Genomic DNA, 57,671 nt, shown 5'->3' on the forward strand with positions numbered 1-57,671 from the left:
CTCAACTACCAAACCCCCGCCGAAACCCTCAACCAGCTACTCTCAACCCCCTACCCAACCACCGGTGTTGCAACCACCGGCTGAATCCGCCCCGTTTCCGGCGGCTCGAAACGGTTGGTGGGTGCACAAGGTCGCGGCTGAGTTGCGGCTGGATTGCGGTGAATACACGGTGTCGTGTAGCGAACCCGCTCAGTAGTCGGGCATGATGACTGTCCATGGTCATGATGACGGGGTCACTCGCCGTGCGCGGCACGGTGATGTGGTTGACACCCCAGCAGGGCGGACGCGTCTCCGGACCGCCTGAGCCGGACTACGACTACGACTACACGGCGACCGCGTACCTGCCGCCGCGCACCGCCGACGACGGGCAGGCCGGGCTTGCGCTGCGCCGGTTCGCGCCCGGCGCCTGGCGGACGCCCGCCGAGGGGACTCTCGTTCCTGCGAAGGGGAATCGGGCCCAGCAGGTGATCCCCGGCTGCATCGTCGTCATCACCGAAGGCGTCCGTCCGGTGGGGCTGCTGACCGTCGAAGAGGTCGAGGCCCTCGCCCCCGACGGCACACCGGTTGTCGTAGCCACGCCTGCCACCCCGATCACGCTGCTCGCGCCGCTCGACGAGCCGCCGCCGGCCGAGCCGCCGTACCGTCACTCCACCGCGGCCGCTCGCTGGACCTCCAAGCACGCCTCCGACGACGCCCCCGCCTCGGAAACTGCCGGCGTTTGACCCCCAACGTCGCAAGCCGGTTGTTCGTCTGAACCGGTGAGAGGACGGTGGTGTGGTGGCCGACTGGGAGCAGGCGTTCCGCGCGTTGCTGGCGACGCGCGGGGGTGCGCTGCGCAGCTACGCCTATCTGCTGACCGGCGACACCGCGAGTGCCGGCGATCTGGTGCAGGAAGCACTCACGCGTGTCTTCGGGCGGCGCCGGGTCGGCGGGGACATCGACCAACTCGAGGCGTACGTCCGGCGCGCCATGCTGAACCAGTACGTCGACAGCCGCCGCCGGCTCGCCCGGTGGAACGCCACCCGCCACCTGCTGGTCGATCCACCCCACCACGACGACGACCGGTTCGCGGTCGCCGACGAGGTCCGCCGGGCGCTGAGCACACTGTCGCCGAAGCAGCGCGCCTGCGTCGTCCTGCGCTACTACGAGGACCTGACCGTGCCTGAGATCGCCGACGAGCTGGGCTGCGCCGAAGGCACCGTCAAACGCCACCTCTCCGACGCCCGCACCAAGCTCGCCACGCAGCTCGCCATCACCGAGGAGAGCACCCCATGACCGACCTGCGCGAACTGCTCCGCACCACAGCCGCCGAGGGCGCCGAAGCCGTCGACCTCGCCGAGGACGTCGTTGCCGACCGCATCCGTCGCCGCCGGACCCGCACCAAGCGCTTGGCGGTCGGCGGTGTTGCCGTCGCGGCGGCGGCGATCGCCGGTACCACATGGCTCGTCCGGCCGGCCAGCGAAACCCCGGCGCCCGCGAGCGGGCCGGTCCCTCGGATCGTGAGGTCCGATGTGGACACTCCCGCAGTGATGGAGGCACTGCTCGGCACCACGTTGAGCGCCGACGCGAACGGCTGCGTCCAGGCCGGCTCGGACCCCACCGCGGTCACGCTCGTGTGGCCACGCGGGTACACCGTCCATGGCAATGCGCAGTCCTTCGAGATCCTCGACCAGGCGAACAACGTCGTCGCTCGCTCCGGCGTACCCCTCGACATCGGCGGCGGTGGCGTCGACCACTTCCAGCCCACCTGGACCGGCAAAGACTGCGCAACCGCCACCCGCTTCTGGTGGGTAGGCCACATCTCCCAGCGCTAGCCGGCCGGGTAGGCCGAAGGCGTCTGAGTGTTTCTGCTCATGCCGCGCCTCTCCAGATGGCCGACGATCCTGGTATGACGAAGAGCATCCAGCCCCGGCAGACCGCAGCCTTCTACGCCCAGGCGGTCGCCTCCTTCGCCGTCTCGGTTTCGGCGATGGTGATTGCCCTGGCGTATCTCCCGGCCCAGCCCTGGGTACGAGCGTTCCTCGCCCTCGGCCTGTTGTACGTCGTGACGTCGACGGTCGTCCTGTGCAAGGTCGTCCGGGACCGGCAGGAAATCTCCGAGGTGACGAACCGCGTCGACCAGGCCCGCCTGGACAAACTCCTCACCGACCACGACCCGTTCAAAGTCGATTCGTGACCCGCCCGGCAGACCCCCGGCGTACTACAGAACCGGCAGGAGCTTGTTGAGTTCGAAGGGGGTCACCTGGCGGCGGTAGTCCTGCCATTCGGCGCGCTTGTTGCGGAGGAAGAAGTCGAAGACGTGTTCGCCGAGGGTCTCGGCGACGAGTTCGCTGTCCTCCATCGCGCTGATGGCTTCGGCGAGGCTGCCGGGCAGCGGCTTGATACCGAGCGCCTTGCGTTCGCGGGGCGTGAGGGACCAGATGTCCTCCTCGACCTCGGCCGGCAGTTCGTACCCCTCCTCGATCCCCTTCAGACCCGCGGCGAGCATCAAGGCGAAAGCGAGGTACGGGTTCGCCGCCGAGTCCAGCGACCGGAACTCGACGCGCGACGACTGCCCCTTGTGCGGCTTGTACATCGGCACCCGCACCAGCGCGGACCGGTTGTTGTGACCCCACGAGATGAACGACGGCGCCTCGTCCCCGACCGCGAGCCGCTTGTACGAGTTGACCCACTGGTTGGTGACCGCGGTGATCTCGGCCGCGTGCTGCAGCAGGCCGGCGATGAACGCCCGCCCGGTCTTGGACAGCTGGTACTGCGCGCCGCCCTCGAAGAACGCGTTCCGGTCGCCCTCGAACAGCGACATGTGGGTGTGCATCCCGGAGCCGGGCTGGTCGGACAGCGGTTTCGGCATGAACGACGCGTAGATGCCCTGCGACAGCGCCACCTCCTTCACCACGACGCGGAACGTCATGATGTTGTCGGCGGTCGACAGTGCGTCGGCGTACCGCAGGTCGATCTCCTGCTGGCCGGGACCGCCTTCGTGGTGGCTGAACTCGACCGAGATGCCCATCGACTCGAGCATCGTGATCGCCTCGCGGCGGAAGTCGTTGCCGATGCCCTGCGGGGTGTGGTCGAAGTACCCGGAGGAGTCCACCGGCTCGGGTGTCGTGCCGGGCGCGCCGACGAGCGACTTGAACAGGTAGAACTCGATCTCCGGGTGCGTGTAGAACGTGAACCCGAGGTCGGCGGCCTTCGACAGCGTCCGCTTCAGCACGTGCCGCGGGTCGGCGAACGACGAGGACCCGTCGGGCATGTTGATGTCGCAGAACATCCGCGCGGTGCCCATGGTCTCGCCCCGCCAGGGCAGGATCTGGAACGTCGACGGGTCCGGCTTGGCGAGCATGTCGGCCTCGGTCACCCGGGCGAATCCCTCGATCGCCGACCCGTCGAACCCGAGGCCCTCGGCGAACGCGCTCTCCAGCTCGGCCGGCGCCACCGCGACCGACTTGAGGAACCCGAGCACGTCGGTGAACCAGAGCCGCACGAAACGTACGTCGCGCTCCTCCAGCGCGCGCAGCACGAACTCCTGCTGCTTGTCCATCAGTCCACCTCTCACCGGCTTAGCGGGGTCTCTCACAGTGTGCCCCGCGCTTGTTAAGCAGACGTTACGTGGCGGGGCGGACAGTGCCACGATCAGGGCCTAGCGTGTCCCCTTGTGCAGACGATCTTCCACGCGGCGCTCATCGTGGCAGCGGTGCTGTGCGTCAGCGACCTGATCGTCAGCACCGCCCGGTTCGTGCAGTCGCTGCGGCGGAAACGACCCGCGGAGCGGGACGTCCTCGGCCGCCGCTGGTTGCCGGTGCCGGAGCTCGGGTTCGGCATGTGCGCGTTCTGCCTGACCGGCCTGGTCACGCTCGGGCTGACGCATCACGACGCCGACAACCTGCCGACTCGGCAGATCCTGCTCGCCGCTCTCGTCTTCGGGTACGCCGGGGCGGTGCTGTCCCGGGTCGTCCGGACGCCGGGGCCGGGCGGCCGCCGGTTCAAGCTACGCGCCGGCCTGCTGCTCGGCCTGCCGGCCGTGTTCGGCCTGGTCTTCGGCCTCTCGGGCATCGCGGTCTGAGCGCCTCGACCGCAACCACGGCACGATCCGTTCGAGCGGCGCGAACGCCAGCCAGCAGACGACCGTCGGCAGGAAGTGGATCAGCAGGATCGCAGTGTTCGCCGCGTGGAAGCCGATGAAGAACAGCGCCCCGAACAGCTGCCAGCGGCCGCGCAGCCAGAGGACGACCGGCGACAGGAACTCGCCGATGATGCCGACCCACTGCATCACGTGCAGGATCCACGGGTAGTGCAGCAACCACTCCCCGACCGGGTGCGGCCGTCGCACGATCGCCCAGGTCAGGACGGCGCTGCCGGGCCACGTCAGCGCCCATCCGGCACTGCGCAGTTTCGCGACGGCGGACAGGAAGTACGTCGCGATCACGCAGATCTGGATGCACCGGATCGCCCAGCCGGCCGCCTCGGACCGGGTCTGGTCGCCGTACCTCGCCCGGCCGACGGTCGGCAGCACCCACAGCGCGATCACGAGCGCGAGATGGTCGTGGTCGACCTTGCCATCGCTCATCCCGATCAGCACCCACCACGTGAACGCCGCGGCGACGACCCAGCCGGCGATCCGCGGGAAGTGGTTCGTCGCGCCGATCAGGCACGCGACGATCAGCACGACGTACAGCACCGTCGTGTTCGCCACCGACGGCCGGGGCAGGTCGAGGAGGCGGGCCAGCAGCAGCGGTTCGTACAGCCCGGGGTGCTCGCCCTTGTCGCGGGTGTCGCGGACGAAGGCGTGCATGTCGAGGATGACGAACAGGTACAGGATCGTTCGCAGCCACGCGATCCGCGCCATCGCGATCGCCGGCGTGAACCAGCTCATCGGGTCACCGTCCAGGTCGCGAGCACCTGGGAGGCCGGGGGTCCTTCGACCCGGCCCTTCACCAGCTGGGTGGTGTCCCGGATCAGCTCGAGCTTCACGTACTTCGGCTGGTCGGGATGCTTGCGCGCCCAGCCGTCCGCGACCTGCTGCAGCAGCGACGGGTCCTCGACGATCTCGCCGGACCGCGCCTCGATCTCGGCCCGCGCGACGCCGGCGCCCTCGATGTTCAGCGGTACGTCGACCGTCGTGCCGGCGTCCGTCTGCGCGCTGATCCGGGTGTAGTCGATCTTGGCGTCGTCGGGCACCGACATCGCGTACTGCGACATCGGCCCGAACGGCCAGGCGTCGTCGGTGGCCCGCACCGATCCGTTGATCAGCAGACCGATGCCGGCGACGGCGACCAGCACCCGCACCGTCTTGCCGAGCCGCCCCACCCGCACCACGTCCGGTGCCTCCTGACCCTGTGTCACCACGTCATTAGACCATTCCGGTTTGGCGGCCCGATTCGTAGGGAATTTTCTATATCATGACCGCCCCAGAAAATATCCAACGTGCCCGGGTGTCCCGGCGCGCCCTGCTCGGCGCCACCGCCGGCGGAGTGCTGCTGGCCGGCGCGACCATGCCCACAGCAGCGCACGCCGCCCCGGCGCCGCGCTGCTACACGCGCACCGAGTGGTCGGCGCGCCCGCCCAAGTCCCCGACCCAGGTGATCGGCAAGCCCGACCACATCGTCATCCACCACACCGCGAGCCCGAACGTCACCGACTACTCGCTCGCGGCGGCGTACAAGGTCCAGCACTGGATCCAGGACCTGCACATGGACACCAACGGCTGGATCGACATCGGCAACCAGCTCACGATCAGCCGCGGCGGCTACCTGATGGAGGGCCGCAGCAAGTCGCTGTCGTCGATCAACAACGGGCAGAACGTGCTCGGCGCGCAGACCGCGAACAACAACAGCCACACGATCGGCATCGAGCACGAAGGCATCTACGTGAGCGAGAACGTGCCGGTCGCGCTGTTCGACATGTCGGTGCTGACGTGCGCGTGGTTGTGCACGAAGTACAACCTGGACCCGCATGTCGCGATCGTCGGCCACCGCGACTACAACTCGACGCAGTGCCCGGGTGATGTGTTCTACGCGAGGCTCCCGGAGTTGCGGGACCGCGTGGCCGCGGTTGTCCTCGGCTGATAGGTGACCCGCCTGATCAGGAGTTCGAACGGGCCGCGGTAGCCGGTCCGGCGCATCCGGTCGGCGAGCAGGACGCTCGCCAGCCAGGTCGACAGGATGTGTCGAGGGCCGGGTGGTGCACTTGAGCGTGATCAGGTCCGTGCGTACGGTGTCTCGCCGGTGCACTACCTGTCGAGCTTGCACATCATCAGGACCGTCACGAGCTGCGCAACCAGCCCCCGCAACGCAAGCCACGCATTCACGAGAAGAGCGGCATCTGGTGGGTATGCGTCCGAGATGTCGGGTTGGCGTCCGAGGAGCGGGTGGTCAACCGCGCCCCTCGGACGTCGACCCATCTCATGCTGCGCCGTGCCGAAGCCTCCGACCTCGATAACGTCGACCAGGTGAAGCAGATCATCGCGTTCACCGGGCTGCCAGGCACCGGCAAGTCGACGTTGGCGGAGGCGCTCGCGACCGAAACCGGAGTGCCGGCTTTCGCCGGCGACTGGTTGCTCGGAGCCCTCAGACCGCACGGCGTCCTCGGCGGCCTCGATCGCCCCGCCTTCCTGGCGATGTACTACGACCTGCTCGGGACATTGATCAAACGCCAGTTGATGCTCGGGCAATCGGCGATCGTCGACTGCCTGGTGAACGCGGAGATCGCGGACCGATGGAAGAAACTGGCCACTGGGTACGACGGGCGGCTCCGGGTCGTCGAGTGTGTCTGCAGCGACGAAGCCGAGCACCGCCGGCGGCTCGACGGGCGGCGGCGTGGGATCCCCGGATGGCACGAAGTCGGGTGGGATCACGTGCTGCGGATGCGGAGTGAGTACCCCCGGTTGCAGAGTGAGCACCTCGTCCTGGACGCGATGGATCCGGTGGACGCGAACCTCGATCAGGTGCGGAGGTACCTGAGGCATTCGTAAGAGGTTGGTGACGGGCGTGGGGTCGGGCCGGGGGAACCAGTACTGTGCTCTCGTGCCTCAGCTTCGGGTAGCGCTCGCTCAACTCAATGTGACCGTGGGTGACATCGACGGGAACGCGGACAGGATCGTCGCGTGGACCCGGAACGCGGTCGAGCGTGGCGCGCACGTGGTGGCGTTCCCGGAGCTCGGGCTGACCGGTTACCCGGTGGAGGACCTGGCGTTGCGCGCGTCGTTCGTGGACGCTTCCCAGGCAGGGATCACGAAGCTCGCGCAGCGGCTCGCCGACGAAGGTCTCGGCGACATCGTGGTGATCTGCGGCTACCTCGACCGGGCGAGCGGTACGGCGATGGGCATCGACCGGCTCGGCCGCCCGAAAGGCTCGCCGACCAACGCCGCCGCGGTGATCCACCAGGGCCGCGTGGTGACGAGCGCCGTCAAGCACCACCTGCCGAACTACGGCGTCTTCGACGAGTTCCGGCACTTCGTTCCCGGCAGCACGCTGCAGGTCGTGCGCATCCACGGCATCGACGTCGCACTGGTGATCTGCGAGGACCTCTGGCAGGACGGCGGACCGGTCGCGGTCACCCGTGCGGCCGGCGCCGGCCTGCTGCTCGTCGTGAACAGTTCGCCGTACGAGGCCAACAAGGACGACGTCCGCGGTGATCTCGTCCGGCGCCGCGCCCGCGAGGCCGGCTGCGCCCTCGCCTACGTCAACCTCGTCGGCGGACAGGACGAGCTGGTCTTCGACGGCGACTCGCTGATCGCCGACGCCGAGGGCACGATCTTCGCGCGGGCGCCGCAGTTCGAGCAGGGCAGCATGGTCGTCGACCTCGACCTGCCCGCCGCGTCGGGCACTCCGCACGGCACCCACGAGGGCATCGAGATCGTCCACAGCGTCCTCCAGGCCGACGCGCTCGCGCCGTACGAGGCGATCCCCGCGAACATCGCGCCGCGGCTGTCCGACGAGGCCGAGATGTACGGCGCGATCGTCACCGGCCTGCGCGACTACGTGCAGAAGAACGGCTTCAAGTCCGTGCTGCTCGGCCTGTCCGGCGGCATCGACTCCTCGCTGGTCGCGGCGATCGCCTGTGACGCGATCGGCGCCGAGAACGTGTTCGGCATCTCGAACCCGAGCGTGTACTCCAGCGACCACTCCAAGGACGACGCCGCCGAGCTCGCCGCGCGGACCGGGCTGAACTACCGCGTCGTCCCGATCCAGCCGATGGTGCAGCCGTTCCTGGACACCCTCGGCCTGACCGGGCTGGCCGAGGAGAACCTGCAGGCCCGGGTCCGCGCGGTGATCTGGATGGGCCTGTCGAACGCCGACGGCCACCTGGTGCTTGCCTGTGGCAACAAATCGGAGCTGTCCGTCGGGTACTCGACGATCTACGGCGACGCGGTCGGCGGGTACGCACCGCTGAAGGACGTGCCGAAGACCGTCGTCTGGCGGCTCGCGAAGTGGCGGAACGCGGACGCGAAGGAGAAGGGGCAGCAGCCCCCGATCCCGCAGAACTCGATCGCCAAGCCGCCGTCCGCCGAGCTGCGCCCGGGGCAGCAGGACACCGACTCGCTGCCGCCGTACGACCTGCTCGACGACATGCTGGACGACTACGTCGAGCAGGACCGCGGCAGTGCGGAACTCGTCGCCGCCGGGTTCGACACCGAGTTGGTGACCAAGACGATCCAGCTCGTCGACAAAGCCGAGTACAAGCGCCGGCAGTACCCACCAGGCCCGAAGATCACCCACAAGGCCTTCGGCCGGGACCGCCGGTTGCCGATCACCAATGCATGGCGTGAGGACGCACGAAAGGCGGCCGAGCACTGAGTGACTCCTGGCGGTACCGCCCATCCACAGACACCCCGTGGAGCTCGCCCGACGAGCTCCACGACCGCTCCGGCCTGCCCCGGCAGGACCTGCCCCGACGCGATGTGAGCGATCGCTCACCCACAGGCGGTGGCGCTCACCCTCCGCAACGGTGGGACGATGAGGGCATGGTTGACAACTTCCTGTCGGCCGGTACCCAGGGCGACGACGAGGAGTTGCCTTCGCCGTACGGGACCGGACCGAAGAACCGGGCAACCGAGGAACACCGCCGCTCGGACTACGACAACGACCCGTGGCAGGAGCGCGGCTCCGGCCTCGACCCGGCACCGTCGCTGCCGAACGCCCCGCGCACGTACGAGCGTGGGCCGGTCCCGCAGCAGCCGTACGTTCCGAAACCGCCGTACCTCCCGAGCGCACCCCCACCGCCGCAGCAGGCCCCGCGGACCGAGCGCCCCGAGTACTACGGGGAGTCGCGCGAGGAGTCGTACGGACGGGAGTACCAGGAGCAGAACCCGTTCCGCCCGCAGCCGCCGGCGCAGCAGCCTCCGCAGTCACCGCCGCCGGGACGGCCCAGCCCGTTCGGGCCCGGGTCGGGCAGCAACGGTGCGGCCGGAGCGCAGCAGCCGCCGCGGCCTCAAGGACAGAGCGGAAACGGTACGCCGCCGCGCCCCGCGCCGTCGTCGAACGGCAGCACGAACTGGACCACTCCGGCCGCGCCGCCGAGTCCGTTCGGTGCGCACCCGCAGCCGCCGGCCGCGAGTAACGGGTTGAGCAGTTACAGCTCGAGCAACGGCCACAGCAGCAACGGGTCGAGCCCTGCGTCGAGCAATGGGTCGAGCAATGGGTCGAGCAATGGGTCGAGCAATGGGTCGAGCAGCAACGGACTGAGCTCGCAGCAGCCACCGCGGCCGCCGCAGCGTCCGGAAGCACCGCGGGCGCAGGAAGGTCGCGCGCAGGAGCCGTCCCGCCGCTACGAGCCAGGCCCTGGTCCGGAGCCGGTGTGGAGTCATGAGCCGGTTCGCCCGCCGGAGCCCGCGCATGAGACGCGGCATGAGCCCGCACATGAGCCCAGGCGTGAGCCGGCGCGTCCGCCGGAGCCGGCCCGCCCGCGCGAGGAGGAGACCCGTCCGCAGGAGATCCGGCTTCGGCCGCGCGGGCAGTCGCACAACGGGTACCTGTCGGACCCGAGTGCCGAGTACGAGAGCAATGCGCCGGTGAGCGACGACGCTGTCGGCACTCCGGTGCCCGAGCAGCCGCGCGTACCGGGAGCGGCCCGGCCGATCGGGGCGCGGCGACGCGCCGACGTGCAGCAGGACGCGCCGAGCCAGGTCCCCGCGGAGCAGGTCAGCTCGCCCCGCGGCGCTCGCCGTGCCCAGGCCACTCCGGTCCAGCAGGCCACCCCGGCGCAGCAGGCAACTCCGGCCCAGCAGGTAACTCCGGCCCAGCAAGCCACTCCGGTCCAGCAGGCCGCGGCTCAGCAAGCCACCCCGGCCCAGCAGACGTCGCTGGCCCAGCAGGCCGCGCCGATCCAGCAGGCCGCGCCGGCCCAGCAGGCTGCGCCCGTGAGCAACGCCGCAGAGCCGTCCGCGAGCAACGCACCGGAGGCTGCCGCGGCGACGCCTGCTTCCGAGGCGTCCGAGGTCTCGCCGTACGGCGGTGGAGCGTCCGCTGCCAAGCGGTCCGGCGACGGTGCACCCGCCGCCGACGCGCCGAAGCGGCCGCGGCGGTACCGCGTGCACCACCTGAGGGATTTCAAGAGCCGCGGCGAGAAGTGGGCGATGCTGACGGCGTACGACCAGTACACCGCCGAGATCTTCGACCAGGCCGGCATCCCGGTGCTGCTCGTCGGCGACTCCGCCGCGAACAACGTGTTCGGCTACGACACGACGCTGCGGGTCACGGTCGACGAACTGATCCCGCTGGCGCGTGCGGTCGCCGGTGCGGTCGAGCGGGCGCTGGTCGTCGCGGACCTGCCGTTCGGTTCGTACCAGGCGTCGCCCGAGCAGGCGTTCCACACTGCCGTGCGGTTCATGAAGGAAGCCGGCGTCCACGCGGTGAAGCTCGAGGGCGGGCGGACCGTCGTACCGATGGTCGAGAAGCTCACCCAGTCGGGCATCCCGGTGATGGCGCACATCGGCTTCACGCCGCAGAGCGAGCACAGCATCGGCGGGTACCGCGTGCAGGGCCGGGGCGATCAGGCGGCCGGCCTGATCGACGACGCCGTCGCGCTCGCCGCGGCCGGTGCATTCTCGCTCGTGCTCGAGATGGTGCCGGGCGACGTGGCCGCGGAGATCACCAAGCGGGTGCCGATCCCGACCATCGGCATCGGCGCCGGCCGCGACACCGACGCGCAGGTGCTGGTGTGGCAGGACATGGCCGGGCTGCGCTCCGGCACCATGCCACGCTTCGTGAAGCAGTACGCCGACCTGCGCGGCATCCTCGTCAACGCCGCGGCGACCTACGCGTCCGAGGTCGCCTCAGGAGCCTTCCCCGGAGAAGAACACACCTTCTAGATCCACGGCAGGGCTGAACGTTCGGTCCAGTACTCCTCCGGTTGCTGGACGAACTCGGTGAGTGGGCCGTCGGTGCGGTACGCGAGGTTGCTGGTCAGCTGTGCCGTCGTGGTGGCTCCGCTGAGCACCACGTCGGCCCAGGGCTGGGCAACGGCCGCACCGATGGCCAGCGCGTCGGGCGCGACGCCGTGCTGGTGAGCGAACTCGTTGAACGGCGTCTCGCCGGCGCGCGCCGTCAGGCGGCCGTTGGCGACCGCTTCCTTGATCACGACGAACCAGCCCGCGTCGTGAGCCTCGGCGAGCGCGTCGCCGGCTGAGGTCTCCAGTACATTCCAGGTGGCCTGGACCGCGCTGAACGGCGTACCGGAGGACAACGCCTTGTGCAGGGTCTCGGCCTGTCGCGGACCGCTCGTGGACAGACCGACGCGGACACCCGAGTCCGTCAGCTCGCGCAGCCGATCGAGCAAGCGCTTGTCCTCCAGCGCGGGACTGTCCGACGTGAGGCTGTGGACGAGGTAGAAGTCCGGCGGCCCGCCGAGCGCCCGAAGAGTCTCCGGCCACTGCCGCTCGAACGTCGCGAGACTGTGGTCCTTCACCTCATGCGTGTCCACGTCGTGCCGCCAGTCGGCGACGTACGTGTAACCCCATTTCGAGCCGACGGTCAGCTGACTGCGGCGTTCCGGCGTCAGCCATTCGCCGAGGAACTCCTCGGCAAGACCGTACGAACGCGCGGCGTCGAAGTACCGAACACCTGCCAGCCAGGCCTGCTCCAGCAACTCGTGCGTCCGGGCCCGCAGGTCCTCGACCGCCCGTCGCGGCGGCAGGTCCTCGTCGTGCCCGAGATTGATGTACCCAGGACGCCCCAGCGCCGCCAGTCCGAGACCGATGCTTGCCATGCCAAAAATGATCCGCACAGTGATCGTAGGTGTCCACAGCAACCATGTGAGACGCGCCGCACGACCCGGCACGGAGCAGGCCTCGTCCCTTAGCGTTTTGTGGTGTGAGCGAATCCCAGCTGCCACCACCAGGGACGGTCCGGCACCGTACGACGGCCCGCGTGCTGCCGGTGCGACCGGACGGCAAGGTGCTGCTGCTGCACGGCTGGGACCCGCTGAAGCCGCAGACGCCGTACTGGTTCACGATCGGCGGCGGTGTCGAAGCAGGCGAGACGGTCGCGGAAGCCGCCGGCCGGGAGTTGCGCGAAGAGGTCGGCATCGTGCTGCCGATCGACGCGCTCGGCGCACCGGTGACGACCAACACGATCGAGTTCGAGTGGGGCGGGTGCCGGATCGTCCAGCACCAGACCTTCTTCGCGGTCGCGGTGGACCGCGTCGACGTGACGTTCGCGAACCAGGAGGAGCTCGAGCTGCAGACCATCAGCGCGCACGGCTGGTGGTACGGCGACGATCTCGAGGCGACCGGCCAGGCCGCGCACGTGACGATCCCGGGTCTGCTCCGTCAGGCGGCCGACGTCATCACCTTGCGCCGCGCGTCCTGATCAGCGCTTGCGCGCTTGTTTGAGGACCTTCTTCGGGACCTTCTTGTCCACCTCGTAGTGCACGCGGTCGATCCGCTCGGCGCAGCCCGCCTTCGACAGGCGCAGCAGGACGACCGGGCACTTCTTGCACCTCGGCTTGTCCTTGCAGCACTTCTTCTTCGCGGTCATCGACGGCACGCAGGGAGCGTAGGTGAGGCATGCCTAACCCGTCCAGACGTCGCTGGTGATCGTGGCGGACGTCACGCCAGTTGCCCGGTGAGCAATTCGCGTGCTTCGACGAGTGACGGTCCGTACCAGGTCAGATGCCTTCCGGATACACAGCGCGCGGGTTTGCCGAACGCTTCGGGACCGTCGTCGGGTGAAAACGCATAAGGCTCGTCCGGCAGTACCACGACGTCGTACTCCGGTAACGCGTCCGGATCGATCCGCGGATAACGCTCACCGGATTCGCTCAGCACGTTGTCGATACCGAGTCGGGACAGCAGATCGCCCGCGAACGTGTCCCGCCCCAACGCCATCCATGGTCTACGCCAGATCGGAATCACCGCCCGCCGGCGCATTCCGTCGTACGGCGTGCGCCACACCGCGCGTGCGTCGTTCAGCCATTGCGGCTCGTCGCCGACGACCGCCGAGAGCATGCGGCCGAGTGAATCGAGTGCATCGGGCACCGTCGTCGGCGCAGTGACCCAGACCGCGATTCCACTGGCGCGCAACGCGTCCAGATCAGCCGCGCGATTCTCTTCCGCGTTCGCCAGGACGACGTCCGGAGCGAGTTCGCGGATGCGCTCCAGATCGGGATTCTTGGTGCCGCGGACACGCACCACGTCGAGGTCCGCGGGATGCGTGCACCAGTCGGTCGCACCAACGATCAGGTCCGCGCGGGTGGCCGCGATCGACTCCGTCAACGACGGCACGATGCTGACCACGCGACGTACCTCGCGGGGTAGTTCGACGACGGTGCCGAGGTCGTCACGCACGTGCTTCAACTCCTCGGTTCGCAGGACGTTGCCGAGGACAACACTCGCCGAACAGGGCGGTTTCGGCGACAAACTGCCGCGTGTCGCCAAGAAAATATTCCGGGCATCCGGCATGCTCGGGGCGCGGCGGAATCCCTTCTGCACAAGGATTTTCGGCATTTGCGCGCACATCCGCCGCCAGTTCTCCTTAACCTGCGGATGTTTCCGGTGCTTTACGTAGCGCACAAGTGTTGTCATCATCATGACGACGAGGAATCCACCGTGGTTTTCCTCAGCCGCACCAAGGAGGCAGAGTGCCAGCCAAGAAGGCAGCCGCAGGGAAGGCGACAGCCAAAAAGGCTTCTCCCGCCAAGAAGACTGTCGCGAAGAAGGCCAGCGCCGCGAAGACGACGACCGCGCGCAAGGTCAGCGCAGCAAAGAAGACAGCGACGAAGAAGGTGAGTGCGGCCAAGAAGACCGCCGCCAAGAAGACGGTGGCGAAGAAGGCGCCGGCCCGGAAGACCACCGCCACGAAGGCTCCGGCGAAGAAGGTCACGGCCGCGAAGAAGACCGTCGCGAAGAAGGCTCCGGCGAAGCGCGCGACCGCCGCCAAGAAGACCACGGCGGCGGCGAAGAAGACGACGGCCCGCAAGACGACGGCCGCGAAGAAGACGGTCGCGAAGAAGACCGCGGCGAAGAAGGCGCCGGCCAAGAAGGTCGCCGCCAAGAAGGCGCCGGCCCGCAAGGTCGCCGCGAAGAAGACCCCCGCGAAGCGCGTCGCCGCGAAGAAGGCGCCGGCTCGGACCGCCGCGAAGAAGTCCGCGGTGAAGAAGACCGTCGCCAAGAAGGCGCCGGCCCGCAAGGCTCCGGCCCGCAAGACCGCGGCCAAGCGCGTCGCCCGCTGAGATCGCGGATCAGACAGCGGTAACTGCCGAGGGGCACCACCGAAGTTGATCGGTGGTGCCCCTCGGCATGTCGCCGGCGCCGGACGTCAGTCGTCGTCCCACTTCGGGTCGTTGTCCCAGTCCTCGTTGCGTTCCTGGACCTTCTCCAGCGCGCGGGCGGCCTCCTCCGGCGAGCTGTACGGCCCGAGCCGGTCGCCGGACTTCGCGCCCTGGTACGGCTCGACCTTGCCGGTCTTGGTGTTGTAGTACCACTCGTTGCTGTGATCGTCGCTCATCTGGATGACCACCTCCTGGGAGTCTTGTCGCGCTCTCTAGAATGATCTCACCATGTCGATCCTCACTCCTGGCGTCATTTCGCCGCGCCGCGACGTACCTGCTTCCATTCCGCGTCCGGAATACGTCGACAAGCCGGCGCCGACGCCGTTCGACGGTTCCTACGTGACGTCTCCCGAGCTGGTCGACAGGATGCGGGTCGCGAGCAAGCTGGCCGCGCAGGCGTTGCAGGCGGTCGGCGCGGCCGCGAAGCCGGGCGTGACCACGGACGAACTGGACGCGGTCGGCCACGAGTACCTGGTCGAGCGCGGCGCGTACCCGTCGACGCTCGGCTACCGCGGCTACCCGAAGTCGTTGTGCACGTCGGTCAACGAGGTGATCTGCCACGGCATCCCCGACGACCGCCCGCTCGAGAACGGCGACATCGTCAACGTCGACATCACCGCGTACCTCGACGGTGTGCACGGCGACACCAACGCGACGTTCCTGGTCGGCGACGTCGACGAGGAGAGCCGGCTGCTCGTCGAGCGCACCCTCGAGGCGCTGAACCGCGGCATCAAGGCGGTCCGGCCCGGGCGCCGGGTGAGCATCATCGGCCGGGTGATCGAGTCGTACGCGAAGCGCTTCGGGTACGGCGTGGTGCGCGACTTCACCGGCCACGGGATCTCGACGTCATTCCACTCCGGGCTGATCATCCCGCACTACGACGACGAGCGGTTCGACGACATCATCGAGCCCGGCATGACATTCACGATCGAGCCGATGCTCACGCTCGGCACGTACGAGTACGACCTGTGGGACGACGGCTGGACCGCCACCACAAAGGACAAGTCACGCACAGCGCAGTTCGAGCACACGCTGGTGGTCACCGACACCGGCGCCGAAGTCCTCACCCTGCCGTGAACGTCACGCAGTACGCCGAGGAACACCTCCCCGGCATCCTCGCGATCTGCGAGACCGAAGACTGGCCGTCACTGCCCGCGGACCCGATCCGCGCCGACGCCGTCTTCACCGCCCCCGGCGTGACGACGGTCGTCGCCCTCGACGGCGAGCAGGTCGTGGGTTTCGCCTACCTCCAGAGCGACGGCCACATCCAGGCCCACCTCTCCCAGATGGCCGTCCACCCCGCCTACCGCCGCAAGGGCATCGGCCGAGCCCTCCTCGATTACGCCGCTCCCCTCACCGGCGCCCAACGCGTGGACCTCGTCACCGACACCGCCGAGGACTTCTACTCGTCCTTCGACCACAAGACCTTCAGCGGCTTCCGCATCTACCCCGGCTGAAACCCCACGGACCGGTAGAGCGCGAGAGCCGGTGTGTTGGTCTCCTGGACGCGCAAGGCGACCTCCACAGCCGAGCATTCGGCCAGCAGCAGCTTCGCGATCCCGGACCGCCGGTGGCTGCGTGCGGTGAAGAGCTCGATGACGAACCGGCAGTCGGGGGTGTCCGGCCACGGTGCGCGTTCAACGACGAGCAGGGCACCGACGAGCTCGTCACCCCTCCATGCCAGGCGGCTGAGGGTGGTGTCGAGTACGCCGTACTCGCCGTCGAAGGTGCGGTGGATGTCCTCCAGGGCTTCCGCTTCGGTTGCCGAGGCGACACCCGGGTCGTACGCCTCGAAGTACAGGCGGCCCAGGGACGCCGCATCGTCCGCCGACAGCGGACGCAGTTCGACGTCGGGTACAGGCGACGCCGAAACTACGCCCGCAGGGCGGGTCATGATCATCGGTTGGCGGAGTTGGTGATGAAGGTGCCGAGGTCGGCGGACTGCTGGATGCGGGATTGTTCGTGGACGTACATCATGTGGCCGGCGGGGTAGTACTTGGTTTCGATGTTCGTGGTGAGTTCGGCGGGGATCTGCAGGCGGGCGAGGGTGTGCTCGGTGGCGAAGTACGGCGTGGCGCCGTCGTAGTAGCCGGAGGCGACGTGCACCTTCAGGTGCGGGTTGACGCGCATCGCCTCGGCGAGCTTGTCGGCGACCATGATCTGCTTGCCCTCGAACTCCTTGAACGACCAGTTGCTCGCCGCGTCCCAGTGCAGGACCTCGTACGGCAGGTCGTTCTCATAGCCGAGCTCGACGCGGACGTAGTGGTTCAGCGCCGCGGCGTACGGTCCGGTGATCGCGTTCATCGACGGGTCGCGGTCCGGCGTCTCCGAACCGTAGTCGGCACTCCATCCGGTGAATCGTCCGTCGAGCCGCCCGACCGTCTGCCGCCGCGACCGCAGCAGCTCCCCGAAGAACCGCATGTGCTCGATCCGCAGGTTGACCCGGTCGATGTAGTCCTCGCTCAGCCCGGTCAGCGCGGCCAGCCGGCTGACCACCTCGGCCCGGTAGTCCGCCGGGATTCGGTTGCCCTGGGCAAGCGCATTCGGGTACCGGCCGGCCGCGAACCGCTCGGCGTCGGCGAGCACCTCCTCCAGCGACCGGTCCGGGACCAGGCCGTGGTAGTGCGCGATCGCGGCGTACGACGGCAGGAACAGCGTGTACGGCAGGTCGTTGCCCGGTGAGAAGTCGAGCGTGCCGAACTCCAGCACCGCCGAGATCAGCATGACGCCGTTGAGGTACATCCCGTACCGCTGCTGCAGATGCGCCGCGAGCCCCGCCGCGCGCGTCGTACCGTACGACTCGCCGGCCAGGAACTTCGGCGACATCCAGCGGCCGTTGCGCGACGTCCACAGCCGGATCACCTCGCCGACCGACTCCAGGTCGCGCGTGAACCCGTGATAGTCCCCCGGCTTCTCCCCCTCCGCGGCGCGCGAGAACCCGGTCGACACCGGGTCGACGAACACCACGTCGCTGTACTTCAGCAACGTCTCGGCGTTGTCGACGATCGAGTACGGCGGCGGCGCGAGCTCGCCCGCGTCACCGGACACGACACGGCGCGGACCGAGCAGGCCGAGATGCAGCCAGATGCTCGACGACCCCGGCCCGCCGTTGAACGCGAACGTCACCGGGCGGGTGCCGGCGTCCGCGTCGTCCAGCGTGTACGCCGTGAGGAACACCTCGGCCTTCGGCTTCAGCCCGTCGAACGTGCCGTCGGTCAGTACCTCCTCGCGCAGCACGATCCGCCCGGTGGTCGCCGTGTACCGCAACTCCTGCCCGTCGACCGTCACCGCGTGCCGCGTCGCGACGAGATCGTCGACGGGCTCCGCGGGCTTGGTCTTGGTGCCGGTCTTGGTCTCGGGCTCCGTCTCGCTGTGCTCCTCGTTCGCCATGTCGAGCACCTTAATCGACGGCCGCAGCGGCTAGCGTTGGATCATGGCGACGATTCTGCACATCGCGTTCGTGGACCAGTGGGAGGCCGCGCTCCGGGCCGGGAGCTACCGGTGGTCGACCCGCGGCAAGAGCCTCGACGACGGCGCGACCTTCATCCACGCGTCCCGCCCCGAGCAGGTCGCGATGGTGGCGAACTTCGCATACGACGACGTCGACGGCACTGCCGAGCCGCTGTGCCTGCTGGTGATCGACACCGCCCGGCTGGTGTCGGCGCTGTGCGACGAGGACCTGGACGGGACCGGGATGAGTTTCCCGCACATCTACGGCCCGCTGAACCTGGACGCGGTGGTCGGGGTCCGCCCGTACCACCGGGGTACCGACGGCCTGTGGCCGGAGGTGGCCGCCGAGGCCGTATCCTGAGGGTACGGAACGGGTCGGTCGGGCGATCGCGTCGTCCTTTGCAGCTCAGCTGGAAGGGGCGCCGAGGAAAGTCCGGACTCCACAGGGCAGCGTGGTGGGTAACGCCCACCCGGGGCAACCCGCGGGACAGTGCCACAGAGAACAGACCGCCAGCGGCTCCGATGAACCCCGTGGTTCACCGGAGTGCGGGTGAGGGTGAAACGGTGGTGTAAGAGACCACCAGCTCCGCAGGTGACTGCGGAGGCTAGGTAAACCCCACGTGGAGCAAGGCCAAGAAGGGCGGTGGGCAACCACCGTCCGCGCGAGCGACCGAGGGCTGCCCGCCCGAGCTCGCGGGTAGGCTGCTGGAGGTGCCCGGCAACGGTCACCGTAGATGGATGATCGCACTCGACAGAATCCGGCTTACAGACCGGCCCGTTCCCTTCTCGGCCCCAGTCAGTGGCAGTGGTCCTCGTGCGGCGGCGGGACGGCGCGGCCGGCAGGTTTTTCCCAGGGTTCCTGGCGGCCGAGGGCGGTGAGGTCGAGAGCGGTTGCGGTGAAGGTCATCGCGTCGGGGCCGCGGCCGTACGTCGAGTACGTGTGGTACACCTGCTCGTCGACGCGGAGGAAGCAGCTCAGGCCGTGCAGGTCGAAGGGCTGCTGCATCTGGGTGTGGTCGTTGTTCGGCAGCACGTCCCACTCGGCCTTGCTGCGGTAGTTGTACTCGAACGGCACGACGGACTCGTCCAGCGTCACGTGGTAGTCGTAGTTGAAGTCGCTGCCGTACGACGAGTACCACGGGTACTCCCAGCCGCGCGCGCTGCGGTACGCCGCGAGCTTCTCGTACGGCGCCCGCGACACCAGCGCGAAGGTCGTGTTCGCGTCGTTGAGCAGCCGCGTCGACCCGATGTCATCGACGAATCCGGTGCAGTTCGGGCACCCCGCATCCCACTCCGGCTGGAACATGAAGTGGTACACGATCAACTGATCCCGCCCCTCGAACAACTCCAGCAGACCGCTCGAGCCGCCCGCGCCGGTGAACCCGTACGCCTTGTCGACGAGCACCATCGGCAACTCCCGCCGCCGCGTGTTCAACGCATCCCGCTCCTTCGTGAACGCCTTCTCCACCGCCAACAGCTCACGCCGAGCCGCCACCCACTCGTCCCGCGACACCACATCCGGCAAAATCATTCCCGCTCCTCCATCCGATTTCCTGGAACGTCGGAGCCGCCCCCTCACCTTCGACATGCCCGGCCGAGTCACGCGGCCGCCGTCGAGTCGTGGCGAATGGTCCGGGTACTTGTCGGCGAGTCGTGGATCTTGGTTGGTTGCGGCAGCCGAATCTCACGACTCGGCGGGTGAAGGTGGGGGCTGGGCGCGGTGGTGGTGAGAGGCTTGGGGTATGAGGCGACGGGTGCGGACCGGAATCGTGATCGTGCTTCTGGTCGTGCTGGTTGGCGGGGCCGGGTATGTGGGTTGGGTGTTGGTGCAGCGGTCCGAGCCGGTGGCTTTGCCGGAGACGAGCGGGAGTTTCCAGGTCGGGCGCCGGACGTACGAATGGACCGACACGCCCCGCCGTGATCCGTACGTGAACGGCCCGCGCCGGCTCGCCGTCTGGCTGTGGTACCCGGTGGCCAAGGAGACGACCGGGCGCCGCGTGCAGTACGCGCCGGGCGAGTGGAGCGGACTGCACCTCAAGGCACCGGCCTCGGTGCTCCAGGGGCCGTTCGACACGCTGCAGGACCGCGCCCTCGACCGAGTTGCGATCGCGCCGGGACGGTTCCCGGTCGTGGTGCTGATGCCGGGTATGGGGCTGTCCGCGCCGATGTACGCCGCGCTCGCGGAGAACCTCGCCAGCCACGGCTACCTCGTCGCGGGTGTCACCCCGACGTACAGCGCGAATCTCACCGTCCTCGGCGGGCAGACCATCGAGAGCAAGCCGGAGGCGAATCCGCCGAATCTCGGCGACAGTACCGAGGGCGCGCAGCAGGTCGGCGACCACCTGGTCGGGATCTGGGCCGCCGACGCGCGGTTCGCGGCCGGCATGGTCGCCAAGGAGGTGCCGGACTCGGTCGAGTCCGCGGTCGGCGCGTCGTACGTCGGCCACTCGTTCGGCGGCGCGGCGTCGCTCGAGGCCTGCCGCCTGGACCCGCGCTGCGCGGCCGCCGTCGACCTGGACGGGATCCAGTTCGGCGAAGTCGTACGCAAGGGCGTGAAGGCGCCGGTGCTGCTGCTCGGCGCCGACGACTCCTGTATCACCAGCGTCTGCGGCCCGGACGCGAAGAACGACCACGGCCGGGACCGAGCCCTCTCGTTGCTCAAGGCAAGCACCGGGGCGTCGTGGTGCGCGACGATCCCCGGCACCCGGCACTTCAACTTCACCGACTACGGCGTCTACTACCTGGCGTACCCGCTGCGCAGGTACCTTCCGCTCGGCAGCGTCGGCCCGCGGCACGCGCTGACGGTCGCCAACGGTTACGTGAGCACGTTCCTCTCCCACGCGATCTACAAGACCGCGGCCCCCGGCGCACCGCTCTGCAAGTCCTAGAGGTCCAGCTCGTACGTCTGCCCCACCAGGTGGTCGCCCCACATCTCATGCACCTCGGTGCCGGTCAGCCGGAAGCCCCGCGACAGGTAGATGTGCCGCGCCGCGACCAGCGGATCATTCGTCCACAGCACCATCCGCTTGTATCCGGCCTCGCGCGCGAACTCCAAGCATGTGTCGACCAACTCGGCGCCCAGCTTCAACCCACGCGCGGCGGGCGTCACGAGCAGCAGCCGCAACTGCGCGGTCGTCTCGTCCGGCCCGCGCACGCAGAAGATGCTGCCCGCCCGCTCCCCGTCGACCTCGGCGATCCACGCGGCCTCGCGTTCGTCGTCGTGGCCGGACGCGTACGCCGACACGATCTGCGCGATCAGCGTCTCGTACGCCGGCCCCCAGCCGTACTCGGCCGCATAGATCTCCGCGTGCGACTGCACCACCCAGCCGAGGTCTCCGGGCCGCCCCAGCTTCCTGATCAGTTTCGTCATCAACCCTACCCACTCTACTGACACGACTGTTTCAGTAAGCGATACTAGCCCTGTGCCAGCCACAAAGGAAGCTCCTTCCGCCCGTCAGCAGGAACTGCTCGAGCGCGCCTACGCGTACTCGCTGACGCACGGCCTGGCCGACCTGTCGCTGCGCCCGCTGGCGACCGCGATCGGCTCGAGCCCCCGGGTGCTGCTCTTTCTGTTCGGCAGCAAGGACGGCCTGATCCGCGCGCTGCTCGCCCGCGCCCGGTCGGACGAACTCGCGCTGCTCCACGAGATCGAGCAGCGGTACGACGAGCCGCCCGGCCTGACCGTGATCGCCCGGGAACTGTGGACCTGGCTGGCCGCGCCGGAACGCCGGCCGCTGATGACGTTCTGGGTCGAGGCCTACGGGCGGTCGCTCGTCGCACCCGACGGCCCGTGGGCGGATTTCGCCCGCTCGACGGTCGACGACTGGCTCGAGTTGCTCAGGACGAGCGACCCCGACCGGACGGCGGCCCGGCGCACCGCCGTACTGGCGATGCTCCGTGGCGCACTGATCGACCTGCTCGCGACCGGCGACCTCGAACGCACCACGGCCGCCGTCGAGGAATACCTAGCCGACTAGCTCGAAGGCGACGGTGCGCTTGGCGATGTCGGCCTCGACGAGCCGTACCCGGACCTGCTGCCCCAGCGGCAGGGCCGGACCCGTGACCCGGCCCTCGATCGCGTACTTCGTCAGCACGACGATGCCGCGGCTCTGCTCCTTCTCGTCCGCGTCGGTGATCACGCCGTCGAACTCGCTGCCGACCTGGTCCGCGACCAGGCCTGCCTCGACCATGCTGACGATCGAGCGCTCGTACGCGTGTGCGCGCCGGTCGGCGTCGTCCATGATCTTCGGGATCTCGTCCATCGACTCGCGCACCCAGGCCGGCACCTCGGCGCCCGCGGAGAGTGCGACGCAGATCTCCCCCGTCCAACGGTCCACCAGCCGCCGCAGCGGCGCGGTGACGTGCGCGTACGCCGCTTTCATCGCGGCGTGCTGCGGCTGCTCGGGGACACTCCCGTCGAACGCCACGTAGCCGGCCCCGCGGAACAGCACCGTGCACGCCGCGAGCATCGCCGCGTGCGCCGGCACCGACGGGTCGAGCCCGTGGATGAACTCCGCGTAGGACGTCTCGGCGGGCCAGTCGATCCCGAGCGCCTTGGCGGTGCTGCCGAGTTTGCGGCGCAGGTCGTCGTGCGATTCGGGCAGCGTGCGGAGGATCCCGATCTTGCCCTTGGTCATCAGGCTCGCGGCCGCCATCCCGGTGAGCAGCGAGATCTGCGCGTTCCAGCCCTCGACCGGTAGCGGTGCACGGAACTCCAGACCCCAGCCGTGGTTGGAGGTGACGATCTCCTGGTCCGGGATCGGGAGGTTCACGCCGCCGCGTTCGAGTTCGCGCTGCTCGCGGAGCTTGCCGACCTCACGCAGCAGCTGCAGCGACTCCGACGCCGTCCCCGCGTCCAGGTCCTTCTGTACGCCGGCGTAGTTGAGCTTGGCCCGCGACTTCACCAGGGCACGCTCGCAGGTGACGCCTGTCCCTTCGCCGGTCGCGTCGACCGTGATGGTCCAGAGCAGCGCGGGCCGCACCTGGTCGGGCAGCAGCGAGGCCGCGGCCTCGGACAGCTCCGGCGGGTGCAGCGGCGTGCGCTTGTCCGGCGCGTACAGCGTCTCGCCGCGGCGCCGGGCCTCGGCGTCGATCGGGTCGCCGGCGCGCACGAACGCGGCCACGTCCGCGATCGCGTAGTGCACGGTGAACCCGTCGCCGGTGCGCTCGATGTGCAGCGCCTGGTCGAGGTCCATCGAGTCCGGCGGGTCGATCGTCACGAACTCGATGCCGGTCCGGTCCAACTCGGGCAGGCGGGCGCTGCGGACCGCCTCGACCGCCGCCGCGGTCACCTCCGGCGGGAACTCCGCGGGCACCTCCTGCTCCCGGCGGATGTCCTGCAACGACGCCCGGAAGACCTCCGGCACACCCTCGACGAAACGAATCCTCTGCAGCGGCATGGGCTCAGACTAGCGAGGGCTGTACGTTGAAGGAGCGCAGCGACGCCAGACCGTCGGCGTACCAGTGGATCTCGGTCAGGGTCGCCGGGCGCAGCTCCATCCGGAACAGCGACGACATCGGGGCCTGCAGCACCGAACGGACCATCAGCTTGATCGGTGTCACGTGGGTGACCACGACGATGGTCTTGCCCGGGTACCGCGCGAGCAGGCCGTCGCGCGCCGACCGGGCCCGCCGGGCGCAGGTGTCGAACGATTCGCCGCCGGGCGGCGCGACCGCTGTCGAGTCGAGCCAGGCGTTCATCGCGTCGGGCCACTTCTGCTGGATCTCCGCGAACGTGTGCCCGTCCCAGTCGCCGAACGCGACCTCCCGCCAGCCCTCGTCCACGATCGCCTCGAGCCCGAGCTTGTCCGCGACCGCCTGCGCGGTCTCCCGGGTCCGGCGCATCGGCGAGACAACCAGCGCGTCGACACCCCCGATCCGCGCCAGGTATTCGGCGGCGGCCAGTGCCTGCGCACGACCGGTGTCGCTCAGCCCGGGGTTGTCGCCGCCGGATCCGGAGAACCGCTTCTCCGCGGTGTGCGGCGTCTCGCCGTGCCGCAGGAAGATCAGCTGAGTCGGCGGCTCGGCCTGCGGACCCCAGCCCTGCAAGGCCTTCTGCAGATCGGACGGCTCCTTGTCGATCGCGACCGGCGATCCGGCCGGGGCCGGCGTCAACGGGATGTCGACGCCGTCCAGCGCGTTGTTCGCGAGCGCGTCGGCGGCCGCGTTCTGCGCGCGCGGCACCCAGGTCCACTCGGTGCCGAACGGCGCCAGGCCCTGCGCCTTGATCGCCAGCGGCTGCAGGTCCGGGTGCTTGATCTTCCACCGGCCGGCCATCTGCTCGATCACCAGCTTGGAGTCCATCCGCACCTCGATCGAGGCGTCCGGCGCATACTCCGCGGCCAGCTCGAGACCGGCGATCAAGCCGGAGTACTCGGCGACGTTGTTGGTCGCGATCCCCAGCGTCCGGCCCTGCTGCGCGATCACCTTCCCGGTCGCCGGGTCACGCACGAGCGCGCCGTACGCCGCCGGGCCGGGGTTGCCGCGCGATCCACCGTCGGCCTCGACGATGACGTGGGAGTACCTCATACAGCGCTCTCCGCCGTCCGCACGAGGATCCGGCCGCACTCTTCACAGCGCAGTACGGCGTCCGGCGCGGCGGCCTTGATCGCGGACAGGTCGGACGGCGCGAGCTCCATCCGGCAGCCCATGCAGCGCTTGCCGACGAGCGGCGCGGCGCCGATGCCGCCGTTGTGCTCACGCAGCCGCTGGTACTGCTTGACGAGCGGTTCCGGCAGCTCGGTCGCGACCGCGCTGCGCTGGTCGCCGATCTGGGCGCGCTGCTCGTCGAGCTCCTTCAGCGCGGCGTCGCGACTGGTCTCCAGCTCGGTCTGCCGGCCGGCGCAGGCCTCGGCGCGGGTGCGCAGGTCGATCTGCACCGCCTCGGCGGCCTCGAGCTTCTCCATCACCTCGAGCTCGGCGTCCTCCAGGTCGGAGATCCGCCGCTCGAGCGACCCGATCTCGTGCTGCAGGTTCTCCAGGTCGCGCGGCGAGGTCACCTGTCCGGAGTCGAGCCGCTGCTGGTTGCGGGCCCGGCGCTGCTTCACCTGCTCGACGTCGGAGTCGGCCTTCTTCTGCTCACGCTGCAGGTCACTGACCTCGGTGTCGGCGGTGACCAGGTCACGGTCGACCACGGACTTCTCGGCGACCAGTTCCTTCAGGGCCTGGTGCTCGGGCAGCGACGCGCGCTTGTGCGCGATCTGATCCAGCTGCAGGTCAAGATCCTGCAGGTCCAGCAATCGGCGTTGGACGGCGGGCTCGGCGTTCAGAGTCAGCTCCTTCGCTCAGATCCGCAGCGTCCAGGCGTCCGTGCAGAGTGTTGAGATGTGAGTGTCTACGGTACTGCCTCGCCCCGCGAGACCTTCGAGCAGGAGCCGCTCGGCAGCTACCAGCCACGGCCACTCGCTGGCCCAGTGCGCGACGTCGACGAGCGCCGGGTCGCCGTACGCCCGGGCCTCGGTCGCGGGATGGTGCCGCAGGTCCGCGGTCAGGTACGCGTCGACACCGGCCGCGCGGACCCGGTCGAACTCCGAGTCGCCCGCTCCCCCGACCACCGCGACGGTCTCGATCGTGCGGTCCAGGTCGCCGGCGACGCGGACGCCGTGCTCGGTCCGCGGCAGGCTCTCCGCGACCAGTTGCGCGAAGGCGCCCAGCGGCAGCGGCACCTCGAGGACACCGACCCGCCCGCCGCCGCGCTCGCTCGGCAGCGAGGCCAGCTCATAGAGGTCGTACGCCGGTTCCTCGTACGAATGCGCAGCAACCAGCGCTTCGACGACCGCACGCCGCCGGCGCCGCGGCAGGATCATCTCGATCCGGTTCTCCGCGACAACCTCGACGGCTCCGACGGTCCCGATCGTCGGGTTCGCGCCGGCGAGCGGCCGGAACGTCCCCTCGCCGGTACCGCTCCACGCGGCCCGCTCGTAGTCGCCGATCTGCCCGGCGCCCGCCTTCGCCAGCGCGTCGAGCATCGCCTGCGTCTCCGCGACCGGGACGAACACGACCAGCTTGTCCATCGGCTCAGCCGGCATCGCCTTCAGCGGCCGCGTGTCCCGGAGCCCGATCGCGGCGGCGAGCGCATCGCTCACGCCCGGGTTCGCGTTGTCGGCGTTGGTGTGACAGACGTGCAGTGCCACACCGGCGCGAATCAGGTCGTGGACGACGCGGCCCTTCGGCGTCGTCGCGGCCACGCTGTTCACGCCGCGCAGCAACAACGGGTGATGAGTGACGAGCAGATCGAAACCGCCGTCGATCGCCTCGTCGACCACCTCGCGCATCGGGTCGACGGCGAACAGGATCCGGCGTACCTCCTGGTCCGGGTCCCCGGTCACCAGACCGACCGCGTCCCAGGACTCCGCCCAGGCCGGGTCGTAGAGCCGGTCGAGTACTGCGAGCACGTCCGCGAGCGTCGTCACGCGGCCTATCCTGACATCTCATGAATCCTCACGAGAGGCAACCGTCCAATAGCTCAGAGACGGCGCTCCAGCAGAGGTAACCATTGGTCGCCCGCATGTCGGCCCGGCTTCCAGACTGCCGGCAACGTGTTGTTGGGACAGTTGTGGTCGGTTGCAACCAGGAGACCCAGGTCGCCCCACCCCCGTGGGCTCCTCGATGACAGGGAGCGCCCGATCGCATCGAACACGTCGGCCGCCAGCTCGCGGTCCTGATCGGATTCGAAGATGCCGGCGTTCTCGTCGAATGCCTTCAAACGGCTGTCGATGTCGACCGCGACCACGTTCTCCACCTGCAGATCATCGGACTCCCACAGCCGTCGCGTCGCGGACAAGCCAGCCGCGACGATGACGTGCAGGTTCTCGCGCCATGGCCCGGTCAGCGAAGTGAAGTGCGCAGCAGCATCAGTCGCGACATTGCGCAGCTGAGTGCCGGTGCCGGCAAGGTCGTCGGCGACGAGCAAGATACTTGGGGCAGAAATGCTCTTGGTAGCGCTGAGAAACCCTTCCACGGTGACAACGTTCGTCTTCTTGATCCGCAGCAACTTCGTCAACGTGGTCGCGACCGCATGACTGCTCGCACCGCCGATGCCGTGCTGCAGAACGTAAGCGTTCTTGGCATAACCACCGGAATCGCTCTTCCGATGCGACCACGCCGCGGTGTCCATGATTCCGGACTTCAGCGCTGGCAGCACCTCCTGGGTCATCCGCGTGGCTGAGAAATAGCCTTCGGTCAGTAACCGTTCGGCGACCTTGAAGGCCAGATACCGGACGTCAGCCGGAAACTGTTCGAGCCAGGCCCCGAGCCGGACCTCCGACACGGGCTCGGCGCAGAAAACCACATTCTGCGTCAAGCGGACCAATTCGATGTTGGAGAACATGCGGGCGTTCGCACCGGCGTCGTTCTCGATGGCCAGTTGGCGGTCCAGTTCCCCCGATCCCGCTGATCGCAGCCAGGCCGAAGCCAACGGGATCGACAGCCGGAGAGCCTGGTCCTCGGCAAGTACCACTCCCCGGTCGATCAACGACTTCGCACAGACCAGCAACTCGGCCTTGGAAGCTCCCACGAACAGTCCTGCGGCAATGGCGATGGCATCATCTACAGCTACCAACGCGAACGCTTCTCCGCTGGCCTGCGCGATTCCTCGCAGCACAGCACCTGTCATCAGTGCCGAACGCGCCCGGCCGTCCATACCGGCGGTGGAATCCGCCCAGAGATGCATGAAATGCGACGCCGACGCCGACTCCGCGACGCGCTGCATCGCATCGTCGACCTCGCCCGGACCCACGTATGTCCGATCCAGCTCCCGCATGCGCTGCCAGACCTCCTGGCCGAGCAGGGTGAGATAGTACGGGTTGCCGCCGGCCAGGAAGTGCGCGCGGCTGAACGCCGCCTCCTGCCACTCCAGCCGCGATGTCGTCGGCCGCTCGAGCAATTCCCGCGTCGCATCGACCGTCTGGAAGTTCGACACGACGTATGCTGTGACCTGGTTGAGCTTGTGCGCTTGCGCGCTGAGGATTGCCGGCAGTACCTCACTTCCGATGAACATCAGGCTGAGCCATGGTTCGTCGATGATTGAACGCAGGAAGAGGAACAGCGCATTTGCCTCGGCGCCCTCGTAGAGGCTCCGCGGCAACTCGTCGAAGTCATCGAGCGCGACCAGGACATGCTGATCGCTGGAGGTGAGCACGTTCGCGACCTGGCGAATCCAGCGGCCCGACCTCCGAATGATGTTGGAGTCGTCGGAGATCACTGGTGGCTCCGGTATCAGAAGGTGTTTCCCAGCCTCGAGCACAGCGTCGTAGATGGTTTCGACCAATGCGGTGACCAACTCCGTGGCCTCCGACTTGCCGGTCAGTACCTGCCCGAGTGGCAGATACTGGACGGCCCAGCCGTCCGCCCGCAGACGAGACATCAGGGTCTTCGCGAGTGACGTCTTTCCTACGCGCTTCAAGCCGGTCGTAGCTGCGCTGCCGCCGCCGGCCATGATCCGCTCCAGCGCGTCCAGGTCATCGGCCCGGCCGACGAGGCGGTCCGGTGCCGAGATGGTGCCGAGCTTGAATGGGTTGACATCGTCGATCTGCCACGCGGCCTGTCGCTGGTCCTCGGCTCGGAGCATCGCTTTCGCGTGGAAGACCTGCTCGAGCGGGTCGCGCCAGGTCACCTCGCAGCTGAACTCGATGATCGAGGCGGACTCGGACCGGCTCGTCGCCACATAGTGCAGTACTCGTTCTGCTCCGGGGGCGATCCGCTCGACCACATGGACAGCGCTTTCCATGACGAGCAGGTCCGAACTCAGAGTCACCTCGATCAACTCGGCGGTTGCGTTTCCATCGTTCCGAAGGGCCACGTCGACGGTGAACGGCGCCCGAACTCCACTACTCAATGGCAGGCGACTACTGAGCAACTCAACGGTGATGTTGGGCCGTGAACCGGAGCTGAGTTCCTCATGGTGCTCAGCGCACTGTTCCAGCATCGCCTGAAAGGCCGGTCCCAGGGTGTCCTGCAGGAGCAGGCTCTCGCTGGTTGCAATCTGCTCGATCAGACCGGAGATCTCGGTGAAGAGCACGTTGGAATCGCTGGCCAGCGTCGATTCCTTGCCCAGGAAAGCCCCGACGCGGGCCGCTCCTTCGATGGCCGACTCGACGACCTTCTGTTCGTCCTCGTCGAGAAACACCTCAATCCGCCGCAGCGGCCGGTGCAACCGGCGGTGCACCTGCGAATCGGGCTTAGCCGCGTCGGTCAGCTCCTGTACCAGAAATTTGAATTCCGACGCGAGGGCTTCGACCATCTGATGGGTCTGCCGCATCTGCTCGACAACGGATCCGAAACGCGTCGACCAAGCGTCACGCAACTGCCCCTTGGTGTCGTTGTCATAAACCGACAACGCGCCGCCGCCCGCGGTGATGGCCGACCGCGCTGCGTGAACTGCCCAGTTCGCCTGCATCTGCGGCGTCGCGGCGACGTAGTCACGCAAGACGTTGTCGGTCAGCCACTCCAGGATGGCGTTGTCGCTCGGCACACTCCGCTTCGCGGCCTCGGCGGCCGAAAGGAGCGCTCGGCGACGGTTACGGAGCAGGCCTTGGTCGTTCTCCGCCAGCAGCCAGAGCAGGCGAAGCCAGTTCCAGGTACGGGCACCATCGGGAGATGTCGTCGGCCGCCAGCTTCGTCCCGCCGAAACATACACATCCCATACTTCGTCGCGCGCTTCGGCGTACTTCCCGTCCTCGAAAAGGGCCCACGCGACGCCGAGCTCATACTCCGGGTCGTCGGGCTCACCGAGGTCCGGCCAGTTCCGGCTACCGCTCGCATATCCGCCTTCCTCTTGGGCAGGCAAGGCCAACCAGGGTGGGCCAGGCGTCGCAACGGTCTGCCGTCCGGACTCCGGCGACGGCCGGGTGGCCGGCACTTCCGGAGCTCGATGCGCTGGTTCCGGTCGCGTGATGCTGGCGGAGAGGATTCCAACCCGCAGGCGGAAGTCCTCGTACTCCATGCCGAACTGACGGCGCCAGCCACCGGCGTCGCCCGGGAGGTCGGGCAAACGGTCGAGGATCGACTCGACCTCCTCGCGTTGCCGCCGGTGCGACGGTGCGACACTGAACAATTCGAGCGCCGCGGACGCAAGAACGATGCGGTCAGGGGCGGACAGCCCACGCAGGCCGAGACTTGCCCGCAAGTGAGAACCGAATCGAAACATGAAATCGGTGAGCGCGGCCCGAGATCCGCTGATGAAGGCGCGCTGCAGCACGCGTTCGACGAGCAGGAACCCGATCAACGGCCGGTCGTTCCGACCGGCTACGCCGACCGCACGTACCAATTGACTCTCACCGACAGATTCATATCTGCTGGAAATCGAACCGAGAATTGGCCTGAGCACTCTGGCTCGACCGTCGAAAAGATCCCGAGCGGCATCATGTGCGGACTGCGTCACCGCGGAAGTTTAGCAATTCGAGGAGCATCGGCGCGACACGTGGAATTGATGCAGAATCGCAGCATGGAGCGTCGCGAGAGCAACCGTCCGTTGCCCTCGCCACGTCCATGTCCGCCGGTACCGGTGGTCAGCGTCGTGGAGTCGGCCGCCCCGCCGGATCCACCACAACACCCGCACCGGCGGGTACGCCCGGTCACACAGGGGGAGGACCGTCTCGGGACGGCGGACCGGGCGCGTTCTGGGCGGCTCCGTCTTAGATCAGCCAGGCCGTGGTGGCGCTGGGGAGCTTTTCACCCTCGAGCGGGCCGCTGGACAGCACGACCGCGGCGTCGGGCAGCTCGACCGGAGCCGCACCGAAGTTCGTGACGCACTGCCAGCCGCCGGAGCGGACGAAGTGCAGGACGTCGTCGGTGTTGTCGATCCACGTCAGCGAGCTGCCGGTGCGCAGCCCTCGCCGGACGGCGAGTGCCTTGCGGTACATGCTCAGCGTCGACTCGACGTCGTCGTGCTGCGCCTCGACGGAGTACGCGCCGAACCACTTCGGCTGCAGCAGGTGCGAGCCGCCCGTGCCGAAGCCGAACGACAGCCCGCCGACCGTCCACGGCAGCGGCACGCGGCAGCCGTCGCGGCCCTTCTCGGCGCCCTTCGAGCGGAAGTACGCCGGGTCCTGCAGGTTCGCGGCCGGCAGCTCGCCGACCTCCTGCAGGCCGAGCTCCTCGCCCTGATACAGGTACGCCGAGCCGGGCAGCGCGAGCATCAGCAGCGTCGCGGCGCGGGCGCGGCGCAGGCCGAGCGCGACGTCGACGGTGGGCTCGGTGCCGTTGCTCAGCAGCCAGTCCTTGCCGTCCTGCCAGCCGCCCTTCGGGTTCTTCGGCAGGCCGTACCGGGTGGCGTGCCGGACGACGTCGTGGTTCGAGAACACCCAGGTCGACGACGAGCCGTTCTCCTCGGCGAGCGCGAGGTTCTGCTCGATCACCTCACGGAACTTCTCGTACTCGAAGTCGGCCTGCAGCAGGTCGAAGTTGAACGCCTGCCCGAGGCCGTCGGCACTCGCATACCGCGCCCGGCGGGCGGCCGGCACGAACGCCTCGGCGACGGCCGACCGCGGCGGGTCGTAGGAGTTCAGCAGCTTGCGCCAGTCCTTGTAGATCTCGTGCACGCCGTCCTGGTCCCACAACGGGTGCTTGCCGTTCGACTCCGACTGCCGCGGCAGCGTGGCCTTCGCCGGGAACGGTTCCGACAGGTCCTTCACCAGCGCGTGCGCGACGTCCACCCGGAAGCCGTCCACACCGCGGTCGGACCAGAACTTCAGGGTGTCCAGGAAGTCCGCGCGGACTTCGGGGTGCTGCCAGTTCAGGTCGGGCTGCTCGGCGGCGAACATGTGCAGGTACCACTGGCCGTCGTCGGTCTGCGCCCACGCGGAGCCGCCGAACACGGAGTCCCAGTCCGACGGCGGCTGGTCACCCTCGCCGTCGCGGAAGATGTACCGGTCGCGGGCCGGGTGACCCTTCGCGGCCTCGAGCGCCTCGACGAACCACTCGTGCCGGTCCGAGGTGTGGTTCGGGACGATGTCGACGATCAGCTTGATGTTCTCCGCGTGCAGCGCCTCGATCAGCTCGTCGAAGTCCTCCAGGGTGCCGAGCCGCGGGTCCACGTTGCGGTAGTCGTCGACGTCGTACCCGCCGTCGGCCAGCGCGGACGGGTAGAAGGGGCTCAGCCACACCGCGTCGATCCCCAGCGCCACCAGGTACGGGACTCGGCTGACGATGCCGGGCAGGTCACCGACGCCGTCACCGTTGGCATCGGCGAAGCTGCGCGGGTAGATCTGGTAGACGACGGCCTGCCGCCACCAGTCGGACTGCGCCGTGTGGGTCGTGTGGGTCGTCTGCGGAGTGGTCACTTCGCCTCACTCGGAAATCTGGGGGTAACCCGGCGTTTATATATAGGCTCTAAATTTAGAATCTGCATGTATTCTGCGGTCGGTACGACGACAGGTCAAGGGGCTTTCATGGCGAAACCACCGACTACCCCGCCGACGGCCACCCCGACGATGTTGCGGCGGGTGAACGCGGGCAAGGTACTCGGCGTGCTCACCCGCGCCCGGGTGATGACCGGAACCGGCCTGATCGAGGCCACCGGCCTCACCCGCGCGACCGTGCACGCGGTCTGCAACGACCTGATCTCGATGGGCTGGGTGGTCGAGCTCGACCCCGGCCGGACCTCGGTCGGGCGGCCGTCGCGGCGGTTCGAGTTCAACAGCCACGCGGGGTACGTGCTCGGCATCGACATCGGCGCGGCCAAGACCACCGTGCTGGTCTCCGACCTGCGCGGCGAGACGGTCGCCAAGGCCGGGCGGTCGGCGGCCGGCGTGAAGACGCCGAGCGAGCGGACCGAGATTGTGCACGCGACGGTGGTCGAGGCGCTCGCGTCCGCGGGTGTGTCGGACGCGCAGGTCCTCGCCGCCGGCGCCGGGGTCGCCGCCCCGGTCGACCGGGAGGGCAACATCCTGGTCGACGACGAGTTCTGGCGGCGCTTCGACACCGGGCTGTCCCACCGTCTGACCGAGCTGCACGGCTGGCCGGTCCTGCTGGAGAACGACGCCAACCTCGCCACCCTCGGCGAGCACTGGCGCGGCGGGGCGCGCAACGTGGACGATCTGGTCGTGCTGCTCGCCGGCGAGCGGTTCGGGTCGGGGCTGATGGACTCCGGTCGGCTGCTGCACGGTTCGCGCGGCGGCGCCGGCGAGATGGTGTTCCTGAAGCTGATCGAGGGCGTCGGCGACACTCACGGGATCGCACGGATCGCGCGCGAGAACGGGACGGCGGCGGCCGCGGACCCGGCCGTGGAGACGTCCCTGCGCACGCTGGCCGACGGCGGGGACGTGACCGCCGAACTGGTGTTCCGCGCCGCGGCAGGCGGCGACAAGGTTGCCGAAGGCATCCTTCAGGAGATCGCCGACCGGACCGCGCGGGTGGTCGCCACCCTCGGCACGCTGTTCAACCCCGAACTGGTCGTCCTGGGCGGCGCCGTCGCCGAGGCCGCGGCGGCCCTGCTTCCCGACCTCGAGGCTCAGCTGGCGCACTACACCAGCACTCCCCCGCGCGTCGCCGTCTCCTCCCTCGGCGACGCGATCGTCTCGGTCGGAGCGGTCCGCCACGCCCTCAACTACGTCGAGGAGCACGCCCTCGATCTCGAGCTGGAATGCCGCTCCGACTGAGATAAAGCCAGCTCGACAGTACGTATACGTCCACTGCGCCTGATCGCCGGGCCCGCTGAGCGTGCGCCCGGTCGGTCCGGCCGGACACCTCCTGTCGAGCTGCCGGTTCAGGGCTCGCGGGTCAGTTGTCTTGCAATGGCTTCCAGGACGATGACGTTGCGGCCGGAGGTCGTGGCGGAGGGGACGCCCTGCGGGACGAGTGCCTGGTCCTCGGGGATGCCGGTGCAGAGGACGAAGACGTTGTCGGGGTGACCCTGGATCAGGTGTTCCAGGGCGGCGCGCATCCACGGCGTACGGCCCGCGTCCTGGACGGCGATCACCAGCGGACGGCCCTGCGCGGCCTTTGCCGCGTTGGCGATCGCGTCGTCCTGCGGCTCGCCTGTGTCGGTGAGGTGGTGCTCGCCGCGCAGGACGACACCCTCCGCGCCAGGAGCCACCCGGGTGAAGATCTCGGGCAGGCCGGAGAAGTACGGGTTCCAGGCCGGGTGCAGGCCCTGCGTCAGGTCGATGACGTACGGCGTCGCGCCGTACGCCGGGAAGGTCTGCCCGGCCACCACCCGCGCCGCGACCTCGCGGATCGGGGCGCCGCCGAGGCCCGGTAGCCGCGAGCGCCGACCGAGAGACGTGGCGAGGGCGCGAACCCGGGCAGCAGCGTCGGCCACGCGTTCGGCGGGGAGCGTGCCGTTGCGGACGGCGTCGACCACGCGGGCGGTCAGCGCCTGCGGGTCCGCCGTACCGACCGCGATCATCGCCAGGTCGGCTCCGGCGCCGATCGACGCGACGGCGGCGTCCTCGATCGAGCGGTTCTTGGTGATCGCCTGCATCTCGAGCGCGTCGGTGGTGATGACCCCGGTGAAGCCGAGCTCCTCGCGCAGCAGCCCGGTCAGCACCCGGTGCGACAGCGTGGCCGGCTGGTCGTCGTACGCCGAGAAGATGATGTGCGCGCTCATCACGACATCGGCGCCGGCCGCGATGGTCGCGCGGAACGGGGCCAGCTCGACGGCGCCGACCTCGGCCACCGAACGGTCGACCCGCGGCAAGTCGGTGTGCGAGTCGACCGACACGTCGCCATGGCCCGGGAAGTGCTTCGGGCAGGCGGCGATGCCCGCGTCGTGGACGCCCTCGACGAACGCGACGCCGTGCCGCGAGACGACGTCCGCGGTGCGGCCGAACGAGCGGGTGGAGATGATCGGGTTCGCCGGGTTGCTGTTCACGTCGACCGACGGGGCCAGCATCAGGTCGATGCCCAGCGCCGCCAGGGTCGCGGCCGCGTCCCGGGCCGCGGCACGGGTCAGGTCGACGTCGTCCAGGTCGCCGAGCAGCCGCGGGGACGCGAGCGGCCACGGGTTCGCCGGCGCCAGGTGGCTGAACTCGCCGCCCTCGTGGTCGATCGCCACGATCACGTCCGGCCGCTCGGCCCGCAGCTGCGCGGTCAGCGCCGCCACCTGCTCGGCGTCCGCCACATTCCGGGTGAACAGGATGACGGCCCCGAGCCCACCGGCCACCGCCCGCCGCAGCTCGTCGGGCGCCGACGTCCCGGAAAAGCCGACAACCAGTGCGCCGGCCGCGTCACGATCCAGTTGATCACTCATCCCCCAACCCTCTCCCGCCCCCGGCTCACCCCGCTACTCGATGGGGTCGCGGCGTCTGGCTTGGGGCGCCTGGAGGGGTTTCGTTGTCAGGGGCTGTCATGGCAGTTACCTGCCGTCTTCCTGCGGGTTTTCCATGATTACCTGCAATCACCCCTGTCTGTTCGGGCCGACTACAGATAACGTTGTCTCTCGACCTGACCGCCCTGACCGGGGGGACGATGAGCGACGACGCAGCTTCGGCGCGGGGAACCGTGCTGGGAATCGACATCGGCGGCACGAAGATGGCCGCCGCTTTGGTGTCTGCCGACGGCACGATTCTCACCGGCGACCGGATCGCCACCCCGCCCGGCGACGCCGATCAGGTGTTCGCCGCGCTCGGTGAGCTGATCGCGCGCGTCCGCGGCGACGCGACTCCCCTGGCGGTCGGCATCGGCTCCGCCGGCCCGCTCGACCAGCAGCACGGTCTGGTCTCCCCGGTGAACATCCCCGGGTGGCGCAACTTCCCGATCGTCGACCAGGTCCGGGCGCTGACCGGCGACGTCCCGGTGGCGCTCGGCCTCGACGGCCACTGTTTCGCGCTCGGCGAGTTCTGGAGCGGCGCCGGCCGGGACGCGCGCACGCTGCTCGGGATCGTCGTGTCGACCGGCGTCGGCGGCGGGCTCGTCGTCGACGGCAGGCCGCTGGTCGGCCAGTCCGGCAACGCCGCGCACATCGGCCACGTGGTGATCGACCAGGACGGCGAGGCCTGCGCGTGCGGCTCGTTCGGCTGTGTCGAGGCGTACGCGAGCGGCCCGCGAATGGTCGCCCGTGCGCAGCGCAGCGGGTGGCGGACCGGCGAGGCCGTGGATGCCGAAGCCCTGGCCACCGACGCCGCCGCCGGGGACGAGCTCGCGCTGGCCGCGTTCGACGACGGGGCGCAGGCGCTGGCCGCCGGGATCGTGGCGACGGCCGTGACCGTCGACCTGACCACGGTCGTGATCGGCGGCGGCGTCGCGAAGGCGGGGCCGGTGCTGTTCGACCCGGTGCAGGCGTGGGTGAAGCGGCTGGCGCAGCTGCCGTTCGTCACGGATCTCACCGTGGTGCCCGCCCAGCTCGACAACGCGGGCCTGTTGGGGGCCGCTCACCAGGCGTGGGCGGCACTGGCCTGAGGCGCACATTCTTGCGCGTTCGGTAAGGCCTCTCCCGCGCACCTTTGCGCAATTTTTACGAATCTCGCGGATCCGTGTAACGACGGCCCTGTGTTGCGCGATGCAACGGATGGATGGGGTGGGGGCACCGTCATCCACGGCCGGTCGAGGGGGGCCCGGACCGGCCGGCACACGGGAGATCGAGGGGGGCCTTGGATCGACCGGACACGTGAGCGGCGGGTGAGGCGACTCTCCCGCCGCAACCGTGTGAACCACGGATCGGGAACCAGTGTGCCTTCGGCAACGTCCGACCGATCGAACACGTTCGATCCTGTGGAGGGATGGGATCGAACGCAGGTTCTGCACCGTGAACGGCGGACGGTGGCTGCGGGAGGGCTGTCACTGACCTGACCCCCCGTCCACGGTGCAGAACTTCCACGTCCGGGCCGTTCACTCAGGACCGTCCACTCAGGACCGCCCGCTCAGGACTTCGGTGTGAGCCACTCCGGTTCCGGCAGCCGGCCGCGGTCCAGCCGGCCGTTGTCGTCGAGCGGGAGTTCCTCGATCGGGATCAGGTCCGCCGGCACCAGGTAGATCGGCAGTTCCTTGCCGAGGTCGAGCATCAGCCGGGCCAGCACCGCGGGGTCGCTGTCCTCGAGGACGACGTACCCGATCAGGCAGGTGTCGCCGCCCGGATCCGAGCAGGCCACCACGACCGCGTCGACGACGCCGGGCTGGTCGGCCAGGACGTGCTCGGTCTCGCCGGGCTCGACCCGGTGGCCGCGGATCTTCACCTGGTCGTCCGCGCGGCCCAGGTACTCCAGGGTGCCGTCGGCGCGCCAGCGGCCGAGGTCACGGCTCCGGTACAGCCGCGCGCCCGGGTGCCCCGGGTCGGCGACGAACGCGTCCTCGGTCTCGTCCGGCCGCCCGATGTAGCCGCGGGCAACGGCGGCGCCGCCGAGGTGGATCTCCCCGACCGCGCCGATCGGCACCGGCCGCAGCGCGGCGTCCAGCAGCCGTACGGCGACACCGTCGATCGGCCGCCCGATCGACGGCCGGTCCTCGGCCGGGTCGACCTCGTGGATCGTGGTCACGATCGACGCTTCGGTCGGGCCGTACTCGTTGAACAGCCGGCACTGCGGATGCGCGTCCAGGAAGTCGCGGACCTTGTGCGTCAGCACCATCGCCTCGCCGCCCGCGACGATCTCGCGCAACTCGGGCAGCTCCGGCAGCCGGCGCATCGTCGCGAGCAACGCGGTCAGCGGGCTGAACGCCATGAACAAGCGCTGTACGCCGTGGTCACGCAGCGCCGCGACGACCGCGTCCGGGTCGTACCGGTCGTCCTCGCCGATCAGGACCAGCGCCGCGCCGGACGCCAGCGTCGTGAACATCTCCTGCACGTGGACGTCGAACCCGAACGACGTCCACTGCAGCGTCCGCAGCGAGCGCCGCGTCCGCAGGTAGTGCCGGACCAGGTTCACCGGGCCGCGGTGCGGGACCACGACGCCCTTCGGGTTTCCGGTCGAACCGGACGTGTAGATGCAGTAGGCAACATCGTCGGCCGCCGCCCGGACCGGCGGCGCCTGCCGCGCCCGGGTGTCACCGTCGCCGGCTGCCACCGGAACCAGCCGCAGGCCGAGGCGATCGGCCAGCGCCGCGTCGTCGCCGACCAGCGCCACCGCCGCCGCGTCCTGGACCATGAAGGCCCAGCGCGACTCCGGTACGCCGGGATCCAGCGGGAGGTACGCCGCGCCGGACTTCAGCACCGCGAGCACGGCCACGACCATTTCGGTGCCGCGGGCAACCCGGACCGCGACCAGCTGCCCGGGCTTCACGCCGAGATCGACGAGCTGCCAGGCGACCGCGTTGGAGCGGCGGTCGAGCTCGGCGTACGTGAGCTCGCGGCTGCCCTGGATCAGCGCGATCGCGTCCGGTGTGCGCGCGACCTGCTGCTCGAAGAGCGTGTGCAGACCGCTGAGTTCACCGGCGACGACCGCGTCCCGTCGTACCCGGCCGGCCGAAGCGAGACCGGTCGGCTCGCCTTGGAGCTCGCGCTCGAGGTCGCCCTCGAGTTCGCGCAATGCGGTGAGGTCGGCCTCGGTCGGCAGCACCAGGCCGGGCAGCCGCAGCTCCGGGCTGGTCGTTGCTCTGCGCAACACTTCGGCCAGGTAACCGAGCAGCCGCTCGATGGTCGGGCGCTCGAACAGGCCGGACCGGTAGTCCGCCGTACACGTGATGCCGGCGCCGTGATGGGTCAGCCGGAACCGCAGGTCCACGCTCGGCGGCAGGTCGTCGTCGCCGTCCTCGAACTCGACCAGGATCTGGAACAGCGGATCCCGTTGCAGGATCGCGAGATCGGTGCCGGCGTGGTCGAACGCGCCCGCCGTGAGGTCGCGGATCCGCTCGGTCAGCTCGCCGAGGTCGGGCTCGCCGGACAGGTCGATCCGCAGCGGGAGCGGACGGCGCGGAACCGTCGAGGTGTCGCCCTTCGGGCGGATCAGGGCCGAGCCGATGGTCACGTCGTCCTGCGCGGCGAACCGGCCGAGCACGGTCGCGACCGCGGCCAGCATGGTCATCACCGGGCTGAGCTTGCGGTCCCGGCTGTACGCCAGCACCGCGTCGCCGAGCTCCTCCTCCAGCTCGTGCTTCACCGACGCCACCGCGTCGTCGCCGGCGGCGCGGGCGCGGTCTGCGGGGAGCACCAACGGTTCGGCGCCGGCGAGCACCTGGCTCCAGTACGCGAAGTCCCGGCGGCGCGGGTCGACGGCCGGGTCCGCCGTACTGCGGGAGGGCGCCGGCGGCTCGTCGTCGGTCCAGGAGACGGCTGCGCCGCCGACGCTGCCGTCACTCACATCCGACGCGGTTTCCTTTGCGTCTGCGGTCTGCTGGACCGCTGCCGAGGGCTTGGCCTCCGGGGCCGGCTCGCCGAGGAGGGCGAGCTGTTCGCGCATGAGCTTCGTGACGCCGTCCACGAGCTGACCGGCGACCCGGAGCTGCTGCGACATGAGCGCCGCCATGCCGCTGCCCGGCAGCTCTGCCTCGCTCGTCGCCGCCGCCGCCTCGTCCACCTTCGCGGCCAACTCCGCGAGCCCGGAGCCCAGCACGGCCAACGCCGTCCGCGCGTCCCGGACCGGCTCTTGCTCGACGACGGGCTCGGGCTGCGGCTCCGGTTCCGGCTTGGGCGGTTCGGGTTCGGCCGTCTGGACCGCGACCGCGGTCGCGACCTTGTGCGGCGTCGTGTACGTCAGGAACAGGTCGTCCGGCGCCAGTTCGGCCTCGAACCGGCTGTTGAGCTCGTCGATCACCGGCGCCATCGACGCCGGCGTCGCGCCGAGCTCGGCGAACGTGTGGTCGACGGTGAGGTCGTACGGGTCGAGGTTGTGGACCTCGCAGGTCATGTCGAGCACGACGTCCAGCGACTCGCGGTACCGCTCGGCGGACATCTCGTTGCCGGACAGCGACCCGGCCTGCGCCAGGTAGTCCGCGTCGATCTGGTGCGTCTCGGCCGGCAACGCGAACGGCGACGCGGCCTCTTCGGCCTGCTCGGCCCGCTCAGACTGCTCGGCCCGCGCGGCCTGCTCTACCGTCGCCGGCTCCGGCGGGTCCAGCGGGATGCGCTTGACGGCGGCGCTCGACGGCGGCTCGAAGACCACGGTCTGCGCGCGGGCAGCGCGCTCGAACGCGTTCAGCCGCGGCGTGACGTTGTCCACGGCAACCGCCGTGCCCGGACCGGCCGGAACCGTCACCGACGGGTCGACCGGGTGGTGCACCCGGCGGAACGGGTACGTCGGGAGCGGGACCCGGCCGCCGTCCGGATAGACCTTAGCCCACGCGATCTCGGTGCCCTGCTCGTACAGCTCGGCGAGGCCGTTCATCGTCGCGAGCACCGGGTCCTGGCCGAGACGCTGCGCCGGGATCCATGTGCTGTTCGGCGCGATCCGGCGGCCCGCGGGGCTCAGTACGGCGTCCGGCCCGAGCTCCAGGAACCGGCGGCAGCCGGCCGCCGTCACCGCCTCGACCGCGTCGCCGAACAGCACCGGCTGCCGCAACTGACCGACCAGGTAGTCGCCGTCGAGCACCGTCCCGGACTCGAGCAGATCACCCGACCAGCTCGACACCATCGGCGTCCGCAGCGGCTTCAGCGTAATCTCGCGGACGATCTCCGCGAAGTCGGACAGTATTGGGTCGACCAACGAACTGTGGAACGCGCGGTCGACGTCCAGCCGTTGCCAAGACACCTGCAACTGGTCCAGTTGCGCCGCCAGCTGGCCGACGATCACCTCGGACCCGGTCAGCACGAACGACTGCGGGCCGTTGCCAGCGGCAACCTCCACGCCCGCGGTCCGGGCGATCTCGCGGACCCGGTCGGCGTCGGCGCGGACGGCCACCATCGCGCCGGGCACCGTGCCGCGCTGCATGAGCTCGCCGCGCTTCGCGGTGAGGCGTACGCCGTCCGCCAGCGAGAGCGCGCCGGCCACGCACAGCGCGGCGTACTCGCCGACGCTGTGCCCGACGACCAGTGCGGGCTGGACGCCGAACGACTGCCACAGCCGAGCCAGCGCGAGCTCGAACGCGAACAGTGCGGGCTGCGCGGTCTCGGTCGGCCACACGCCTTCCGCCGTACCGGCCGGGGTGAGAAGCAGATCGAGCAGGCTGCCGCCGGTCTCCTCGTGGTACACGCGGTCGCATTCGTCGAGGACCGAGCGGAACGCAGGGAACCGCGCCGCGAGCCCCGCGGCCATTCCGCGCCGGGCCGCGCCCTGACCGGTGAACGCGTAGCCGAGCGGGCCGGGGCCTCCGCGCGGCACCTCGGTCGGCTGGGCGGAGCCGAGCGCGTCGACCAGCTCGGCCTCGGTACCGCCCGCGACCGCGATCCGGTGCCGATGCGCCGGCCGGCCGAGCGCCGCCGTACCGGCAAGATCGATGAGGCGGTGACCGGTGCCGTGGTCCAGGTCGGCGCGGTACAGCTCGACGAGGTCGGCGAGGGCATCCGGGTCGGGCGCGGACAGCGGCAGTACGACGGGGCCGTCGTCGCCGCGGCGGATCTGCCGCGGCGCCTCCTCGAGGATCACGTGCGCGTTCATGCCGCTCGGGTCCAGGGCGCTGACGCCGGCGCGCAGCGTCGTACCGCCCGACTGCAGCGGCACTGTCCACTCGCGGGTGTCGGTGCCGATCACGAACGGGCTGCCCTCGAGGGCGAGCGCCGGGTTCGGGCCGGTGTAGTTGATCGTCGGGACCATCGTCCGGTGCTGCAGCATCAGGATCGTCTTGATCAGGCCGGCCATCCCCGCGGCGCTGTCCAGGTGGCCGATGTTCGGCTTCACCGAACCGAGCGTGCAGAACCCGACCTTGCCTGTGTGCCGGCGCAGCGCCGTCGTCAGCGCCTTCACCTCGGCGACGTCCGCGGCCGGGCTGCCGATCCCGTTCGCCTCGAGGTAGCTCAGCGAGTCGGCCTCGAACCCGGCGCGCTCCAGGGCGCGCTCGATGAGCTCCTGATTGCCCGCCGGCGCGTCCTCGTTGCTGACCGCCGTACCGCGGATCACGGCGTACACCGTGTCGCCGTCGGTGAGGGCCTGGTCGAGACGCTTCAGCAGGACGGCGGCGACACCGTTCCCGCCGACCGTGCCGTCGGCGTCCGCGGCGAACGCGCGGACCTGGCCGGTCGGCGACAGGATCGAGTCCGGCGCCGGGTGGTACGTCGTTGCCTGCGGCACCTGTACGGCGGCGGCGCCGGCGAGCGCGAGATCCGCGTCGCCGGACCTCAGCGCCTGGCAGGCCAGATGCACCGCGACCAGCGAACTCGACGAGGCCGACTGCACGCCGATCGCCGGCCCGGTCAGGCCGAGCCGGTACGCGACCCGGGTAGCGATCGAGTCGCGGGACTGCTGCTGGCGGTTGTACAGGTTCATGCCCGAGCCCGCGAACACCCCGACCCGGCTCGTCGTCCCCGCGTACCCGCCGTGCTCCAGCGCCTGGTGACACACCTCGAGGAACAACCGCTGCGCCGGATCCATCAACTGCGCTTCACGATCACTCAACCCGAAGAACTTCGCGTCGAACGACTCGACGTGCTCCAGCACCCCACCAACCGCAACAGCCCCGTCACCCCCGTCCGGCGCCTCCCGCCGAACACTCTCCACCCCCGCGACCAGGTTCTCCCAGAACTGCTCGATCCCCTCGGCCCCCGGAAACCGCCCAGCCACCCCCACCACAGCCACCGGCTCCACAACACCCGCACGACCCTCACCCCGCCGCACCCCAACACCCTCAACACGCGCCCCAGCCGGCACCGCCTCACCGGCCGCAGCGGCGTACGCCTGCTCATCAGCAGGTACGACGGAATCCGCGACAGCCTGGTCCGATTCCACGCCTTCATCCACGGAAACGGCAGAGCTCGCAGCCCGTACGTCAGCATCAGAGGACGCGTCGCGCGCCCCCTCAACAACCTCCACCGGCTCGACAGCCTCGCCAGCCGGTACGACGGCATCCGCAGCCGCGTCGTCCGCCTCGTCAGCCTGCTCCGGCTCCGCATCCGCGGCGGCGGCGCCTGCAGCCGGTACGTCGGCACCAGCGGACCCGTCGTGCGACCCCTCAACAACCTCCGCCGACTCGACAACCGGCTCCCGCTCACCAGCCGACACGACAGATTCCGCAGCCGCGTCCACCGCCCCGTCAGCCTGCCCCGGCTCCGCATCCACGGGCGCGACGGCGCCTGCAGCCGATCCGTCGGCATCAGAGGACGCGTCGCGCGCCGCCTCAAGAACCTCCGCCGGCTCGTCAGCCTGCTCTCGCTCACCAGCCGGTACGACAGATTCCGCGGCGGCGTCGTCCGCCTCGTCAAACTGCTCCGGCTCCGCATCCGTGCACGCAGCGGCGTTTGCCGCCGGTACGTCGGCACCGGCAGACCCGTCGGACGCCCCCTCGACGACCTCCGGCTGCTCATCGTCCTGCTCGGACTCTGCCTGTTCGTCAGGCAATCCGGCGGACTGCACGTCGTCCGACTCGGCCGCCTCGTCGGACTCCTCAGGAGCGGCGATGTCCTCGTCCGGCGACGAAGTGGTGCTTGCGATCGACACGTCGCCTGCCGCATCGTGCGAGCTTTCGGCGGTCGGCGCGAGACTTGCGTCAGCTACATCAGCGGACGTCGCGTCGACCGCCGACTGCTCGGCGTCCCCTGTCAACTCGTCGGCCTGCTCCGCGTCCACGACCTGCGCGTCGCGCGTCTGCTCAGCCGCATCCGGTACGGCGGACGCCGCGTCGTACGACTGCTCCTCCGCACCGCCGACCGGCTCATCAGCCTGCGCATCAGAAACAACAGCAGTTGCCTCCTGCGACTCCGATGCCTCCGCATGCTCTGTCTCATCGCCTTGCGCATCGGGAGCGGCGGCCGTCTCGTCGTACGGCTGTTGCCCCACGTCTTCGGCCTGCTCGCCTGCGGGCTCCGCCCCTTCGGTCAGCGCCCCGGGGACAGCAGCGGTCGCGCCCTGTGCCTGCGACTCCTCGGCCTCAGCCTGCTCGCCGCTGGACGCCGGCACCTCCGCGCGCTCGTCGGCGGCCTCCGAGCCCTCGACCTGAACCCCAAGTACGGGAGGCGCGGCCTCTGCCTCCTGCTCCGCGTCCTCCGCCCGTTCCTCGGCGGACTCCAGGCCCTCAGCCTGAGCGTCGGAGGCGGCCGGCGCGTCGTGCGGCTGCTCCTCGGACTCTGCCGCCCTCTCGCCGCCGGGCTCCGGCTGCTCGGACCGCGCGTCGAGAGCGGCTGTGGTTGCAGCGTTCGGCTCTTGCTCCGCGACCTCGGCCTGGTCATCCGTGGGCTCTGACCCCTCGGCCTGCGCGTCGGAGGCGACAGCTGGCGCGTCGTGCGGCTGCTGCTCCAGCTCTGCCGCCTTCTCGTCGGCGGGCTCCGGCTGCCCGGCTTGCTCGTCGGCGCGGGCCGCGCTCTCGTCGTACTCCTGTTGCTCCGCGCCCTCGGCATGCTCGTCGGTGAGCCCCTCGGCCTGCGCGTCGGTCGGCTCCGGACCATCAGCTCGAGCGTCGGCGAGCCCCGCCCCGTCGGCCGGCGCGTCGGGGACGGCATGGGTTACAGCGTGAGGCTGCACCTCCTCGGCGTCTGCGTGCTCGGCGGTCGGCTCCGGGCCTTCAGCCTGTACGTCGGAGGCAGCCGTGGTTGTGGCTTGTGACTGCGGCTCCTCGGTGTCCGCCTGCACTTCGGTCGGTACTGGACCTTCAGCCTGGGCGTCGGTGGCGGTCTCGGCGTGCGGCTGTTGCTCCGCGTCGACGGGCTGCTCGGCGAGTACCTCTGGTTCTTCGGTCTCCGGGCTGGGGACGGTGGCGGTCGCAGCCTGTGGCTGCGGCTCCTCGGCCTCCGCCTGCTCGTCGGGGGGCGGCAGTTCGTGCGAGGCGGGCTGATCGTTAATGAGGTCCGGGGCGTCGGCGTGGGAGCCGCGCGCGGTGTCGGCCTCGGCGTGCGGCTGTTGGTCGGCGTCGTCCGCTTCCTCGTCGACCGGCGCCAAGACCTCCGCCTGCTCGCCGGACGGCGCCAAGACCTCCGCCTGCTCGCCGGATGGTGCCGAGGCTTCCGGCTGCTCGTCGGTGAGGTCCGGGGCTTCGGCGTGGGCGTCGTAGGTGTGGGCGGTCTCAGCGTGCGGCTGTTGATGGGCGTCGTCCGCTTGCTCGTCGGTCGGCGCCGCTGGCTGCTCGCCGGTCGGCGCCAGGACCTCCGTCCGCTCGTCGGCGGGCGCCGGGGATTCGGCGTCGGCGCCGGGGGTGGGAACCGTCTCGGCGTGCGGCTGTTGGTGGGCGTCGTCCGCTTGCTCGTCGTCCGGCGCCGGGGCCTCCGACTGCTCGCCGGTCGGCGCCAGGGCCGTCGCCTGCTCGTCGGTCGGCGCGGGAGCGTCGGCCTGGACGTCCGGGGTTGCGGGGGTCTCGGCGTGCGGCTGTTGGTGGGCGTCGTCCGCTTGCTCATCGGTCCGCGCCGGAGCCTCTGGCTGGTCGTCGGTCGGCGCCGCGGCCTCCGCCTGCTCGCCTGACGATGCCACGGCCTCCGGCTGCTCCTCGGTCGGCGCGAGGACCTCCGCCTGCTCGTCGGACGATGCCGGGGCTTCCGCCTGCTCCGTGTGGGCGGGGATGGGTGGTGCCTGAGGAGGGGTGGCCGGGAGGGGCGCGGAGGGGTTGGGGTTTTGGGTGCCGAGGGTGGGGCGTTGGGGTGGGGTGGGGATGGATTGCTGGAGTTCGCGTTTCCAAGCGAGGCGGACTACCGGGAGTTCGGTGGTGCGTTCGGACGGGTCGTCGTCGGCGTACGGGGTGGACTCCGGTGTGGTGGACGGGCCCTGGCCGGTGGGGCCGGAGGCGGGGGTGGCGCCGGCGGGTTCTACGTGGGTGTGGGCGGGTTCCAGCAGGGTGCCGTCGATCCAGCGCTGTTTGAGGAGGGGGCGGAGGATCTTGCCGCCGGGGGTGGTGGGGAAGTCGCGGCGCGGGACGCCGATGACTTGCGCGGCGAGGCCCAGACGGGTCTGGATCAGGCTGCGGATCGCCTGGTCCATGCCGGGGACGGAGTCGGCGGTGAGCGCGTAGAACACGACGAGCCGGTCGGTGCCGGTCTCCTCGTCGGCGATGCCGCAGGCAGCGACCAGGCCGTGCTCGGCGCCGACAGCGGTCGCGGCGACGGATTCGATGTCGTGGGCGTAGTGCAGCCGGCCGGACATGATGATGCGTTCGCTGTCCCGGCCGGTGATGACGACCTGCCCGCCGGTGACGAAGCCCTGGTCGCCGGTCGCCAGCCACTTGCGGGCCGGCCAGTTGCCGACGGGGAACGCGGCGCGGTCCGCCTCGAGGTTCCCGAGGTACCCGGGCGTCACCCGCGCGGACGCGATCTGCAACTGACCGATCCGGCCCTCGGGGAGTACGGCGCCGTTCGGCGCGACGATCCGCACCGTCGTACCGGGAGCGGGCGCGCCGACCGACACCAGCGAGAGCACACCCGGCGCCTCGGTGCGCGGCTTGCCCGGACGGGCGACCGCGACTTTGCCGGACGACGGGCGCTGGTCGACCCATTCGACGACGCCGGTCGGCGGGATGCGGACGCGGTGCACGTTCGGCGTCAGGCCTGGCCGGGCGAACGTGATTCCGGTGACCGTCTCGGTCATCCCCCACGCGGCCACGAAGGTCTCCGGAACCACCCCGAAACGGTTCGTGACCCGCAGGAAGTCCGCCATCACCGGGACGGTGATCTGCTCGCCGCCGCTGACCAGGCTGCGCAGCGCCGACAGATCCCAGTGCCGGTCCGGTTCGCCGGCGACCGCGGTGGTCGCGAGCCGGTACCCGAAGTTCGGCGACCACGAGTGGTTGACCCGGTGCTGCTCCATCAGGTCGAGCCAGCGCAGCGGGTTGGCGAGCACCCAGTCGGTGTTCACGTGGATGTTCGTGCAGCCGGTGAACACCGGCAGCAAGTGGTAGAGCAGGAACGCGCCGCTGCGGTCCAGCGGCAGCCAGTTCAGCGTGGTCTGTCCCGGCCGGACCGGCAGCATCGCCGGCGTACCCGCGGCGAACTCGACCAGACCGCGGTGCGTGAGCTGGACGATCTTCGGCGTACCGGTCGAGCCCGAGGACATCATCAGTACGGCGACGTCGTCCGCGGCCGGACGGTGGAAGTCGGAGGTCGGCTCGTGGCCGGCCATCGCGTCCGGGTCGAGGACCGGCAGGCCGAGGTCGTTCGGCAGGTCGGACGGGCGGCCGATCAGGACCGTCCAGCCGAGCAGGTCGGTGATCCGGCGGAGCCGTTCGCGGCCTTCCTCGGTACGGTCGCCGCCCGGGTTCGGCGCGACCAGGAGCGGGCGGATGCCGCCGAGCGTGCAGGCCCAGAACGCGGCGAAGAAACCGACCGGTTCGGTGCAGTGCACGACCGCGGGGTCGCCGGCGCGGACGCCGTTCGCGCGCAGGCCGGCCAGGATTCGCGCGGCGAGCTCGAGCAGGGTCGGGAAGTCGAGCCGGGTCTCGCGGCCGTCCGCGCCGATCTCGACGACGCCGGAGACGCTGAAGTCGCGGGCCGCGCGCAGCAGCGCGCTCGGCAGGTCGCGGGGATATCCGGCAGGAATCATCAACGCCGGCCCGGTGGAGATCGCCGGCCGGTCCGCACCACTTCTCACGCCGATGCCACCACCAGCTGAGACGTCTCGGGTACGACGGGGCGCTCGGCCGGTTGGCGACCCACGGACACGTGCCTCCCCAACTGGACGGAGCGGGTTCTGGGCAGACCCCGCCTCACTTCACACCGACAGCAGCCCCGTTTCCACCTGCCGGAACGATGTCGTGACCGGGCACACCCGGTGCGTCATCGCGCCGACCGACAGCCGTGAACCCTACCAGCCGCGACCCGCCCCGGAGGAGTCCGATCTCGGCAGCCGAAGGTTAAGAATTCCGGTGCGAAGCCCTGACCGCCGACATGGTTCCAACGAGCGACGGCAGGTTCGGGTACGGGCCGTACGAAAGCCGGACCGCGTCAGCGCGGTGGCGGTTCCGTGTCAGGACGCGCCGGGATCGTGAGTGACGTCGAACAGACCATCACTCGAACGAGGAGCAAGACCATGTCGATCCAGACCCCTTCCGTGCACAGCACCCTCCAGCAGGCCGCCCAGGAGTTCGTCGACGCCGGGTTCGGCGGGCTCGAACTGCGGGTGCACGACGAGCACGGCGAATGGGTCGGCACCGCCGGGATCCGTGAGCTCGGCCGGACCGAGGCGCCGCCGGTGGACGGGCAGTTCCGGATCGGCAGCGTCACCAAGACGTTCGTGTCCACCGTGGTGCTGCAACTCGTGGCCGAGGGCAAGCTCGAGCTGGACGGCGCGGTTGCCGGCCACCTGACACGCTTCGGTCTGGACCCGCGGATCACGGTGCGGATGCTGCTCGACCACACCAGCGGATTGTTCAACTACACCGGCGAGTACTACCCCGACGGCACCGTCGTCGCCGGGCTCCCGGCGACCGGCAAGGAGTGGGCCGACAACCGGCTGCAGGGCTACACGCCGGACGAGCTGGTCGAGTTCGCGCTGGGCAAGCCGGCGCGGTTCGAGCCGGGGGCCGAGTGGAGCTACTCGAACACCAACTACACCGTTGCCGCGCTGCTGATCGAGGCTGTGACCGGGCGCTCGTTCGTCGAAGAGCTGACCGAGCGGATCGTCGAGCCGCTGGGTCTGACGGGCACTGTGGAGCCGGGTGCTCGGACGGACATTCCCGGGCCGCATTCGCACGGGTACTTCCGCTACCAGGACGGTGATGAGTGGAGGGTCGTCGACGTCACCGAGCAGAACCCGTCGCTGCTGTTCGCCGCCGGGAGCATGCTGTCGACCACGCAGGACCTGCACAAGTTCATGTCGGCGCTGCAGGGCGGGAAACTCGTGCCGGCCGAGCTGCTGAGCCAGATGCGTACGCCCCAACCGAAGAGCGGACCGCTCAACTACGGCCTCGGTCTGTTCGCCCAGGACACCGGCACCGAGACCATCTACCACCACAACGGCAGCGCTCCGGGCGGGTACGGCGCCCTGATGTACAGCAACGCCGACGGCACCAAGACCCTGACCGCCGCCATCACCATGGGCGACGCAGACGTCAACCTGCTCGAGATCTTCCCCCCGGCCCTCGACCGCCTGGTCAAAGCAGTCTTCAGTTAACCGGGGTGGGCGAAGAGGGGATCGAACCGTTCCTGGACATCCAGCAGGGTGAGCCCCTGGTCGATGGGCGGCCCCGAACGGTGTTGGGTCGCCTGGTCACCCGCGTACGGCCTCCTGGTCGGCGGCACGGATCGCGTCCGTGATCCAGATCCGGACCGGCTGGCTTCCTCGCGCCCCGGGGAGCCGCCTCCGGCCTGGACGGTCCGATGCCCGGTAGCATCCGTCTGGTGCTGCCGGGGCGGTGCCGCCCGTCGCCTGAGCCGACGCCCGAGGGCGCGCCTCCCGATCGCGACGGCAGCCGCCTCGTGTCGGGTGGTCTGGTGATTCGGAGTGCTGGTCGATTTCTGCCAGTGCTCGGCGCCCCACCGGCTGGTGTAGGCAGGGTCGACAGCAATGACGGCGACTCCAGCCTCGGATGCCATCGCGAGCAGCCGGGCCCGAAACCGGCCGGTGGGTAGACCGGACACCAACCGCCGAAACCACTTGCGGCGGCCGTAATGTTCGCGACTCTCCGAGTCGGTGAAGTTCAGGTCTTCGACGGCGAGTGCTTTCGCCCCGGTCCGGACTGCCCAGCGGAGCAGCGCGGTGAGTGCACGGCGGACCTGCGCGTCGCGCCGAGTCGACGAACCGGACAGGTCGTACGCGAAAGTGCGCGGCCTGCCGATCGGGTTGCCGTGGATGTCGACCCGCCAGGCCGCGAGGTGGTCGGCGTTCAGGTCCACGCCGATCACCTCGCCGCTGCGGAGGGTTGCGAGTGACATAGCGGGTACGTCCTTCGGCCGCCACGAGGCGTCGACGTACCAGCGGTCCTTCCCGGGGTTGTAGTGGATGCGATACGCGACCGCGCGGTCGGCCGCCACGCGGGCGCGCCATTCAGCACCGCGATGGGCGAACTCGACGCGTCCAGCGAGGACGTACCTGCCGTGCGCGGCATTGGCGAGGTGCCGCATCGGAGTGGGTAGACGAAGACTGACCTCTCCTTCCGGGGTAACCCGGATGGTTTCGTTCCCGCCTCGCTTGCCGGACTCGCCGTCGGCCGAGAGGAACCAGCGAGCGGACTCCCAGACCTGCTGCCACTGACTCTGCGTCATTCCGGCCGCCGCCAGATTGTGACGCTTGTTCGCCAATCCCCTGCCACCGCGCACCACCGACACATGCCCAATCGCGCGGTCTTTCTCGACCGCGGCCAGCCGCACTTCCAGGTGAGCGAGGCGGCGAGACTTTGCGTGCCATTCCTTGGGGGAGCGATACCCGCCCGGCCGGTCTCTGCGACCCGGCTCTCCGACAGGCAAGGACAGCCGGTGCCGGAGCGTTCGAATGCCTGAGGCAAGCGCGTTGGCGTGAGCATTCTGGGCGCGCCGGGCCAGGTCCGCTGAGGCGAGCCTGCCCAGATGTGCGCCAACCGCTCTCAGCACCGCATCATCCTCCGGCGTGAGGTCTCTGATCCGGTCGCGGATGCAGACTCCCTGCGTCGGAACTGCGACGTACGAGCGGGCAATTGCGCGGTGCATGCACCCAGGTTCGCCGGGAGCGCCGACATTTCTCGTCGGTGCGCCGGCGGGCCGACCAGTGCGCACACACCGCCCCGGTTGAGGTGGTACGGTCGTGCCTCACGCTCCGCAGCGTATGGAACCCCGACCAGCGGTCGGGGTTGTTCTGCGGACCAGGGCTGTTAGCTCAGTTGGTTAGAGCACCTCGTTTACACCGAGGGGGTCGGGGGTTCGAGTCCCTCACAGCCCACCCGACACCTTCACATCGGCGGCCATCGGTAACCGCTCGCATTCTTGGGCGGCTTGTCGCCTAGCCCAGACTTGCCAGCGCCGCCGCGTAGTCGTCGAGGTTGCGGGCCTCGGGGATCTGGTTCACGACGGACCACCGGATGACGCCGGTGCGGTCGATGACGAAGGTTCCGCGGAGCGCGCAGCCTCGGGCCGCGTCGAAGACGCCGTACGACGTGGCGATCGCGCCGTGCGGCCAGAAATCGGTGAGCAGGCCGAAGGGGAGGTGCTGGGCGTCCGAGTACGCCCGGAGGGTGAACATCGGGTCGCACGAGACGGCCAGGAACTCCGCCGCAGCCAGCAGGTCCGGCCGGTCGCGGAGCGCGGTCAGCTCACTCGTGCAGACCTGGCTGAACGCGTACGGATAGAAAACCAGTACGACGTCCCGCCGGCCGGCGTAGTCGCTCAGCCGGACCGGTTCGCCGTACTGGTTCCGCGTCTCGAAGTCGGGGGCCCGGCTGCCGGCAGCCGGGCCGGCAGCTGGGAAAGTCACCCGCGGCGGCCGGACTTCGGGACCACCAGCTTGGTGGCGGACCAGTCGTCGGTCACGCTCAGTGTGCTCGTCGTCGCCAGGCCCGCGACCGGCGCGGCCTCGGCGATGTCGCTGGTCTCGACGTACCCGTCGCGACCGACCTTCGGGGTCAGCAGCCAGACGACGCCGCCGGCCTTCAGGTCGGTCAGAATGTCGAAGAAGGCGTCGACCAGGTCACCGTCGTCCTCGCGGAACCAGAGCAGCACGACATCGACGACCTCGTCGGTGTCCTCGTCGACAAACGCTTCCCCGGTGATCTCCCGGATCGCGTCCCGAAAGTCGTCGTCGCAGTCGTCGTCGTACCCGATCTCCTGAACGACCCAGCCGGCCTCCAGGCCGAGCCGGGTCGCCATGTTCGGCACCCCGCCCTTACCGTCCGCGTGGTCCGCGGTCGCGCTCACGTGTCCTCCTCCGTGGTCCCCGCTTGCCCGGGGGTAGGTTTCAGTAGCGGTAGTCCATCGTGACCTACCGCGTCGCGCAAGTATGCACCAGGGTTCCGTGACGTGTCCGGTATGCGCGTGGCGGGTACAAGGCGTGTCCGCTCAGATCTCGCCCGGCGAGCCGGAAACCGGCCGGAAAGGAAGGCGAAGTAGAACGCATACCGAACAGGTGACAGGATTGCGGTGAAGAGAATCCAGAGAGAACGGCAGGACACCGTGGCTTCCGGACACGAACCACCAGCCATCATCACCGAGGGGATGCCCACCCAGCTCCCCGACATCGACCCCGACGAGACACGGGAGTGGGTCGAATCGCTCGACGCGGTCCTGGACGAACGGGGCAAGGCGCGAGCGCGCTACCTGATGCTCAAGCTGATCGAGCGCGCCCGGGAGCGGCAGGTCGGGGTGCCCGCACTGCGGAGCACCGACTACATCAACTCGATCCCGCCCGAGCGTGAGCCCTGGTTCCCCGGCGACGAGCACATCGAGCGGCGGATCCGGGCGTTCATCCGGTGGAACGCCGCGGTGATGGTGAGCAAGGCCAACCGCAAGGGCCTGGAGGTCGGCGGTCACATCGCCACCTACCAGTCGGCCGCGAGCCTGTACGAGGTCGGTTTCAACCACTTCTTCCGCGGCAAGGACCACCCGGGCGGCGGCGACCAGATCTTCATCCAGGGGCACGCCTCCCCCGGTATGTACGCGCGCGCCTTCCTCGAGGGCCGGCTGACGACCGACGACCTGGACGGTTTCCGCCAGGAGGTCTCCCGCGGCCCGCACAAGGGCTTGTCGTCGTACCCGCACCCGCGGCTGATGCCGGACTTCTGGGAGTTCCCGACCGTCTCGATGGGTCTGGCCGCGCTGAACTCGATCTACCAGGCGCGCTTCAACCGGTACCTGCACAACCGCGGGATCAAGGACACCAGCCAGCAGCACGTCTGGGCGTTCCTGGGTGACGGCGAGATGGGTGAGCCGGAGTCGCTCGGCGCGATCGGCCTGGCCGCGCGCGAGGAGCTCGACAACCTCACCTTCGTGATCAACTGCAACCTGCAGCAGCTGGACGGCCCGGTCCGCGGCAACGGCAAGGTCATCCAGGAGCTGGAGGCGTTCTTCCGGGGCGCCGGCTGGAACGTGATCAAGGTGATCTGGGGCCGCGAGTGGGACAACCTGCTGGCCCAGGACCACGACGGCGCGCTGGTGAACAAGATGAACACCACGCCCGACGGCCAGTTCCAGACGTACTCGGTCGAGTCCGGCGAGTACATCCGAAACAACTTCTTCGGCGGCGACCAGCGGCTGCAGCAGATGGTCAGCGGCCTGTCCGACGAGGACCTGCGTAAGCTGCCGCGCGGCGGTCACGATTACCGCAAGGTGTACGCCGCGTTCAAGAGCGCGACCGAGCACGTCGGCCAGCCGACCGTGATCCTGGCCCAGACCATCAAGGGCTGGACGATCGAGGCGCTGGAGGGCCGCAACGCGACCCACCAGATGAAGAAGCTGACCTCGGACGACCTGAAGGCGTTCCGCGACCGGCTCTACCTGCCGATCGAGGACAAGGACCTCGAGGACGCGTACAACCCGCCGTACTTCCACCCCGGCACCGACTCGCCGGAGTACCAGTACATGATGGAGCGGCGCAAGCAGCTCGGCGGTTCGCTGCCGGAGCGCCGGGTGCAGCCGAAGACGCTGACGCTGCCGGGCGACGCCGTGTACAAGCCGCTCAGCAAGGGCTCGCACGCGCCGGTCGCGACCACGATGGCGCTGGTGCGGCTGTTCCGGGACCTGATGAAGGACCCGGAGATCGGTCACCGGATCGTCCCGATCGCCCCGGACGAGTACCGCACGTTCGGTATGGACTCGATGTTCCCGACCGCGAAGATCTACTCGCCGCACGGGCAGAACTACGACGCCGTCGACCGCAACCTGCTGCTGTCGTGGAAGGAGTCCACGGCGGGCCAGCTGCTGCACGAGGGCATCAGCGAAGCCGGCGCGATGGGCTCGGTGCTCGCGGCGAGTACGGCGTACGCGACGCACGGCGAGCCGATGATCCCGTTCTACATCTTCTACTCGATGTTCGGGTTCCAGCGCACCGGCGACTGGATGTGGGCGCTCGGCGACCAGCTCGGCCGGGGCTTCCTGGTCGGCGCGACCGCGGGCCGTACGACGCTGACCGGTGAGGGACTGCAGCACGCGGACGGTCACTCGCCGCTGCTGGCCTCGACCAACCCGGCCGCGGTGCACTACGACCCGGCGTTCGCGTACGAGATCCCGTACATCGTCAAGGACGGCCTGCGCCGGATGTACGGCTACGGGCTGGACCAGGACAAGCCGCACGGCGAGGACGTCTTCTACTACCTCACGGTCTACAACGAGCCGGTGGCGCAGCCCGCCGAGCCGGAGAACCTCGACGTCGCGGGGCTGCTCAAGGGCATGTACCGCTTCAACGAGTACCAGACCGCCGAGGGCGACGACGCGCCGCGGGTGCAACTGCTGGCCTCCGGTGTCGCGCTGCCGTGGGTGATGAAGGCCCAGCAGATCCTCGCCGAGGAGTACTCCGTCGCCGCCGACATCTGGTCGGTGACCTCGTGGAACGAGCTGCGCCGGGACGCCGTCGCCGCCGAGCAGCACAACCTGCTGCACCCGGACGAGCCGGAGCAGGTGCCGTTCGTCACCGAGCAACTGAAGGACACCAACGGTCCGGTCGTCGCCGTCAGCGACTTCATGCGCGCGGTGCAGGACCAGATCTCCCGCTGGGTGCCGAACGACTACACGTCGCTCGGGACCGACGGCTGGGGCCTGGCCGACACCCGGGCCGCGGCCCGGCGGCACTTCCAGGTGGACGCCGAGTCGATCGTCGTCGCGGCGCTGGAGATCCTCGCCAAGCGCGGCGACGTGAAGCCGGAGGTCGCCGCCGAGGCGGCCCGCAAGTACCGCATCGACGACCCGACCGCGGTCGCCGGCGTGAAGCAGGAAGGCGCCGGCGCCTGACGCGCAGCGTCCGACCGACGGGCCGCTCATCCCACCTGGGGTGAGCGGCCCGTCGCCGTTCGGCCTCCACGGCGGTACTGGATCGCTCTCTGAGTAGTCGGGTTGCTACGGTCGGTAGATGACCGATGCGCAGCAGGCCGCCCCCGAGAAGACGTTCTTCGGGCATCCGCGTGGGTTGATGACGCTGTTCACCACTGAGTTGTGGGAGCGGTTCAGCTACTACGGGATGCGCGCGATCCTGCTGCTCTACCTGACCGACAAGGCGCACGGGCTCGGGCTCGGGGAGTCGCTCGGGCAGGCCGTGGTGTCGATCTACGGCGCCTCGGTGTACCTGCTCTCGGTGCTCGGCGGCTGGTTCGCGGACCGCGTCTTCGGCGCCCGCCGCACGGTGCTGTACGGCGGCACCGTGATCGTCGCCGGCCACCTGTGTCTCGCGCTGCCGTCGACCGGACCGGCGTACGCCGGGATCGCACTGGTTGCCCTCGGCACCGGACTGCTGAAGCCGAACGTGTCCACGATGGTCGGCACGCTCTACGAACAGGACGACCCGCGGCGCGATTCGGCGTTCTCGATCTTCTACATGGGGATCAACATCGGGTCGTTCTCGGCGCCGTTCGTGGTCGGGTTCCTGCGCCGCGAGTTCGGGTTCCACGTCGCGTTCGCCGCGGCCGCGGTCGGGATGACGCTGGCGCTGGTCGCGTACCTGCTCGGCCGGCGCACGCTGCACGGCCGCGGCGACACCCCGCCGAACCCGCTGACCGCCGCGGACCGGCCGACGATGCTGAAGGTCTCGGCCGCCGTACTCGGGCTGCTCGCGGTCGTGTTCGCCTGGTCGGCGTGGCGGTCCGGCGGGATCGGCCCGAAGCCGGTCGTGGACGCGATCTCGTACCTGTGCTTCCTGGCCCCGATCGCGTACTTCGTGATGCTGCTTCGCAGTCCCCTGGTGACGCCCGTCGAGCGGCAGCGGGTCCGCGCGTACATCCCGCTGTTCGTCGCGGCGATGCTGTTCTTCATGGTGTTCGAGCAGGCCGCGACCACGCTGACGTCGTTCGCCGCCGACCGGACGCGGCTGGAGCTGTTCGGCGTGCAGATCTCGCCGGAGTTCTTCCAGTCGGTGAACCCGTTCTCGATCATCGTGCTGGCGCCGGTGTTCGCGGTGATCTGGATCAAACTGGGCGATCGCGGGCCGTCGATCGGGCAGAAGTTCGCCACCGGCCTGCTGCTGGCCGGCATCTCGTTCGCGGTGATGGCGCTCGCGTCGTCGGTGGCCGGCGACAACCTCGCGTCGCCGCTGTGGCTGGTCCTCGTGTACGTGATCCAGACCCTCGGCGAGCTGTTCCTGTCCCCCGTCGGCCTGGCCGCGACGACGGTGCTGGCGCCGCGGGCGTTCCTCAGCCAGATGATGGCGCTGTGGTTCCTGGCGCCGGCCGCGGGCCAGGCGATCACCGCGCAGCTCGTGCAGGCGACCGAGGACGCGTCGGACACGGCCTACTTCGGCGGCCTGGCGGTCGTGACGATCGTGGTCGCGTTCGCGGTCTACGCGCTCGCACCGTGGATCCGCCGGCACACCGACATACGACAAACCTCGTAGTCGCTGCCTGCGCGAGTTGCGCATTCCGTCCGACGCGGTGCACCGCCCGCGGTCCCTACCGTCGGTGACATGACTGGCGCAAGCGTTGCTCTTCTCGCGGGGACGATGTCCACCATCCTCTTCGCGTCGAGCGCCCTGCCGATGGTGGTCAAGGCGATCCGGACCCGCGACCTCGCGTCGTACAGCCCGGTCAACCTGGTGCTCGCCAACGTCGGCAACGCCGTCCATTGCATCTACGTGGTGCACCTGCCGCCGGGACCGATCTGGATCCTGCACGGCTTCTACGTGGTGACGTCCGCGCTGATGCTGTTGTGGTGGCTGCGCTTCCACACGCTGCGGCGCGACGTGGAAGGGAGACCAGCATGAACACCATCGTCATCGGCGCCGGGCAGGCGGGACTCGCCACCGGCCGCCACCTGCAGCAGCTCGGGGAGGAGTTCCTCATCCTGGACGGCAACGCCCAGGTCGGCGACCAGTGGCGCTCGCACTGGGACAGCCTGCGGCTGTACTCGCCGGCGAAGTACGACGGGCTGCCCGGCCTGCCCTTCCCGGGCGATCCGTGGCACTACCCCGGCAAGGACGAGGTCGCCGACTACCTCGCGTCGTACGCCGCGCACTTCGCGCTGCCGATCCGGCACAACACCCGGGTGGACAGGCTCGAGCGGATCGACGACCAGTGGATCGTCAGCACCGGAGGCGAGCAGCTCACCGCCGGCAACGTCGTGGTCGCCACCGGCACGTTCGGGCGTACGCCGTACCTGCCGGACTGCGCGGTCGACCTGGATCCGGCAATCCGGCAGCTGCATTCGTCGGAGTACCGCCGGCCGGAGCAGCTCAAGGACGGGCCGGTGCTCGTCGTCGGCGGGTCGCACTCGGGCACCGACATCGCGTACGAGGTCGCGCAGACGCACGAGACGATCCTGTGCGGTCGCGATCCCGGGCAGGTGCCCTTCCGGCCCGGCGGGCGCGGTCAGGTCCTGCTCTGGCCGGTGCTCCTGTTCGCCTGGCGGCACGTCCTCACGCGCCGGACGCCGATGGGCCGCAAGGAGATGGGGGAGATTCGGTTCCACGGCGGGCCGATGATCCGGGTGAAGCGGGACGACCTGCTCGCGCGCGGGGTCGAGCGGGTCCACGACCGGGTCACCGGTGTGC

At 69.6% G+C, this 57,671-nt stretch carries 45 protein-coding genes, 1 tRNA gene and 1 other RNA gene (1 of these 47 running past the window's edge); 25 read left to right on the forward strand and 22 right to left on the reverse strand.

From position 1 onward, the window contains the following. Positions 1-215: 215 nt before the first annotated feature. From ACWEOO_RS35170 to ACWEOO_RS35185, 4 genes are all read left to right on the forward strand, one after another. Positions 216-722: a hypothetical protein gene (locus ACWEOO_RS35170; RefSeq protein WP_452146736.1), complete on the forward strand. Its 507-nt coding sequence runs from the start codon at positions 216-218 to the stop codon at positions 720-722. Between the two features lie 55 nt (positions 723-777). Next, a complete protein-coding gene (locus ACWEOO_RS35175) occupies positions 778-1,275 on the forward strand; it encodes a SigE family RNA polymerase sigma factor (protein WP_452146737.1) in 498 nt (165 codons plus the stop codon). After that, positions 1,272-1,814: a hypothetical protein gene (locus ACWEOO_RS35180; protein ID WP_452146738.1), complete on the forward strand. Its 543-nt coding sequence runs from the start codon at positions 1,272-1,274 to the stop codon at positions 1,812-1,814. The genes ACWEOO_RS35175 and ACWEOO_RS35180 overlap by 4 nt, the downstream gene beginning before the upstream one ends. A gap of 74 nt (positions 1,815-1,888) precedes the next feature. Further along, on the forward strand, positions 1,889-2,176 hold the full coding sequence (locus ACWEOO_RS35185; protein ID WP_452146739.1) for a YiaA/YiaB family inner membrane protein: 288 nt from the start codon (positions 1,889-1,891) through the stop codon (positions 2,174-2,176). 24 nt (positions 2,177-2,200) lie between these two features. Here ACWEOO_RS35185 and glnA read toward each other — a convergent pair whose 3' ends face one another. Then, positions 2,201-3,541: a type I glutamate--ammonia ligase gene (glnA, locus tag ACWEOO_RS35190; RefSeq protein WP_359932734.1), complete on the reverse strand. Its 1,341-nt coding sequence runs from the start codon at positions 3,539-3,541 to the stop codon at positions 2,201-2,203. 114 nt (positions 3,542-3,655) lie between these two features. Between glnA and ACWEOO_RS35195 the strand changes: the two genes are divergently transcribed. Next, on the forward strand, positions 3,656-4,063 hold the full coding sequence (locus ACWEOO_RS35195) for a hypothetical protein (protein ID WP_363713883.1): 408 nt from the start codon (positions 3,656-3,658) through the stop codon (positions 4,061-4,063). On the opposite strand, the gene ACWEOO_RS35200 is transcribed toward ACWEOO_RS35195, so the two are convergent. Together ACWEOO_RS35200 and ACWEOO_RS35205 are read right to left on the reverse strand one after the other, a co-directional pair. Beyond that, the gene (locus tag ACWEOO_RS35200; RefSeq protein ID WP_452146740.1) at positions 3,989-4,873 is read right to left on the reverse strand and encodes a hypothetical protein; all 885 of its coding nucleotides are present in this window, start codon (positions 4,871-4,873) and stop codon (positions 3,989-3,991) included. The two genes, ACWEOO_RS35195 and ACWEOO_RS35200, sit on opposite strands and share 75 nt — an antisense overlap. Continuing rightward, complete coding sequence (locus ACWEOO_RS35205) at positions 4,870-5,343, reverse strand: hypothetical protein (protein WP_452146741.1); 474 nt, start codon at positions 5,341-5,343, stop codon at positions 4,870-4,872. Before ACWEOO_RS35205 ends, ACWEOO_RS35200 begins: the two co-directional genes overlap by 4 nt. Positions 5,344-5,432: 89 nt before the next feature. Here ACWEOO_RS35205 and ACWEOO_RS35210 point away from each other — a divergent pair, with 89 nt between their 5' ends. From ACWEOO_RS35210 to panB, 4 genes are all read left to right on the forward strand, one after another. After that, a complete protein-coding gene (locus tag ACWEOO_RS35210; protein ID WP_452146742.1) occupies positions 5,433-6,065 on the forward strand; it encodes a peptidoglycan recognition protein family protein in 633 nt (210 codons plus the stop codon). A 383-nt stretch (positions 6,066-6,448) separates the two neighbouring features. Continuing rightward, a complete protein-coding gene (locus tag ACWEOO_RS35215; protein WP_452146743.1) occupies positions 6,449-6,970 on the forward strand; it encodes an AAA family ATPase in 522 nt (173 codons plus the stop codon). A gap of 52 nt (positions 6,971-7,022) precedes the next feature. Then, entirely contained in the window at positions 7,023-8,795 is a 1,773-nt protein-coding gene (locus tag ACWEOO_RS35220; RefSeq protein ID WP_452146744.1) for an NAD+ synthase, read from the forward strand. 167 nt (positions 8,796-8,962) lie between these two features. Then, a complete protein-coding gene (gene panB / locus ACWEOO_RS35225; protein ID WP_452146745.1) occupies positions 8,963-11,308 on the forward strand; it encodes a 3-methyl-2-oxobutanoate hydroxymethyltransferase in 2,346 nt (781 codons plus the stop codon). Here panB and ACWEOO_RS35230 read toward each other — a convergent pair. Then, the gene (locus ACWEOO_RS35230; protein WP_452146746.1) at positions 11,305-12,204 is read right to left on the reverse strand and encodes an aldo/keto reductase; all 900 of its coding nucleotides are present in this window, start codon (positions 12,202-12,204) and stop codon (positions 11,305-11,307) included. The genes panB and ACWEOO_RS35230 overlap by 4 nt on opposite strands. A gap of 104 nt (positions 12,205-12,308) precedes the next feature. Here ACWEOO_RS35230 and ACWEOO_RS35235 point away from each other — a divergent pair, with 104 nt between their 5' ends. Then, positions 12,309-12,806, forward strand: coding sequence for an NUDIX hydrolase (locus ACWEOO_RS35235; RefSeq protein WP_452146747.1), 498 nt, complete (start codon positions 12,309-12,311; stop codon positions 12,804-12,806). Here the strand turns inward: ACWEOO_RS35235 and ACWEOO_RS35240 are convergent, their stop codons facing one another. Together ACWEOO_RS35240 and ACWEOO_RS35245 are read right to left on the reverse strand one after the other, a co-directional pair. Further along, positions 12,807-12,983, reverse strand: a complete 177-nt coding sequence (locus ACWEOO_RS35240; protein WP_359933119.1) for a hypothetical protein — start codon at positions 12,981-12,983, stop codon at positions 12,807-12,809. It lies immediately after the preceding gene. A gap of 62 nt (positions 12,984-13,045) precedes the next feature. Further along, entirely contained in the window at positions 13,046-14,026 is a 981-nt protein-coding gene (locus ACWEOO_RS35245) for a helical backbone metal receptor (RefSeq protein WP_452146748.1), read from the reverse strand. 50 nt (positions 14,027-14,076) lie between these two features. Between ACWEOO_RS35245 and ACWEOO_RS35250 the strand changes: the two genes are divergently transcribed. Continuing rightward, a complete protein-coding gene (locus tag ACWEOO_RS35250; protein WP_452146749.1) occupies positions 14,077-14,667 on the forward strand; it encodes a histone H1-like repetitive region-containing protein in 591 nt (196 codons plus the stop codon). 86 nt (positions 14,668-14,753) lie between these two features. On the opposite strand, the gene ACWEOO_RS35255 is transcribed toward ACWEOO_RS35250, so the two are convergent. Continuing rightward, entirely contained in the window at positions 14,754-14,942 is a 189-nt protein-coding gene (locus tag ACWEOO_RS35255) for a hypothetical protein (RefSeq protein ID WP_355484480.1), read from the reverse strand. Positions 14,943-14,994: 52 nt separating this feature from the next. Here ACWEOO_RS35255 and map point away from each other — a divergent pair, with 52 nt between their 5' ends. Further along, positions 14,995-15,843 (forward strand): type I methionyl aminopeptidase, encoded by an 849-nt coding sequence (gene map / locus ACWEOO_RS35260; protein WP_452146750.1) that lies wholly within the window; start codon positions 14,995-14,997, stop codon positions 15,841-15,843. After that, positions 15,840-16,223: a GNAT family N-acetyltransferase gene (locus tag ACWEOO_RS35265; protein ID WP_452146751.1), complete on the forward strand. Its 384-nt coding sequence runs from the start codon at positions 15,840-15,842 to the stop codon at positions 16,221-16,223. Before map ends, ACWEOO_RS35265 begins: the two co-directional genes overlap by 4 nt. Here ACWEOO_RS35265 and ACWEOO_RS35270 read toward each other — a convergent pair. Together ACWEOO_RS35270 and ACWEOO_RS35275 are read right to left on the reverse strand one after the other, a co-directional pair. Then, entirely contained in the window at positions 16,211-16,660 is a 450-nt protein-coding gene (locus ACWEOO_RS35270; RefSeq protein WP_452146752.1) for an N-acetyltransferase family protein, read from the reverse strand. The genes ACWEOO_RS35265 and ACWEOO_RS35270 overlap by 13 nt on opposite strands. Before the next feature lie 2 nt (positions 16,661-16,662). Beyond that, positions 16,663-18,156 (reverse strand): S10 family peptidase, encoded by a 1,494-nt coding sequence (locus tag ACWEOO_RS35275; RefSeq protein WP_452146753.1) that lies wholly within the window; start codon positions 18,154-18,156, stop codon positions 16,663-16,665. A 43-nt stretch (positions 18,157-18,199) separates the two neighbouring features. On the opposite strand from ACWEOO_RS35275, the gene ACWEOO_RS35280 reads away from it, so the two are divergent. Beyond that, on the forward strand, positions 18,200-18,577 hold the full coding sequence (locus ACWEOO_RS35280; protein WP_452146754.1) for a DUF952 domain-containing protein: 378 nt from the start codon (positions 18,200-18,202) through the stop codon (positions 18,575-18,577). 10 nt (positions 18,578-18,587) lie between these two features. Further along, positions 18,588-18,998, forward strand: an RNA gene (gene rnpB, locus ACWEOO_RS35285) — RNase P RNA component class A. A gap of 14 nt (positions 18,999-19,012) precedes the next feature. Here the strand turns inward: rnpB and ACWEOO_RS35290 are convergent. Beyond that, the gene (locus tag ACWEOO_RS35290; RefSeq protein WP_452146755.1) at positions 19,013-19,747 is read right to left on the reverse strand and encodes a DUF899 domain-containing protein; all 735 of its coding nucleotides are present in this window, start codon (positions 19,745-19,747) and stop codon (positions 19,013-19,015) included. A gap of 211 nt (positions 19,748-19,958) precedes the next feature. Between ACWEOO_RS35290 and ACWEOO_RS35295 the strand changes: the two genes are divergently transcribed. Then, positions 19,959-21,104 (forward strand): alpha/beta hydrolase family protein, encoded by a 1,146-nt coding sequence (locus ACWEOO_RS35295; RefSeq protein ID WP_452146756.1) that lies wholly within the window; start codon positions 19,959-19,961, stop codon positions 21,102-21,104. Here ACWEOO_RS35295 and ACWEOO_RS35300 read toward each other — a convergent pair. After that, positions 21,101-21,586 (reverse strand): GNAT family N-acetyltransferase, encoded by a 486-nt coding sequence (locus ACWEOO_RS35300; protein ID WP_452146757.1) that lies wholly within the window; start codon positions 21,584-21,586, stop codon positions 21,101-21,103. The genes ACWEOO_RS35295 and ACWEOO_RS35300 overlap by 4 nt on opposite strands. 52 nt (positions 21,587-21,638) lie before the next feature. Here ACWEOO_RS35300 and ACWEOO_RS35305 point away from each other — a divergent pair, with 52 nt between their 5' ends. Next, on the forward strand, positions 21,639-22,193 hold the full coding sequence (locus tag ACWEOO_RS35305; RefSeq protein WP_359932676.1) for a TetR/AcrR family transcriptional regulator: 555 nt from the start codon (positions 21,639-21,641) through the stop codon (positions 22,191-22,193). Here ACWEOO_RS35305 and ACWEOO_RS35310 read toward each other — a convergent pair. The 6 genes from ACWEOO_RS35310 to ACWEOO_RS35335 form a co-directional block, all read right to left on the reverse strand. Beyond that, complete coding sequence (locus ACWEOO_RS35310; RefSeq protein ID WP_452146758.1) at positions 22,182-23,615, reverse strand: RNB domain-containing ribonuclease; 1,434 nt, start codon at positions 23,613-23,615, stop codon at positions 22,182-22,184. The two genes, ACWEOO_RS35305 and ACWEOO_RS35310, sit on opposite strands and share 12 nt — an antisense overlap. Positions 23,616-23,619: 4 nt before the next feature. Then, the gene (locus tag ACWEOO_RS35315) at positions 23,620-24,744 is read right to left on the reverse strand and encodes a bifunctional RNase H/acid phosphatase (RefSeq protein ID WP_452146759.1); all 1,125 of its coding nucleotides are present in this window, start codon (positions 24,742-24,744) and stop codon (positions 23,620-23,622) included. Continuing rightward, positions 24,741-25,454: a zinc ribbon domain-containing protein gene (locus ACWEOO_RS35320; protein ID WP_452146760.1), complete on the reverse strand. Its 714-nt coding sequence runs from the start codon at positions 25,452-25,454 to the stop codon at positions 24,741-24,743. Before ACWEOO_RS35320 ends, ACWEOO_RS35315 begins: the two co-directional genes overlap by 4 nt. 45 nt (positions 25,455-25,499) lie before the next feature. Beyond that, positions 25,500-26,627 carry a Nif3-like dinuclear metal center hexameric protein gene (locus ACWEOO_RS35325; RefSeq protein ID WP_452146761.1) on the reverse strand — a complete coding sequence of 376 codons (1,128 nt, stop codon included), beginning with the start codon at positions 26,625-26,627 and terminating at the stop codon, positions 25,500-25,502. A 53-nt stretch (positions 26,628-26,680) separates the two neighbouring features. Then, entirely contained in the window at positions 26,681-30,595 is a 3,915-nt protein-coding gene (locus ACWEOO_RS35330; protein ID WP_452146762.1) for a phosphoribosyltransferase-like protein, read from the reverse strand. 253 nt (positions 30,596-30,848) lie between these two features. Next, on the reverse strand, positions 30,849-32,495 hold the full coding sequence (locus tag ACWEOO_RS35335) for a glycoside hydrolase family 13 protein (protein ID WP_452146763.1): 1,647 nt from the start codon (positions 32,493-32,495) through the stop codon (positions 30,849-30,851). Positions 32,496-32,603: 108 nt separating this feature from the next. On the opposite strand from ACWEOO_RS35335, the gene ACWEOO_RS35340 reads away from it, so the two are divergent. After that, entirely contained in the window at positions 32,604-33,812 is a 1,209-nt protein-coding gene (locus tag ACWEOO_RS35340) for an ROK family transcriptional regulator (protein WP_452146764.1), read from the forward strand. A gap of 107 nt (positions 33,813-33,919) precedes the next feature. Here the strand turns inward: ACWEOO_RS35340 and nagZ are convergent, their stop codons facing one another. Next, positions 33,920-35,404, reverse strand: a complete 1,485-nt coding sequence (gene nagZ / locus ACWEOO_RS35345; protein ID WP_452146765.1) for a beta-N-acetylhexosaminidase — start codon at positions 35,402-35,404, stop codon at positions 33,920-33,922. A 218-nt stretch (positions 35,405-35,622) separates the two neighbouring features. Between nagZ and ACWEOO_RS35350 the strand changes: the two genes are divergently transcribed. After that, positions 35,623-36,552, forward strand: a complete 930-nt coding sequence (locus ACWEOO_RS35350) for an ROK family protein (protein ID WP_452146766.1) — start codon at positions 35,623-35,625, stop codon at positions 36,550-36,552. Between the two features lie 461 nt (positions 36,553-37,013). Here ACWEOO_RS35350 and ACWEOO_RS35355 read toward each other — a convergent pair whose 3' ends face one another. Continuing rightward, positions 37,014-47,672 carry an amino acid adenylation domain-containing protein gene (locus ACWEOO_RS35355; RefSeq protein ID WP_452146767.1) on the reverse strand — a complete coding sequence of 3,553 codons (10,659 nt, stop codon included), beginning with the start codon at positions 47,670-47,672 and terminating at the stop codon, positions 37,014-37,016. 438 nt (positions 47,673-48,110) lie between these two features. Between ACWEOO_RS35355 and ACWEOO_RS35360 the strand changes: the two genes are divergently transcribed. After that, positions 48,111-49,193 (forward strand): serine hydrolase domain-containing protein, encoded by a 1,083-nt coding sequence (locus ACWEOO_RS35360; RefSeq protein WP_452146768.1) that lies wholly within the window; start codon positions 48,111-48,113, stop codon positions 49,191-49,193. Here the strand turns inward: ACWEOO_RS35360 and ACWEOO_RS35365 are convergent. Next, positions 49,190-50,284 carry a hypothetical protein gene (locus tag ACWEOO_RS35365; protein WP_452146769.1) on the reverse strand — a complete coding sequence of 365 codons (1,095 nt, stop codon included), beginning with the start codon at positions 50,282-50,284 and terminating at the stop codon, positions 49,190-49,192. The genes ACWEOO_RS35360 and ACWEOO_RS35365 overlap by 4 nt on opposite strands. Positions 50,285-50,859: 575 nt before the next feature. Between ACWEOO_RS35365 and ACWEOO_RS35370 the strand changes: the two genes are divergently transcribed. Then, positions 50,860-50,933, forward strand: a tRNA-Val gene (locus ACWEOO_RS35370). 60 nt (positions 50,934-50,993) lie between these two features. On the opposite strand, the gene ACWEOO_RS35375 is transcribed toward ACWEOO_RS35370, so the two are convergent. Continuing rightward, entirely contained in the window at positions 50,994-51,464 is a 471-nt protein-coding gene (locus tag ACWEOO_RS35375) for a peroxiredoxin (protein ID WP_452146770.1), read from the reverse strand. Further along, positions 51,461-51,904, reverse strand: coding sequence for a DUF3052 domain-containing protein (locus tag ACWEOO_RS35380; RefSeq protein WP_359932638.1), 444 nt, complete (start codon positions 51,902-51,904; stop codon positions 51,461-51,463). Before ACWEOO_RS35380 ends, ACWEOO_RS35375 begins: the two co-directional genes overlap by 4 nt. A gap of 255 nt (positions 51,905-52,159) precedes the next feature. Between ACWEOO_RS35380 and aceE the strand changes: the two genes are divergently transcribed. The 4 genes from aceE to ACWEOO_RS35400 form a co-directional block, all read left to right on the forward strand. Next, positions 52,160-54,928 carry a pyruvate dehydrogenase (acetyl-transferring), homodimeric type gene (gene aceE / locus ACWEOO_RS35385; RefSeq protein ID WP_452146771.1) on the forward strand — a complete coding sequence of 923 codons (2,769 nt, stop codon included), beginning with the start codon at positions 52,160-52,162 and terminating at the stop codon, positions 54,926-54,928. A gap of 118 nt (positions 54,929-55,046) precedes the next feature. Continuing rightward, positions 55,047-56,519, forward strand: coding sequence for a peptide MFS transporter (locus tag ACWEOO_RS35390; RefSeq protein ID WP_452146772.1), 1,473 nt, complete (start codon positions 55,047-55,049; stop codon positions 56,517-56,519). A gap of 69 nt (positions 56,520-56,588) precedes the next feature. Further along, positions 56,589-56,885 carry a hypothetical protein gene (locus ACWEOO_RS35395; RefSeq protein ID WP_452146773.1) on the forward strand — a complete coding sequence of 99 codons (297 nt, stop codon included), beginning with the start codon at positions 56,589-56,591 and terminating at the stop codon, positions 56,883-56,885. Next, a protein-coding gene (locus ACWEOO_RS35400) for a flavin-containing monooxygenase (RefSeq protein ID WP_452146774.1) crosses the window boundary here: on the forward strand, positions 56,882-57,671 show its 5' portion. Its footprint extends 296 nt past the window's final position; the window shows 790 of its 1,086 coding nt (coding positions 1-790); its start codon is at positions 56,882-56,884; its stop codon lies off the right edge, out of view. The genes ACWEOO_RS35395 and ACWEOO_RS35400 overlap by 4 nt, the downstream gene beginning before the upstream one ends.

Source organism: Kribbella sp. NPDC004138, assembly GCF_053603655.1.

Coding starts and splice junctions, on each gene's coding strand:
- ACWEOO_RS35170 (WP_452146736.1), top strand. CDS start 216: ATGGTCATGATGACGGGGTCACTCGCCGTGCGCGGCACGGTGATGTGG.
- ACWEOO_RS35180 (WP_452146738.1), top strand. CDS start 1,272: ATGACCGACCTGCGCGAACTGCTCCGCACCACAGCCGCCGAGGGCGCC.
- ACWEOO_RS35185 (WP_452146739.1), top strand. CDS start 1,889: ATGACGAAGAGCATCCAGCCCCGGCAGACCGCAGCCTTCTACGCCCAG.
- glnA (WP_359932734.1), bottom strand. CDS start 3,541: ATGGACAAGCAGCAGGAGTTCGTGCTGCGCGCGCTGGAGGAGCGCGAC.
- ACWEOO_RS35200 (WP_452146740.1), bottom strand. CDS start 4,873: ATGAGCTGGTTCACGCCGGCGATCGCGATGGCGCGGATCGCGTGGCTG.
- panB (WP_452146745.1), top strand. CDS start 8,963: ATGGTTGACAACTTCCTGTCGGCCGGTACCCAGGGCGACGACGAGGAG.
- ACWEOO_RS35230 (WP_452146746.1), bottom strand. CDS start 12,204: ATGGCAAGCATCGGTCTCGGACTGGCGGCGCTGGGGCGTCCTGGGTAC.
- ACWEOO_RS35245 (WP_452146748.1), bottom strand. CDS start 14,026: ATGATGATGACAACACTTGTGCGCTACGTAAAGCACCGGAAACATCCG.
- ACWEOO_RS35255 (WP_355484480.1), bottom strand. CDS start 14,942: ATGAGCGACGATCACAGCAACGAGTGGTACTACAACACCAAGACCGGC.
- map (WP_452146750.1), top strand. CDS start 14,995: ATGTCGATCCTCACTCCTGGCGTCATTTCGCCGCGCCGCGACGTACCT.
- ACWEOO_RS35270 (WP_452146752.1), bottom strand. CDS start 16,660: ATGACCCGCCCTGCGGGCGTAGTTTCGGCGTCGCCTGTACCCGACGTC.
- ACWEOO_RS35275 (WP_452146753.1), bottom strand. CDS start 18,156: ATGGCGAACGAGGAGCACAGCGAGACGGAGCCCGAGACCAAGACCGGC.
- ACWEOO_RS35280 (WP_452146754.1), top strand. CDS start 18,200: ATGGCGACGATTCTGCACATCGCGTTCGTGGACCAGTGGGAGGCCGCG.
- ACWEOO_RS35290 (WP_452146755.1), bottom strand. CDS start 19,747: ATGATTTTGCCGGATGTGGTGTCGCGGGACGAGTGGGTGGCGGCTCGG.
- ACWEOO_RS35295 (WP_452146756.1), top strand. CDS start 19,959: ATGAGGCGACGGGTGCGGACCGGAATCGTGATCGTGCTTCTGGTCGTG.
- ACWEOO_RS35300 (WP_452146757.1), bottom strand. CDS start 21,586: ATGACGAAACTGATCAGGAAGCTGGGGCGGCCCGGAGACCTCGGCTGG.
- ACWEOO_RS35310 (WP_452146758.1), bottom strand. CDS start 23,615: ATGCCGCTGCAGAGGATTCGTTTCGTCGAGGGTGTGCCGGAGGTCTTC.
- ACWEOO_RS35315 (WP_452146759.1), bottom strand. CDS start 24,744: ATGAGGTACTCCCACGTCATCGTCGAGGCCGACGGTGGATCGCGCGGC.
- ACWEOO_RS35340 (WP_452146764.1), top strand. CDS start 32,604: ATGGCGAAACCACCGACTACCCCGCCGACGGCCACCCCGACGATGTTG.
- nagZ (WP_452146765.1), bottom strand. CDS start 35,404: ATGAGTGATCAACTGGATCGTGACGCGGCCGGCGCACTGGTTGTCGGC.
- ACWEOO_RS35350 (WP_452146766.1), top strand. CDS start 35,623: ATGAGCGACGACGCAGCTTCGGCGCGGGGAACCGTGCTGGGAATCGAC.
- ACWEOO_RS35360 (WP_452146768.1), top strand. CDS start 48,111: ATGTCGATCCAGACCCCTTCCGTGCACAGCACCCTCCAGCAGGCCGCC.
- ACWEOO_RS35365 (WP_452146769.1), bottom strand. CDS start 50,284: ATGACGCAGAGTCAGTGGCAGCAGGTCTGGGAGTCCGCTCGCTGGTTC.
- ACWEOO_RS35390 (WP_452146772.1), top strand. CDS start 55,047: ATGACCGATGCGCAGCAGGCCGCCCCCGAGAAGACGTTCTTCGGGCAT.
- ACWEOO_RS35395 (WP_452146773.1), top strand. CDS start 56,589: ATGACTGGCGCAAGCGTTGCTCTTCTCGCGGGGACGATGTCCACCATC.